General features: G+C 72.9%; 36 protein-coding genes, 1 tRNA gene and 1 rRNA gene (1 of these 38 cut by a window edge). 10 read left to right on the forward strand and 28 right to left on the reverse strand.

Features of this window, described 5'->3' with window-relative positions; all coding sequences use genetic code 11:
• From FH715_RS09590 to FH715_RS09600, 3 genes are all read right to left on the reverse strand, one after another.
• Positions 1–377 carry the 5' portion of an IucA/IucC family protein gene (locus FH715_RS09590; protein WP_425472697.1) on the reverse strand. 1,450 nt of this gene lie to the left of the window's left edge, so 377 of the gene's 1,827 nt are visible here — the first part of the coding sequence; the start codon lies at positions 375–377; its stop codon lies off the left edge, out of view.
• A gap of 131 nt (positions 378–508) precedes the next feature.
• Complete coding sequence (locus FH715_RS09595; RefSeq protein ID WP_246108649.1) at positions 509–1,111, reverse strand: GNAT family N-acetyltransferase; 603 nt, start codon at positions 1,109–1,111, stop codon at positions 509–511.
• A gap of 87 nt (positions 1,112–1,198) precedes the next feature.
• Entirely contained in the window at positions 1,199–3,211 is a 2,013-nt protein-coding gene (locus FH715_RS09600) for an IucA/IucC family protein (protein ID WP_139643111.1), read from the reverse strand.
• Positions 3,212–3,520: 309 nt separating this feature from the next.
• On the opposite strand from FH715_RS09600, the gene FH715_RS09605 reads away from it, so the two are divergent.
• Complete coding sequence (locus FH715_RS09605) at positions 3,521–4,735, forward strand: trypsin-like serine peptidase (RefSeq protein WP_139642945.1); 1,215 nt, start codon at positions 3,521–3,523, stop codon at positions 4,733–4,735.
• 103 nt (positions 4,736–4,838) lie between these two features.
• Here FH715_RS09605 and panD read toward each other — a convergent pair whose 3' ends face one another.
• The 8 genes from panD to miaB form a co-directional block, all read right to left on the reverse strand.
• Positions 4,839–5,261, reverse strand: coding sequence for an aspartate 1-decarboxylase (panD, locus tag FH715_RS09610; RefSeq protein WP_139642948.1), 423 nt, complete (start codon positions 5,259–5,261; stop codon positions 4,839–4,841).
• A 268-nt stretch (positions 5,262–5,529) separates the two neighbouring features.
• Positions 5,530–7,008: a GTPase HflX gene (hflX, locus tag FH715_RS09615; protein WP_139642952.1), complete on the reverse strand. Its 1,479-nt coding sequence runs from the start codon at positions 7,006–7,008 to the stop codon at positions 5,530–5,532.
• A 230-nt stretch (positions 7,009–7,238) separates the two neighbouring features.
• A complete protein-coding gene (locus FH715_RS09620) occupies positions 7,239–9,353 on the reverse strand; it encodes a RelA/SpoT family protein (RefSeq protein WP_139642956.1) in 2,115 nt (704 codons plus the stop codon).
• A gap of 278 nt (positions 9,354–9,631) precedes the next feature.
• Complete coding sequence (gene dapF, locus FH715_RS09625) at positions 9,632–10,528, reverse strand: diaminopimelate epimerase (RefSeq protein WP_246108650.1); 897 nt, start codon at positions 10,526–10,528, stop codon at positions 9,632–9,634.
• Between the two features lie 25 nt (positions 10,529–10,553).
• The gene (locus FH715_RS09630) at positions 10,554–11,108 is read right to left on the reverse strand and encodes a hypothetical protein (protein ID WP_139642958.1); all 555 of its coding nucleotides are present in this window, start codon (positions 11,106–11,108) and stop codon (positions 10,554–10,556) included.
• A 303-nt stretch (positions 11,109–11,411) separates the two neighbouring features.
• Entirely contained in the window at positions 11,412–12,359 is a 948-nt protein-coding gene (miaA, locus tag FH715_RS09635) for a tRNA (adenosine(37)-N6)-dimethylallyltransferase MiaA (protein ID WP_139642961.1), read from the reverse strand.
• A 51-nt stretch (positions 12,360–12,410) separates the two neighbouring features.
• A complete protein-coding gene (locus tag FH715_RS09640; protein WP_139642964.1) occupies positions 12,411–13,118 on the reverse strand; it encodes a class III extradiol dioxygenase subunit B-like domain-containing protein in 708 nt (235 codons plus the stop codon).
• Positions 13,119–13,183: 65 nt separating this feature from the next.
• A complete protein-coding gene (miaB, locus tag FH715_RS09645) occupies positions 13,184–14,692 on the reverse strand; it encodes a tRNA (N6-isopentenyl adenosine(37)-C2)-methylthiotransferase MiaB (protein ID WP_139642966.1) in 1,509 nt (502 codons plus the stop codon).
• Between the two features lie 80 nt (positions 14,693–14,772).
• Between miaB and FH715_RS09650 the strand changes: the two genes are divergently transcribed.
• Both FH715_RS09650 and FH715_RS09655 read left to right on the forward strand, forming a co-directional pair.
• Positions 14,773–15,804, forward strand: coding sequence for a TAXI family TRAP transporter solute-binding subunit (locus FH715_RS09650; protein WP_246108651.1), 1,032 nt, complete (start codon positions 14,773–14,775; stop codon positions 15,802–15,804).
• Between the two features lie 152 nt (positions 15,805–15,956).
• A complete protein-coding gene (locus FH715_RS09655) occupies positions 15,957–19,007 on the forward strand; it encodes an alpha-mannosidase (protein WP_139642969.1) in 3,051 nt (1,016 codons plus the stop codon).
• On the opposite strand, the gene FH715_RS09660 is transcribed toward FH715_RS09655, so the two are convergent.
• Both FH715_RS09660 and FH715_RS09665 read right to left on the reverse strand, forming a co-directional pair.
• Entirely contained in the window at positions 18,979–20,430 is a 1,452-nt protein-coding gene (locus FH715_RS09660) for a sensor histidine kinase (RefSeq protein WP_139642972.1), read from the reverse strand. The genes FH715_RS09655 and FH715_RS09660 overlap by 29 nt on opposite strands.
• Before the next feature lie 90 nt (positions 20,431–20,520).
• Positions 20,521–21,207, reverse strand: coding sequence for a response regulator transcription factor (locus FH715_RS09665; RefSeq protein ID WP_139642975.1), 687 nt, complete (start codon positions 21,205–21,207; stop codon positions 20,521–20,523).
• A gap of 298 nt (positions 21,208–21,505) precedes the next feature.
• Between FH715_RS09665 and FH715_RS09670 the strand changes: the two genes are divergently transcribed.
• The 5 genes from FH715_RS09670 to FH715_RS09690 all read left to right on the forward strand — a co-directional run bounded on the left by FH715_RS09670 (position 21,506) and on the right by FH715_RS09690 (position 26,646).
• Positions 21,506–22,291 (forward strand): amino acid ABC transporter ATP-binding protein, encoded by a 786-nt coding sequence (locus FH715_RS09670; protein ID WP_139642978.1) that lies wholly within the window; start codon positions 21,506–21,508, stop codon positions 22,289–22,291.
• Positions 22,292–22,363: 72 nt separating this feature from the next.
• A complete protein-coding gene (locus FH715_RS09675; protein ID WP_139642981.1) occupies positions 22,364–23,173 on the forward strand; it encodes a glutamate ABC transporter substrate-binding protein in 810 nt (269 codons plus the stop codon).
• A 92-nt stretch (positions 23,174–23,265) separates the two neighbouring features.
• Entirely contained in the window at positions 23,266–23,937 is a 672-nt protein-coding gene (locus FH715_RS09680) for an amino acid ABC transporter permease (protein WP_139642984.1), read from the forward strand.
• Entirely contained in the window at positions 23,934–24,965 is a 1,032-nt protein-coding gene (locus FH715_RS09685) for an amino acid ABC transporter permease (protein ID WP_139642987.1), read from the forward strand. Before FH715_RS09680 ends, FH715_RS09685 begins: the two co-directional genes overlap by 4 nt.
• A 67-nt stretch (positions 24,966–25,032) precedes the next feature.
• Positions 25,033–26,646: an FAD-dependent monooxygenase gene (locus tag FH715_RS09690; protein ID WP_139642990.1), complete on the forward strand. Its 1,614-nt coding sequence runs from the start codon at positions 25,033–25,035 to the stop codon at positions 26,644–26,646.
• Between the two features lie 151 nt (positions 26,647–26,797).
• Here the strand turns inward: FH715_RS09690 and recX are convergent, their stop codons facing one another.
• The 5 genes from recX to FH715_RS09715 all read right to left on the reverse strand — a co-directional run bounded on the left by recX (position 26,798) and on the right by FH715_RS09715 (position 30,084).
• Positions 26,798–27,418, reverse strand: coding sequence for a recombination regulator RecX (gene recX / locus FH715_RS09695; RefSeq protein WP_139642991.1), 621 nt, complete (start codon positions 27,416–27,418; stop codon positions 26,798–26,800).
• A gap of 3 nt (positions 27,419–27,421) precedes the next feature.
• Complete coding sequence (gene recA / locus FH715_RS09700; RefSeq protein WP_139642994.1) at positions 27,422–28,576, reverse strand: recombinase RecA; 1,155 nt, start codon at positions 28,574–28,576, stop codon at positions 27,422–27,424.
• A 195-nt stretch (positions 28,577–28,771) separates the two neighbouring features.
• Positions 28,772–28,966 carry a DUF3046 domain-containing protein gene (locus FH715_RS09705; RefSeq protein ID WP_139642997.1) on the reverse strand — a complete coding sequence of 65 codons (195 nt, stop codon included), beginning with the start codon at positions 28,964–28,966 and terminating at the stop codon, positions 28,772–28,774.
• Between the two features lie 51 nt (positions 28,967–29,017).
• Complete coding sequence (locus tag FH715_RS09710) at positions 29,018–29,329, reverse strand: AzlD domain-containing protein (RefSeq protein ID WP_139643000.1); 312 nt, start codon at positions 29,327–29,329, stop codon at positions 29,018–29,020.
• Positions 29,326–30,084 carry an AzlC family ABC transporter permease gene (locus FH715_RS09715; RefSeq protein WP_139643003.1) on the reverse strand — a complete coding sequence of 253 codons (759 nt, stop codon included), beginning with the start codon at positions 30,082–30,084 and terminating at the stop codon, positions 29,326–29,328. The genes FH715_RS09710 and FH715_RS09715 overlap by 4 nt, the downstream gene beginning before the upstream one ends.
• 161 nt (positions 30,085–30,245) lie before the next feature.
• Between FH715_RS09715 and FH715_RS09720 the strand changes: the two genes are divergently transcribed.
• Positions 30,246–34,955: an ATP-dependent helicase gene (locus FH715_RS09720; protein WP_139643006.1), complete on the forward strand. Its 4,710-nt coding sequence runs from the start codon at positions 30,246–30,248 to the stop codon at positions 34,953–34,955.
• A gap of 88 nt (positions 34,956–35,043) precedes the next feature.
• Here FH715_RS09720 and FH715_RS09725 read toward each other — a convergent pair whose 3' ends face one another.
• The 8 genes from FH715_RS09725 to FH715_RS09760 all read right to left on the reverse strand — a co-directional run bounded on the left by FH715_RS09725 (position 35,044) and on the right by FH715_RS09760 (position 48,604).
• Entirely contained in the window at positions 35,044–35,421 is a 378-nt protein-coding gene (locus tag FH715_RS09725) for a helix-turn-helix domain-containing protein (protein ID WP_097232603.1), read from the reverse strand.
• Positions 35,422–35,516: 95 nt separating this feature from the next.
• Positions 35,517–36,107 carry a CinA family protein gene (locus FH715_RS09730; protein WP_139643008.1) on the reverse strand — a complete coding sequence of 197 codons (591 nt, stop codon included), beginning with the start codon at positions 36,105–36,107 and terminating at the stop codon, positions 35,517–35,519.
• Entirely contained in the window at positions 36,097–36,735 is a 639-nt protein-coding gene (pgsA, locus tag FH715_RS09735) for a CDP-diacylglycerol--glycerol-3-phosphate 3-phosphatidyltransferase (RefSeq protein ID WP_139643012.1), read from the reverse strand. The genes FH715_RS09730 and pgsA overlap by 11 nt, the downstream gene beginning before the upstream one ends.
• Positions 36,732–38,243: a 30S ribosomal protein S12 methylthiotransferase RimO gene (gene rimO, locus FH715_RS09740; protein WP_139643015.1), complete on the reverse strand. Its 1,512-nt coding sequence runs from the start codon at positions 38,241–38,243 to the stop codon at positions 36,732–36,734. Before rimO ends, pgsA begins: the two co-directional genes overlap by 4 nt.
• 64 nt (positions 38,244–38,307) lie before the next feature.
• Positions 38,308–39,123: a helix-turn-helix domain-containing protein gene (locus tag FH715_RS09745; RefSeq protein WP_139643018.1), complete on the reverse strand. Its 816-nt coding sequence runs from the start codon at positions 39,121–39,123 to the stop codon at positions 38,308–38,310.
• Between the two features lie 177 nt (positions 39,124–39,300).
• Positions 39,301–42,000, reverse strand: a complete 2,700-nt coding sequence (locus FH715_RS09750; protein ID WP_139643021.1) for a DNA translocase FtsK — start codon at positions 41,998–42,000, stop codon at positions 39,301–39,303.
• Positions 42,001–42,101: 101 nt separating this feature from the next.
• Positions 42,102–42,779, reverse strand: coding sequence for a response regulator (locus FH715_RS09755; protein ID WP_139643027.1), 678 nt, complete (start codon positions 42,777–42,779; stop codon positions 42,102–42,104).
• A gap of 383 nt (positions 42,780–43,162) precedes the next feature.
• A complete protein-coding gene (locus FH715_RS09760; protein WP_246108658.1) occupies positions 43,163–48,604 on the reverse strand; it encodes a HAMP domain-containing protein in 5,442 nt (1,813 codons plus the stop codon).
• A 360-nt stretch (positions 48,605–48,964) separates the two neighbouring features.
• On the opposite strand from FH715_RS09760, the gene FH715_RS09765 reads away from it, so the two are divergent.
• Positions 48,965–51,574 carry a SpoIIE family protein phosphatase gene (locus tag FH715_RS09765; RefSeq protein WP_211367509.1) on the forward strand — a complete coding sequence of 870 codons (2,610 nt, stop codon included), beginning with the start codon at positions 48,965–48,967 and terminating at the stop codon, positions 51,572–51,574.
• A gap of 149 nt (positions 51,575–51,723) precedes the next feature.
• On the opposite strand, the gene FH715_RS09770 is transcribed toward FH715_RS09765, so the two are convergent.
• Both FH715_RS09770 and rrf read right to left on the reverse strand, forming a co-directional pair.
• A tRNA-Thr gene (locus FH715_RS09770) sits at positions 51,724–51,796 on the reverse strand.
• Between the two features lie 5 nt (positions 51,797–51,801).
• Positions 51,802–51,918: ribosomal RNA gene (rrf, locus tag FH715_RS09775) — 5S ribosomal RNA — on the reverse strand.
• Positions 51,919–51,927: the final 9 nt, after the last annotated feature.

The following is a 51,927-nucleotide window of genomic DNA, read 5'->3' on the forward strand; positions in this document are numbered from 1 at the left end:
ATCAGATGGCCGGTGGTATCGCCGGAGAGCCCGAGGACCCTGTCGTGGGCCCTGGCGACGAACTCCAGTGGGTCGGCGTCCGGCGTGATCGAGGCAGGATCGATTCGCCAGTGGCCGTAGGCGCCCCGTCGGGCACGGAACCGGTAGGTCAACTCCTCGTTGACGGGCAGCTCGTAGCGGCCCGGCTGCCCGTGCTCGGCGTACGGGGTGATGATCCCCTCGTACGCGAACTCGGCGAGCATCTTGGCGAACAGCTCACGCGAGGCGCGCTCCCAGCGCCGGCCCCCGGACCGCCCGGGGTCGACCGGCGGGGCCGCGGGGTCGGTGGTGGGGCCGGTACTCGGGCCCGGGGTGGGGTCTGTGCTCGATATGGACAACGGTCGCTCCCTTGGTGAGGCCGGCGGGCCGGTCGGTGGTCGGATGGTGCGGTGTGCGGTGTGCGGTGGTGTCGAGGGGAGGGCACCGGTCGGGCCCGTGCCGGGGGAGGCGACGCGGGCCCGACCGGCCCTCAGCGCCGCCTGACCAGCAGGGCGGCACGCTTGTCCGGCAGTCGCAGCTCCGCCGTCTTGCGGAAGCCGGCCGCGCGGAAGGCCGCCAGGGAGGCCACGTTCCGCACGTCGGGCTCGGCGACCACCCGCGTGGCGCGTGGAGCCCGCTCCAGCACGGCGTCCGCCACCGCGCGCAGCAGCACCGAGCCGAGGCCGCGTCCCCGGTCCGCCGCGAAGCCGATCGCGAGGTGGAGGCCCATGTCGTGCGGCAGGGCCGGGTAGTGGGCGGCGAGCGGGTCGAGGTCGGCCCGGTAGACCTCCCAGTAGCTCATCGGGCGGCCGTCCAGCAGCCCCAGGCACGGCAGGCTGTGGCCGCCGGGCACCAGCTGCCGGCGCAACTGCTCGGCGGTCCGCTCGACCGGCCCTGCCAGCTGCCAGAAGGCGTCCACAGCCGGGTCGTTCATCCAGTCGCTGAGCAGCGGGAGATCACGCTCGGGGTCCACGGGCCGCAGCAGGAACGACCCGGCGACCGTCGGGCGCGCCGGCCGGTCCGCGAGTCCGGCCAACGGCTCGACCAGCGCCGTCGGCGACCCGTCGGGGGGCGATGTCGAAGGGGTGGTCACGCTCCGGCTCCTTCCGTCGCTTCTCGGTTCTCGGCCCGCCGGGCCGCGCGCGCCGGCGCGGGCGTCCGCGACGGCGGCCAGGCGGTCTCAGCGCGCGGCCAGGGGGTCGGCCAGGGGGTTGGCCAGGGCGACATAGACCGACTGGCCGTCGACCGGCCCTGTCAGCTCGTCCATGCCGCGCAGGCGGGTCAGCAGGTTCGCCTTGCAGCGCAGGGTGCCTGCCGTCAACAGGTGGGAGACCAGCGGCGAGACCGGGCCGTCCGTCCGCCCCGCCTCCTCGGCGAGGAAGGCCCGGACGACCGCGAGCAACGCCGCCTCGTCGGCCAGCCCCTGCGCGCCCAGGGCACCGATCAGGCCGAGGACGTTGTTGATCCCCAGGTAGTAGGCGAAGCGCTCGTCGGTCACCGCGTCCGGCACAAAGGTGTCCGAACGGTCGCCGAGCCCCGGCGACCTGTGCCGGAGCGCGGCCCGCCGGGACTCGCGGAAGTAGTAGCCCTGGTTGTCCCGGTAACGGCCGCCGACCGGCCAGCCCTCGGCGTCGAGCAGGACCAGCGTGTTCTGCTGGTGGGCCTCCAGGGCGATGCCCGCGTGCGCGTCGAGCCAGAGCACCGGGCGCACCACCGCGCGCAGATAGCGCCCCAGCCACTCCTCGGCGACCGCCGCCCGGCCGGCCCCCGTGCGCTCGGCCAGCCCGCGCAGCACCTCGGCGAGGCGCGAGGAGAGCGCGGCGCCCGGCCGGCCGGGCCAGGGGCGCTGCGCGGTGAGCGCGGCCAGGCAGAGCACGTCGTCCTCGGGACCGAACGGGCTCTGCCGCAGCAGCGTGTCCATTCCCGGGATAGGCCGCCCCGCCAGGTCGTCGACGGCGAGCCAGGCAGGGTCCCGCACGATGTCGAAGCCGGGGCCGCAGGCGGCGCGCAGCTCGGCGGCGAGGCCGCCCTCCAGCAGGCGGTGCACCTCGACGCCCCGGTGGAGCTCCTTGCGGAGGTTCTCCCGGCGGGAGTTGGTGATCCACAGGCCGAGGGAGAGCTTCAACATCATCTCGGCGTCCGGGCGCAGCACCGTGCGGACCGAGGAGGTCGGGTGCCACGGCGGGCCGTGCTCGCCCAGGTCGTGGAGGAGCCCTCCGGCGAACAGCTCGGCGACGGCCGGGCGGTGCGCCACGTCCCTTGCCTGCCAGGGGTGGAGCGGCAGCGGTACGGTGCCCGGCGGCAGGGGCAGCGGCGCGCCGGCCACCCTGGCGGCCAGCGTCTCGGCCGGGACCTCGCCGCCCTCCTCGCGCCAGGCGGAGTCCGAGGCGAGCACCGCGCGGTCGACGGCCAACCAGTGCAGCCGGAAGGAGCCACGCAGCTCGGGCGAGCAACGGGCGGCCTCCCGGCCTGCGATGCCCTCCAGGCTCTTGGGGTTGGGGTGGAGCGGATGGCCGAGGAGCACCGACTGCTCGGCGTCGAGGAAGGCGTGCCCGTGCCTGGCCGGGCCGGGATCGGCCCGGCGGTGGGCCAGGAAGAGCGCCGTCCTGCGCTGGGAGTCGGCGACCCGCCCGACCAGCGCCGCGGTCTCCCCGTCAGCCCGGCCGCCGGCGGCGCTCGCCGCCTCGCGGCCGAGCAGCGCGGCCAGGGTCACCGCGTCCAGCGGCGGGGCGCCGACCGGGGCCGTCGCCAACTCGGGCACCCCGAAGCGGTGCCAGCCGGTCGCCGACCAGTGACGCACCGGGACACGCAGCGCGGCGCCCGAGGACGGCAGCGGCAAGGCGAGCACACCGCCCGCCGGCCGGGCCACGCCCGTCTCCCTGACCCAGCAGCGCAGCAGGCCCTCGCACGCGGCGGCGTCGGCCGCGACCTCCGGGTCGGGGTGCGTCAACGGGTCGACACCGGCCGGCCGTTCGTCCGAGGCGGCCGACGGGTCGGCCGGAGAGCCGTGGGAGGCGGAGGGGCGGTGGGGATGGTCGTCCGGCGCGTGCCGGGACTGGCGGGGCACCGAGCGCTCGGCGAGCCCGGCGGAGAACGCGGAAACGGGCGAAACAGGGGAATTCGGGGAAACGGGGGAAACCGAGGGGGCCGCCTCCTGCTGTGCGCCGTGGTCGGGGCGGGGGCGTGCGTTCATCGGGGTGCGGCGCGGCGGCACCCGGGTCAACCGAGCGAGCGCGCCTCCCTCCTTCGTGCGAATTCTCGGGCCTCGTCGGGCAGTTGATCTGATGCGGTGACGTACCACCATCCGTAGTAACGACCGACTGCCTCTCGGATCACGGGCGGTCATCGGGTTTCTTGTCCGAAAGCCCTCCGGCAAGCGCGGGGAACCAGGGACCCGGTCATCGCCGTCAAGATGGGCACCGGCATAGTTGGGGAGCGCCTGATCCGTCGGGCGAACCTGTCCAGCCCATGCGAAGAACCACTGCTTCAGGGGGATTGACCCATGTCACCGATACGCCGACGGGCATCGCGTCGCCGCATCGCGCTGGCGACGACGGGGATGGCCGTATGCCTCGCGTTGACCGCTACCGCGTGCAATGACGACGACTCGGGCGACAACGCGCAGCCCAGCGAGGAGGCGTCGCCCGAGGGGGGCGACGAGCTCCAGGACGTGCTCGACAACCTCCCCTTCGACCTCGACCTGGACGCCTGGGTCGACGGCGGCTGGGAGGACTGGGACCAGGACACCTGGCTGCGTGAGATCGGTGACTTCGTCAACCCGATCATCGAGGGCCTCTGGGACACCGACCGGATGGGCGAGGCCGAGGACCCCGACCAGTCGATCGACGACGGTCAGATCGACGAGGACGCCAACGCACCCGACGGCGACGACCCGATGGACGACCGCGGTGTCACCGACATGGAGCCGACGCCCATCGAGGCCGAGGCGGTCCCCACGCCCTACACGGAGAACGGCGCGCCGATAGGCAAGGTCTTCTTCGACAGCCCCGAGGGCCCGATGGTCTGCTCCGGCACCGTGGTCAAGGACCCGGCCCGTCCCGGCCAGTCCAACCTGGTGGCCACCGCCGGCCACTGCGTCCACGCCGGCGTGGGCGGCGGCTGGTACCGCAACCTGAGCTTCGTCCCGGCCTACAACAACGACGGCCTGTCGGCGATGGAGGCGGAGAACGAGGCCAACGCGGGCTCCGTCCACCCGTACGGCATCTACTGGGCCACCTACGTCTCGACGACCCAGTACTGGCTGGAGAACGGCACCACCACCGGTGGCGAGGGCGCCCACGGCGACTTCGCTGTCATGTCCGTCGAGCCCGAGGACGGCAGCGGTCGTTCGTTGGAGGAGACGGTCGGCTCCGCCGTCGACATCAACTTCGACGCCCCGGCGGTCTCGGGCCTCGGTGACACCACCCTCTACGGCTTCCCCGCCGCCGAGCCCTACGACGGCGCGCTGATGTACCGGTGCACCGACACCCCCGGCCGGCTGACGATCGACCCGACGATGCCCGTGCTGTACTGGGCCGGCTGCACCATGACCGGCGGTTCGTCCGGCGGCCCGTGGCTGCGGGCGGGTGACGGCGGCGAGGCCGAGCTGGTCTCGGTCAACTCGATCGGCCCGCTGGAGAGCACCTGGCTCGCGGGACCGCGTCTCGACACGGAGGCCCAGGAGGTCTTCGACAGCGTCAGCGGTTACGAGGGTTAGCCACTCCGGACACCACGACACCGCCCGAGGGGCCGGCGGCGCGAGAGCGTCGCCGGCCCCTCGGCCGTTCCGTGTGGGGGGCGTCCGCCCGGACGCCCCCGGCTCAGGCGCGGGCGGTGGCGAGCGGGCCGCGGCGGGTGTCGCCGCCCGGGACCGGCTCGGAGGGGTCGGCGCCGAGGGCGACCACGCGGTTGTCGGCGTCGACATGGACGACGGAGGGCCGCAGGGCGCGGGCCTCGGCGTCGTCGACCTGGGCGTAGCTGATCAGGATCACCAGGTCACCGGGCTTGACCAGGTGCGCGGCGGCGCCGTTGATCCCGATGACGCCGGAGCCGCGGCGGCCCTCGATGACATAGGTCTCCAGGCGGTTGCCGTTGTCGATGTCGACGATGTGGACCTGCTCGCCGGGAAGCAGGTCGGCGGCATCCATCAGGTCGGCGTCTATGGTCACCGAACCCACGTAGTGCAGGTCGGCCTCCGTCACCGTGGCTCGGTGGATCTTCGACTTGAACATGGTTCGCAGCATCGCGGTACTCCAGGAGCTCGGCTCCCTGCCTGCGTTTTCGCAGGTCAAGGGCAGTTTCCATACCATACAACAAGCGCTGTCCGCGGCGGTGTTCCCGGGGCTGGCCCCGCTCCCCCACCGGCCCGCGGACCACGCCAGACTACGCGCGGCCCCGCGACGGCCCTCCGGGGGTGCCGGCCACGCACGCGCGACGGGCCGGAGGGCCCGCCCCGCGAAGCGTCTCGCGGGTCGGGGCCCTCCGGCCCGTCGTGAAAGAAGACCCCGGTGGTCAGGGCCTGGTGGCGGGGGCGAACCGCTCCAACGAGGCCCCCAGCTCCGGGTGCACCCTCGCCCTGAGCAGGGTGCCCTCGCCGGTGTGCTCCTCGGAGAGCACCTCGCCCTCCTCGTGCACCCGGGAGACCAGCGCGCCCTCGGTGTAGGGCACCAGCGCCTCCAACTCGACCGAGGGATGCGGCAACCGCTCCTCGATGAGGGCCAGCAGCTCGTCCATCCCCAGCCCGCTGTGGGCGGAGACCGCGATCGCCTGGCGCTCGGTGCGCAGCAGCCGCTGGAGGATCACCTCGTCGGCGATGTCCGCCTTGTTGACCACGACGATCTCCGGCACGTCCCGCGCGCCCACGTCGTTGATCACCTCACGGACGGCGGCCAACTGCTCCTCCGGCACCGGGTGCGAACCGTCCACCACGTGCAGGATCAGGTCCGCGTCGCCGACCTCCTCCATCGTGGAGCGGAACGCCTCGACCAGGTGGTGCGGCAGGTGACGCACGAAGCCCACCGTGTCGGCCAGGGTGTAGGAACGTCCCCCCGGGGTCTCGGCCTTGCGGACCGTCGGGTCGAGGGTGGCGAACAGCGCGTTCTCCACCAGGACGCCCGCTCCGGTGAGGCGGTTGAGCAGCGAGGACTTCCCCGCGTTGGTGTAGCCGGCGATGGCGACCGAGGGGACCTCGCGGCGGTGGCGCTCGCGCCGCTTGACGTCGCGCCCGACCTTCATCTGGGCGATCTCGCGACGCATCTTCGCCATCTTCTCGCGGATGCGCCGACGGTCCGTCTCGATCTTGGTCTCACCGGGACCGCGGGTCGCCATCCCGCCGCCACCGCCGCCGCCCATCTGCCGGGAGAGCGACTGCCCCCAGCCGCGCAGCCGGGGCAGCATGTACTGCATCTGGGCAAGCGCCACCTGCGCCTTGCCCTCACGGGACTTGGCGTGCTGGGCGAAGATGTCGAGGATCAGAGCGGTGCGGTCCACCACCTTGACCTTGACGACGTCCTCCAGGTGGATCAGCTGCCCGGGGCTCAGCTCGCCGTCGCAGACCACCGTGTCGGCAGCCGTCTCGACGACCAGGTCGCGCAGCTCCTGGGCCTTGCCCGAGCCGATGTAGGTGGCGGGATCCGGCCGGTCGCGGCGCTGGATCACGCCGTCGAGGACCATGGCGCCCGCCGTCTCGGCGAGTGCGGCGAGCTCGGCCAGCGAGTTGTCCGCGTCCTGGGCCGAGCCGGAGGTCCAGACGCCGACCAGCACCACGCGCTCCAGGCGCAGCTGTCGGTACTCGACCTCGGTGACGTCCTCCAGCTCGGTGGAGAGGCCGGCGACCCGCCGCAGCGCGGCGCGCTCCTCCCGCTCGAACTGCTCGCCGTCCCGGTCGTCGGTGAACTCGTTCCAGGCGACGTCCTCATCCATCAGGGCGTCGGCCCGGCGGTTCGCCGTGGAGTGGCGCTGGGTGTCCTGAGGAAGGGAAGGGAAGGTCAATGCGATCCTTAGGTTCGACTGGTCAGCCACACGATGGGGCCACCGCGAGGGCCGCCGCACGCATGGGCTGGGGAACTGGGCCTGTTCGGCAAACGCCCGGGCCGCCGGGATGATTCCCGGTCGAGGCCCCCGGCACGCCGGGGCTCCTCCGCCATGGTGGCACGACGGCGGCCCCCCGGCACCGGATTAACGGCCCGACGCCCGGCCCGCAACGCGGCCGGCACGCCGGCTCACGGATGCAGTCGGACCGCGCGCGAGACGTCATACACGCCGGGTACCCGGCGCATGGCCCGCATCAACCTCGGCAGCCCCGACGCGTCCGGCAGCCGCAGCGTGTAGGTGTGGCGGACCCGCTGCTGGCGCGGCGGCTCCACCTCGGCATGGACCACGGCCGCGCCGTGCAGGGCCAGGGCCTCGGTGAGGTCGGCCAGCAGCTCGGGCCGCCCCAGCGCCTCCGCCTGGAGGGTGACCCGGCAGCCGCCGGAGGCGGAGAGCCACCGGACGGCCAGCGCCGCGCGCCCGCCGTCGACCATCTCCACGGCCGTCGGACACTCCTGCCGGTGCACGGTCACGGCGCCGCCCCGCACCGCGAAGCCACAGGCGGCGTCCGGCGGAACGGGCGTGCAGCAGCGCGCCAACCGCACCTGCGCGCGGGGCGCGCCCGGCACGAGCGCCGCCTCCTCCTCGCCCGCCGGCGCGCCCTCGTGCGCCGGCGGCTCCGGCTCGGGCGCGGGGGGCCTGGCCTCCTCGCCGCGCTCGCTCTCCGGCCGCGCGCCCCCGGTCTTGAGCCAGGAGCGGATCGCGACCCTGGCCGCCGGGGTCGTCGCGTGCTCCAGCCACTCGGGCGAGGGGCCCGAGCCCCCCTCACCGGCGAGCAGCAGCTGAACGGTGTCCCCGTCGCGGAGCACGGTGCGCAGGTTCGCCAGCCGGCCGTTGACCCGGGCGCCCATGCAGGAGTGGGCCGCCGCGCCGTGTCGGGCGTAGGCCGCGTCCACGCAGGTGGCGCCGACCGGCAGCTGCAGCGGGCCGTCCTCGGAGGCGCCGGCGAAGACGGTGATCTCGCGGTCCCTGGCCAGCTCCTCGCGCAGCTCGGTCCAGAAGGTGTCGGAGTCCGTCGCCTGCTCCTGCCACTTCAGCAGCCGGGAGAGCCAGCCGGGACGCGTCGGGTCCCCCACGCGTTCCGGCTCCTCAGGACCCGCCTCCGCCTCGGCGGAGCGGTGCGGGTCGCCGAGGGCGATCACGCCGTTCTCCGCGACGCGGTGCATGGCGTGGGTGCGGACCAGCACCTCGGCGACGTCGCCCGCCGGGGTGGCGAAGGCCGTGTGCAGGGACTGGTACAGGTTGAACTTGGGGGCGGCGACGAAGTCCTTGAACTCCGAGACCACCGGGGTGAGACAGGTGTGCAGCTCGCCGAGGACCGCGTAGCAGTCGGCGTTCTCCCCGACCAGGATCAGCAGCCGCCCGTGGTCCCAGGGGCCCAGCTCCCCGCGTTTGAGCCGGGCGCGGTGCACGGAGAAGAGGTGGCGGGGCCGGATCTGGACCTCGGCCGCGATGCCGGCCTCCCGCAGGACGCCCCGCACCAGCGAGGCGGCCTCGGTGAGCGGGTCGGGCTGCCCGTGGTGCGCGAGCACCAGCTCCCTGGCCGCGCGGTGCTCCTCGGGGTGGAGGACGGCGAAGACCAGGTCCTCCAGCTCGGTCTTGACCGTGTGCACCCCGAGCCGCTCGGCCAGCGGGATCAGCACGTCCCTGGTCACCCGCGCGATCCGCGCCTGCTTCTCGGGCCGCATCACGCCGAGGGTGCGCATGTTGTGCAGCCGGTCGGCGAGCTTGATCGACATGACGCGGACGTCGCTGCCGGTGGCCACCAGCATCTTGCGGAACGTCTCGGACTCGGCCGCGGCGCCGTACTCGACCTTCTCCAGCTTGGTGACGCCGTCCACCAGATGGCCGACCTCGTCCCCGAAGTCGGCCCGCACCTGCTCCAGGGTCACCTCGGTGTCCTCGACGGTGTCGTGCAGCAGCGAGGCGGTCAACGTGGTGGTCTCCGCGCCGAGTTCGGCGAGGATCAGGGTGACCGCCAGCGGGTGGGTGATGTAGGGCTCACCGCTCTTGCGGGTCTGGCCGCGGTGCGCCTCCTCGGCGATCTGGTAGGCGCGGCGCAGCAGGTCTATGTCGGCGCCGGGGTGGTGGCCACGGTGTGCCTTGGCCAGATGCTCGATGGCGTCGGGGAGCGAGTGGCGGTCCGAGCCGAAGACCGCCGCGCGGCCGAGCTGACGGAGCTTCACGCGGCGATGGCCCCGGCGTGTGGGCGTCGTGCCGCTCGGGGTGGTCGCCTCTGCCGTCATGTGGGGGCACCTCCGCGGTCGGGTGGACCGGACCGCGGCTCATGTCCGGTGGTCCCGTTGACCCGGGACAGTCCCGCAGCGGCGCCGGTGCTTGATGCTACCGAGCCCACCACGCGCGACGGACCGGGAGGGGTCCCGATCGCCGGGGATCACCCATTCAGGTGACGTATGTTCTGGCGAAGCTGGCCGAAAGAGACTGCTCAGAGGCTGAGGAATGACGTTTCGTCGCCCGAGGGCGTGCCCCGGGGCGCGTCGAACGCGTCCCGGGGCGGCGAACATCAGTCCTCACCCGCCAACAACCCCGGGGCAAGCGTGCCTTCGGCCACGATCACGGCCGGGCCCGTCATGCTCACGGTGCCGTCGACCCCTTCCTCGATCTCCAGCCGACCGCCGGGAACGTCCACCGTGTAGGCCACCGGCCGGCCGTCCACGACCGGGTCCCGGCCGTCCCTGCGGGCGGCGGCCACCATCACGGCGCAGGCCCCGGTGCCGCACGAGCGGGTCTCCCCCGAGCCGCGCTCGTGGACGCGGAGCGCCACGTGGCGCTCGCCCCGGTCCACGACGAACTCCACGTTGGTGCCGTGCGGGTAGGCCGAGGCGGGGCGCACCAGCGGCGCCTCGCGCAGCCCCCCGGCGTGGGCGAGGTCGTCGACGAACGCGACCGCGTGCGGGTTGCCCATGTCCACGTGGTGGGCCGGCCAGTCGCGGGCCCCGACGGCGACGGTCACCGAGGGGGCGGCGCCGTCCGGGAGGCGCGCGGTTCCCATCGTCACGGTGACGGGGCCCCGCTCCGGGTCCCGCGCGTCGAACCGCGCCCGGCGCTGGCCGGCCCGGGTGACGACGGTGACCTCGGCGGCGTCCACCAGACCGGCGTGGCGCAGATAACGGGCGAAGACCCGCAGCCCGTTGCCGCACATCTCGGCGACGCCGCCGTCGGCGTTGCGGTAGTCCATGAACCACTCGGCCCCCTCGGCCCGTCCGGCCGCCTCGGGGTGGACGGCCGCGCGCACCACGCGCAGCACGCCGTCGGCGCCGACGCCCGCCCGGCGGTCGCAGAGCCGGGCCACGTCGGCGGCCGTCAGGTCGAGCCGGCCGTCGTGGTCGGGGATGATGACGAAGTCGTTCTCGGTGCCGTGTCCCTTGAGGAACGGCACGCGCCGCGCTGGGGTACCCACCCGTCGATCGTAGTCGGGGGCCGGATCACCGCAGGCCGGCCACCCGCCAGAAGGCCAGGGCGAGGGCGGCGGAGAGCGCCAGGGCGTAGAGCACGAGCAGCCGCCAGTCCGGGCGGCGGCCCGAGCCGCGCGGCGGCACTCCGGGCCAGGTGTAGCCGACGCGGCGGGCGGCCATCATGCCCCACCCGGCGGCCGACGAGCCGATCAGCAGGCCGAGCATCGCGACCACGGCCCCGGCCTCGTCGAAGGCGAAGGCCAGGGGGAAGGCGAACATCAGCGAGCCGAGCAGGCTCAGCAGCACGATGGGCGCGATCAGCGTGAGGCGCAGCCTGCGCGGCGGTCGCAGCTCGCCGTAGGACTCGGCGCGCTCGGCCTCGTCCTCGGGGCCGAGGGAGTCGTCGTCGTGGGGCAGCGTCTCGTCGGGGAGCGGGGAACTCCCGCGCAGCCCCTCGGCCTCGTCCGAGCCGTCGAACCCCGCCCCGAGCGCCTCGGCGGGGCGCGGCACCGAGGGGGTCGCGGACGGTGCGGAATCGTTTGCCCGTTCGGTGGTGCCGCTGGTCTCGCGAGGGCTGGCCTCCATCGCCACGCGCCCTCCCCACTCCACGGTTCCCGGTCGTAGCATCGGGCTCGATGATGGCACGCTCAACGCCCACTCCCGGGCCCTGGGAGCGTCCCGATGCCATCACGTGATCAGGATGTGACCGCCCGTTCGACGGGGCGCGGGAGGGACGTCCCGGGCCCGCATGATCATCGCGCCGCACGGGCCTCGAAGGCCGCCGCCCGCGGTCTCCGGGCGGCGTTCCTCCGTCCGGGCGCACCCCGGGTCGCGGGGCGTCCCCCCGGGCGGTCACCGAACGTCAGAACCCGGCGGGGGCGGGGGCGTTCAGCGGTCGACCTTCCGTTCGACGAGCTGCCAGGCGCGGTCCGCGAGTGTGCTCCCCGCTCCGGCGCCGGCGTCGAGCCAGTGGATCCTCGGGTCCCTGCGGAACCACCGGTCCTGCCGGCGGGCGAAGCGGCGGGTGGCCCGCGTCGTCTCCTCCCGGGCGGCGGCCTCGTCGTACGTCCCGTCGAGGGCGGCCAGCACCTGCTGGTAGCCGAGCGCGCGGGAGGCGGTCCGCCCGTCGCGGAGCCCGACGGCCTCCAGCCGACGCACCTCGTCGACGAGGCCGGCGGCCCACATCGTCTCGACGCGCCGCGCGATCCGGTCGTCCAGCTCCGGCCTCGGCACCCCGACGCCGAGATACAGCGTCGGGTAGTGGGCGCGGTCCTCGTCGGGGGCCGGCAGCTGGGCGGTGAACGGGCGGCCGGTGATCTCGATGATCTCCAGGGCGCGCACGACGCGGCGGCCGTTGCTGGGCAGGATCGCCTCCGCGGCCGGCGGGTCCAGCGCGGCGAGCCTGGCGTGCAGCGCGCCGCTGCCGACCCGCGCCAGCTCCTCCTCCAGCGCGGCGCGGGCGCCTGGGTGGGTGCCGGGGAAGGAGAGGGCGTCCAGCGCGCCCCGCACGTAGAGCCCGGAGCCGCCGACCACCACGGGCGTGCGGCCGAGGAGCAGCAGCCGGTCGATCTCCGCCCTGGCCAGGCGCTGGTACTCGGCGACGCTGGCGGTGACCGTGACGTCGAGGACGTCGAGGAGGTGGTGCGGCACGCCGCCGCGTTCGGCCACGGTGAGCTTGGCCGTACCGACGTCCATGCCCCGGTAGAGCTGCATGGAGTCGGCGTTGATCACCTCGCCGCCGAGCCGGCCGGCGAGCGCCACGGCGAGGTCGGACTTGCCGGCCGCCGTGGGGCCGACGACGGCGATGACGCGGGGGGAGGGAGGGGCGGCGTGCACGCGTCCAGTCTCCCAGAACGCCGCCGGGCGCCCGTCGGGTGGGAGCGGGGGTCAGGACCAGGTGGCGACGAGGTAGGCCACGCCGTACGGGGCCTCGTCGTACAGGAGGTGCCCCGCGAGGCCGGCGCGCTCGGCGGCGCCGGCGAGCAGCTGCCAGGCGGGGCGTCCCGCGACGTGCAGCTGGCGGGCCAGGACCGGGTCGAGGCCGGCCAGGGCGGCGGTGTCCGCGCGGGCGAGGGCGTCGGCCACGGCGCGGTCGAACGGTTCGGCGCGGTCGTCGAAGGCGCCGGGCGCCTTGGCGGTCCGGCAGGCGCTGCCGTCGCCCAGCACCAGCAGGGCCAGTCGTTCCTCGCCCGCGCCGAGTTGGCGGCCGGCCTCCAGGCAGTCGGCGGCCTTCGCGTCCTGGGGCAGGGCGCGGGCGGCGACGGGCGCGGCGCGCCAGTGGGTGCGTTCCAGCAGCCAGGCGCCGACGGTGAGCGAGGGCGGCAGGGGGCGCGCGCCCGGCTCGCCCGCGCCCAGGGTCACGTCGAGCGCCACCCCGAAGCCGCGGAGCGACCCCCGGCTGCCGGCGGCGAACTCCCCGCTCTCGGCCGCGGTGGCCGGCCCGACCACCAGCAGCCGGTCGGGGCGCGCCGCGGCCAGCACCGCGAGGGCGTCGTCACAGGCGGACCGGGCCCGGTCCAGCTCCCCGGCGGCGCCGGAGGCGACCTCGGGGACGAGCAGGGGCGGGCAGGGGCATACCGCGGCGGCGACGAGCATGATCGAAAGCCTACGGCCTGACCGGCGCCTCCCGTGGGCGCGGAGCCGGCCCGGCCGGCGGGTGGTTAGTGGCCGACGCCGCAGCCGCCGACGGGCTCCGTCGGCTGGGGCGGTGCCCCGACCGTCGGCAGGCCGAGCAGCACGCCGCCCGAACCGGCCGGCTCGGGCTGGGCGTTGCGCCGCTCCCAGGCGTCGCCGGCGCGGCTGCGCCGGACCTGGAGGGGCTCGCCCTCGGCCAGCAGGTGGTGCGGGGCCGCGTAGGTGACCTCGACGGTGACCAGGTCGCCGGGGCGGACGGGCTCCTCGGGGCGGGTGAAGTGGACCAGCCGGTTGTCCGGGGCGCGGCCGGAGAGCCGGCGGGTCGCGCCGTCCTTGCGGCCCTCGCCCTCCGCGACCAGCACCTCGACGGTCCTGCCGACCTGGCGCCTGTTCTCCGCCCAGGAGATCTCCTCCTGGAGGGCGACCAGCCGCTCGTAGCGCTCCTGGACGACCTCCTTGGGGATCTGCCCCGGCATCTCGGCGGCCGGGGTGCCCGGCCGCTTGGAGTACTGGAAGGTGAACGCCTGGGCGAAGCGCGCCTCCCGCACCACGTGCAGGGTCTCCTGGAAGTCCTCCTCGGTCTCGCCGGGGAAGCCCACGATGATGTCGGTGGTCAGCGCCGCCTCGGGGATGGACTCCCTGACCTTGTCGACGATGCCCAGATACCGGTCCTGGCGGTAGGAGCGGCGCATGGCCTTCAGCACCCGGGAGGAGCCGGACTGGAGCGGCATGTGCAGCTGCGGCATCACGTGGGGCGTGGTCGCCATCGCCTCGATCACGTCGTCGGTGAAGTCCCTGGGGTGGGGCGAGGTGAAGCGGACCCGCTCCAGTCCCTCGACGTTGCCGCAGGCGCGCAGCAGCTTGGAGAACGCCTGGCGGTCGCCGATGTCGGAGCCGTAGGCGTTGACGTTCTGGCCGAGCAGGGTGATCTCGATGACGCCCTCGGCGACCAGCGCCTCCACCTCGGCGAGGATGTCGCCGGGGCGCCGGTCCTTCTCCTTGCCGCGCAGGGCGGGCACGATGCAGAAGGTGCAGGTGTTGTTGCAGCCGACGGAGATCGCGACCCAGGCCGCGTAGGCGCTGTCCCTGCGGGTCGGGAGGGTGGAGGGGAACGCCTCCAGCGACTCGGCGATCTCCACCTGTGCCTCGCGCTCGACCCTGGCGCGCTCCAGCAGCACCGGCAGGCTGCCGACGTTGTGCGTGCCGAAGACGACGTCGACCCAGGGGGCGCGGCGGGTGATGGTGTCCCGGTCCTTCTGGGCCAGGCAGCCGCCGACGGCGATCTGCATCCCGGGGCGGGCGGCCTTCTTCGGCGCGAGCTGGCCGAGGTTGCCGTAGAGGCGGTTGTCCGCGTTCTCCCGGACGGCGCAGGTGTTGAACACCACGATGTCGGCGACCTCGTCGTGCTCCCCCGCCGGCACGTAGCCGGCGTCCTCCAGGAGCCCGGCCATGCGTTCCGAGTCGTGGACGTTCATCTGGCAACCGAACGTCCGGACCTGGTAGGTGCGCGTCTGGGCCGTGGCGGGAGTTGGCATGGGAAGGACTCAATCCACATCGATCAGAGGGCGGCAAGCTGGCCGCTGCCAAGTCTACGGTCCGCTGATAGTTTGCTCGGGTGGCTTCCGGAGGACCCGTATGGCGGCGGTTGGCGCCGCGTTCGACGCGCGGTCGGCGGCTGCTGGTCGCGACGGGTGTGGCCCTGGCGCTGGCGCTGATCGCCGTGTTGGCGCGCCCGCTGGTCGAGGGGGACGGGAAGCCGTCGGGCCGGGTGACGTTGAGCACCGGGGTGGCCAAGGGCGTCTACGCGCGCTACGGGGACCTGCTGCACGGTCAGTTGGCGAACGACGTGCCCGGTCTCGACGTGGAGCTGCGGGGCAGCGAGGGCTCGGTGGAGAACATCGAACGCCTGCTGGCCGGTGAGGCGGACTTCGCCATCGCCACGGCCGACTCGATCGCGGACTACCAGCAGCGGGGCGGCGAGGGCGCCGAGCGGCTACGGGCCTGCGCCCGGCTGTACGACGACTACATGCATCTGGTGGTGCCCGACGGCTCGCCGGTGCGGCGGACCGCGGACCTCGCGGGGTTGCGGGTCGGTGTCGGCGAGGACCAGTCGGGCGTGCAGCTGGTGACCAGGGAGCTGCTGGCGGCGGCCGGCCTGGACATGGAGCGGGACCTGACGGCGGTCAGGAAGGGCATCGACAACATGCCGACGATGCTGGAGGCGGGCCGGTTGGACGCCTTCTTCTGGTCGGGCGGGCTGCCGACCTCGGCCGTCGAGCAGCTGGCCGCGCGGACGAAGATCCGGATCGTGCCGTTGGACGACCTGCTGCCCGCGCTGACCGGGCGCGACGAGGCGGGCGGGGCGACGGCCCACTACCGGGCGGCGGTGATGCCTCCGGACGCCTACGAGGAGATCCCGGGGTCCGAGGGCATCGACACGTTGGCGGTGGCCAACCTGCTGATCACCACGGAGGACGCGGACGACAGGCTGGTCGAGGAGATCACCCGCTCGGTGATCAACGGGCGGGACAGCATCGCCGACGTGGTGCACGCGGCGCAGCGCGTGGACCTGCGGACGGCGATCTACACGCAGCCGCTGGATCTGCACCCCGGGGCGCGCGACTACTACCGTTCCGTCAAGTCCTGACCTCTCGCTTTCACTTGGGGATCGGCGACGGGCCGCGCCGGTTCCGGACCCTTTCTTTCCGCTCTTTTCCGTTTGATTCTGTTCTCGCGGGTTCAGCACTTACCGGGGACCGCACTTCAGAACGGCTTCAGAACGGCGAAGGAGTCACCTTCATGCACGACGACCGTGACCTTGTCGAGCAGCGGCTGCGCCGGGTGCTCGACGAGCGGATCAGGCCGGCGGTGTACGGCGCCGCGGTGCCGTTGGAACTGGAACGTTGGGACGCCCCCGGGGAGCCCGTCCCGGTGGCCGAGGCGCTGGCCGCCGCCTACCGGCCGGCGCGGGTCGGCGAGCGGTGGGGGCCGGCGTGGGGCACCAGCTGGTTCCGGCTGACCGGCCGGGTGCCGGCCGAGTGGGCGGGGTCGCGGGTCGAGGCCAGGGTCGACCTGGGCTTCGACCGGCAGCTGCCCGGGTTCCAGTGCGAGGGGCTGGTCCACCTCCCGGACGGCACCGCGGTCAAGGGCGTCCATCCGCACAACGACTGGGTGTCGGTGGCGCGTGCGGCGGAGGGCGGCGAGGAGGTCGAGCTGCTGGTCGAGGCGGCGGCCAACCCGATCCTGGTGGAGGCGCGCCCCACCGAGCTGGGCGACCGGCTGACCGTCGACGACGAGCCGCTGTACCGGATCGTCCGCGCCGAACTGGCGGTCTTCGAGGCCGAGGTCTGGGAGCTGGTGCGGGATCTGGAGGTCATCGGCTCGCTGATGGCCGAGCTGGCCGTGGACGACGCCCGCCGCTACGGACTGGTGCGGGCGGTGGAGAACGCGCTGGACGCGGTGGACCTCACGGATGTCGCGGGCAGCGCGCCGGCGGCGCGCGCGGCGCTCGCCGAGGTGCTCTCCGCGCCGGCGCACGCGTCCGCGCACCGGCTGAGCGCCGTGGGGCACGCGCACATCGACTCCGCCTGGCTGTGGCCGCTGCGGGAGACCGTGCGCAAGGTCTCCCGCACCACCGCCAACGTGGTGGCGCTGCTGGAGGACTCCGACGAGCTGGTCTTCGCGATGTCGCAGGCGCAGCAGCTGGCCTGGATCAAGGAGCACCGCCCCGAGCTGTTCGAGCGGGTGCGGCGGCGGATCGCCGAGGGCGGCTTCGTGCCGGTCGGCGGCATGTGGGTGGAGTCGGACACCAACATGGTCGGCGGGGAGGCCATGGCGCGGCAGTTCGTCCACGGGAAGCGGTTCTTCCTGGACGAGTTCGGGATCGAGACGGAGGAGGTGTGGCTGCCCGACTCCTTCGGCTACACCGCCGCGCTGCCGCAGCTGGTCAGGCTCTCGGGCTCGAAGTGGTTCCTGACCCAGAAGATCTCCTGGAGCCGGACCAACCCGTTCCCCCACCACACCTTCTGGTGGGAGGGCATCGACGGCACCCGGGTCTTCACCCACTTCCCGCCGGTCGACACCTACAACTCGGACCTCACCGGCGGCGAGCTGGCGCACGCCGCGCGGAACTACCGGGAGAAGGGGCGCGGCAGCCGTTCCCTGGTGCCGTTCGGCTTCGGCGACGGCGGCGGCGGGCCCACCCGCGAGATGCTGGGCCGGGCGCGGCGGGTCCGCGACCTGGAGGGCTCGCCCCGGGTCGAGATCGAGCCGCCGGCCGCGTTCTTCGCCAAGGCGCACGAGGAGTACCCGGACGCGCCGGTCTGGGTCGGCGAGCTGTATCTGGAGCTGCACCGGGGCACCTACACCTCGCAGGCCAAGACCAAGCAGGGCAACCGGCACAGCGAGTCGCTGCTGCGGGAGGCCGAGCTGTGGGCGGCCACGGCGGCGGTGCGGGTGCCCGGGTACGCCTACCCGTACGAGGAGTTGGACCGGATCTGGAAGACGGTGCTGCTGCACCAGTTCCACGACATCCTGCCGGGTTCCTCGATCGCCTGGGTGCACCGGGAGGCCAGGGAGACCTACGCGCGGCTGCGCGAGGAGCTGCTGGCGCTGGTGGACGCGGCGCAGCGGGCGCTGGCCGGCCCGGGCGCCGGGACCGTGGTCTTCAACGCGGCGCCGCACGAGCGCTCCGGGGTGCCGGGCGGTGGCGCGCGCCGGCGGCCGGTGGGCGGCGCCTCGGCCGTCGGGGTCGAGGAGCGGCCGGACGGCGGGTTCACGCTGGACAACGGGCTGCTGCGGGTCGAGGTCGACGGCCGTGGCCTGGTGGTCTCCGCGGTGGACCGGGACAGCGGCCGGGAGGCGGTGGCCCCCGGCCTGGCGGGCAACCTGCTCCAGCTGCACCCGGACTTCCCGAACGCGTGGGACGCCTGGGACCTGGACGAGTTCTACCGCAACCGGGTGCGTGACCTGGTGGAGGTCGAGTCGCTGGAACGGGTCGACGCGGACGGCACCGCGGGCGAGGGGGCGGCGACGGTGCGCGTCACCCGCGCGTTCGGCGCCTCCCGGGTGGTGCAGCTGATCGTGCTGCGCCCCGGCGCGCGCTCGGTGGAGTTCGACACCACCGTGGACTGGCGGGAGAGCGAGCAGGTGTTGAAGGCCGCCTTCCCCCTGGATGTGAAGGCCGACCAGTCGGCGTCCGAGACGCAGTTCGGGCACGTCTTCCGCCCCACCCACACCAACACCTCGTGGGAGGCGGCCAAGTTCGAGATCTGCGCGCACCGCTGGGTGCACGTGGGCGAGCCGGGGTACGGGGCCGCCGTGGTCAACGACTCGACCTACGGGCACGACGTGACCAGGGACGTGCGCGAGGACGGCGGGCAGACCACCACCGTGCGGCTGTCGCTGCTGCGTGCCCCGCGCTACCCGGACCCGGAGACCGACCAGGGCGAGCACCGGCTGCGCTTCGGTCTGGTGCCGGGCGCCGAGCTGGGCGACGCGGTGCGCGAGGGCCACCGGATCAACCTGCCGGAGCGCGCGGTGCCGGGCGACGCCGAGGTGGCGCCGCTGGTCGGGGTGGTCGAGTCGGCGGGCGCGGGGAGCATCGTGGTCTCCGCCGTGAAGCTGGCCGACGACCGCACCGGCGACCTGGTGGTGCGGCTCTACGAGTCCGGCGGCCGGCGGGCCTCCGGCGAGCTGCGCGTCGACGCCGAGGTGGCGGAGGTCGGCATCACGGACCTGCTGGAACGCCCGCTGGCGGACGAGCCGGCTCTTGAGGTGAAGGAGGGGCGCGTACCGATCACGTTGCGCCCCTTCCAGATCCTCACGCTGCGTCTGGCGCGCCGGGCTTGAGGGAGACGTAGGAGGCGGGGAGCGTGGCGGGCTCCGGCTGGTGCCGGGGCACCGTCACGATCACCCGCAGACCCGTCGGCCGGTTGTGGGCGTAGGCGATCTCCGCCCCGCCGGCCGCCAGCAGGGCACCGACGATGGACAGGCCGAGCCCCGACCCCGAGACGTTCTGGTGGCGGTGGCTGCGCCAGAAGCGGGAGCCGACCCGTTCCAGCTCGTCGTCGGCGACGCCCGGCCCGCTGTCCGCGACCTCGATGACGACGCTGTCGCCCTCGGGGGTCACGGACAGCTCCACCACCCCGCCCTCGGGCGTGAACTTCAGCGCGTTGTCGACCACCGCGTCCAGCGCGCTGGAGAGCCCGACCGGGTCGGCCCACCCGGTCACCGCCGTGGGCCCGGCGAGCCGCACCTCCACCCCGTCCCGGTCGGCGACCAGCCGCCAGGCACCCGCCCGCTCGGCGAGCAGCGCGGCGACGTCGACCACCCGCGGATCGGCCGTGGTGTGCTCGGCCAGGGCCAGGTCCAGCAGCCCGTCCAACACCTGGGCGAGCCGCTTGCCCTCGGCGCGCACGGAGGCGAACTCCTCGTTGCCCTCGGGCAGTTCCAGCCCCAGCAGGTCGATGCGGAGCAGCAGCGCGGAGAGCGGGTTGCGCAGCTGGTGGGAGGCGTCGGCGACGAAGGCGCGCTGCTGTTCCAGCACGTCCTCCACGTGATCGGCCATCTCGTTGAAGGAGACCGCGAGCCGCCGCAGCTCCGGCGGGCCGCCGGCCGGCGCCACCCGCGCGGTGAGCCGCCCGGTCGCGATGTGGTGCGTCGCCCGGTCCAGCACCCGCACCGGGCGCAGCACCCAACGCGTCAGCTGGAACGCCGCCACCACCGCCAGCAGCAGCGCCGCCGCCTCCCCCAGCAGGATCCCCAGCCAGCCGGAGAGGATCCGGGAGCGCAGCGGACCGGTCGGCGACTCGGTCACCACCACGGCGATCACGTCGCCGTCCCGGATCACCGGCGAGGCCACCACCAGCGTGCGGTCCTCGTCCCACGGCCATACCTGGGAGGGCCCCTGACTGCGGCGCCCGGCCAGCGCCTCGGCGAACTCCGGTCCCGTCCTGCCGCCCGGCACCCCCCATCCGTCGGGCGAGGCCGCCACCGCCTCGGCGTCGCGGTCGAAGACCCCCGCGCTGATGCCGTAGACCTCCTGGTAGCGGCCCAGCTCCTCGGTGAGCGCGTTCAGCGACTCCCGGTGGGTGGCGTCCGGCGGCCCCGAGACGAACTGCGCGAGCGAGGCGAAGCGCGCGGTGTCGTCGATCCGGTCGACGACCACCCGCTGCTGCTCACTCCTCGCCTGGCTCGCCGCCAGCGGAACGCCCAGCGCGAGCAGCACCCCCATCAACAACACGATCAACAGTGGAAGCAGCCGAGAACGCACCGAAGTCTTCCTGTCGCAGAACCATCAAACCGTCGCCTTGCCGTCGCACGGCGACCGCCGGCGAGAGGCCGCCCTCCCGGGGCCGCCCGTTCAGAGCCCCGGCAACGCCAGCCGGTAGCCGACTCCCCTGACCGTCTCCACCAGCCCGGGCCGGCGCAACTTCGAACGCAGCGAGGCGATGTGCACCTCCAGGGTGCGCCCGGTCCCCTCCCAGCTGGTCTGCCACACGTCGCTGATGATCTGCTCGCGCCGGAAGACCACCCCTGGCCGCTGGGCCAACAGCGCCAGCAGGTCGAACTCCTTGCGGGTCAGCACGACCCGCTCGCCGTCCACCTCGACCCTGCGGGTCGCCAGCTCCACCACCATCGGCCCCAGCGTCAGTACCTCGGCCGGCTCCTCCTCGGGGGCGGCCGGCTCCTCGACGGTGCGCCGGCTCACCGCGTGGATGCGGGCCAGCAGCTCGCCCGTGTCGTACGGCTTGACCACGTAGTCGTCCGCGCCCAGGTTCAGCCCGTGGATGCGGGAGCGCACGTCCGACCTGGCGGTCACCATGATCACCGGAGTGGAGGTGAGGCGACGGATGCGGCCGCAGACCTCGAAGCCGTCCACGTCGGGCAGGCCCAGGTCCAGCAGGACGACGCCGAAGCCACCGGACCGGAGCTCGGCGAGCGCCTCCTCGCCGGTGCGGACGCGCACGGCGGTGAAGCCGTGCCGGTTCAGGACCGCCACCAGGGCGGCGGCGACGTGTTCGTCGTCCTCGACCAACAGCAGGCGCAACCCGTGCTCCCTTCCCCGCTCGGTGCTCCCGGCCGTCGACCCGGCCGTTCCGCCGCACGCCTGCCCCGGAAACGGATTCCGAAGCAGCGCTACGAGAACGATTGAAGCAGGAGAACGCCCCGCGCAGACGTCTCGGAGGAACAACGTCACCGGGTGCGGAACAGAGCCCCACAGACGGTTACTGCCCGTAGAGGGAAGCAACGCGATCGTTATGCTCAATTTCCGCTCAGATCTGCTGACGCTGCGTTGTACAGCTGGCTAGGGTCCCTGCAACCGACGAGGATGGAGCCACTCCACGATGAGCGATGCGCCGCTGACCAAGGACCCCGCGGAGTCCGCGCCCCTGGCGGAGGACCTGGTCGTCCTGGAGAGCGTGGACAAGCACTTCGGTGCCCTGCACGTGCTCCAGGACATCAACCTGACCATCAAGCGCGGTGAGGTCGTCGTCGTGATCGGCCCCTCGGGCTCCGGCAAGTCCACGCTCTGCCGAGCGATCAACCGCCTGGAGACCATCGACGGCGGCTCCATCACGATCGACGAGAAGCCCCTGCCCGAGGAGGGTCGGGAGCTGGCCCGCCTCCGTGCGGATGTCGGCATGGTCTTCCAGTCCTTCAATCTCTTCGCCCACAAGACCGTGCTCCAGAACGTGACCCTGGGGCCCGTCAAGGTCCGTGGGATCTCGAAGGAGGAGGCGGAGACCAAGGCGAGGGGCCTGCTGGACCGGGTCGGGGTCGGCAACCAGGCCGACAAGTACCCGGCGCAGCTCTCCGGCGGCCAGCAGCAGCGTGTGGCCATCGCCCGCGCGCTGGCCATGGAGCCGAAGGTGATGCTCTTCGACGAGCCCACCTCGGCCCTGGACCCGGAGATGATCAACGAGGTTCTGGAGGTCATGCAGCAGCTCGCCAGGGAGGGCATGACGATGGTCGTGGTCACCCACGAGATGGGCTTCGCCCGTTCCGCCGCGAACCGCGTGGTCTTCATGGCCGACGGCCGGATCGTCGAAGAGGCCGAGCCGCACCAGTTCTTCGACAACCCGCGCAGCGACCGTGCCAAGGACTTCCTCTCGAAGATCCTCCAGCACTGAGAACCCCGCCCGAGAGGCGACCACACCCCCACTGACATGACGCACCCTCCTCGACTCTAAGGAACACGCACCATGAGACTTCGCAAGGCCAGTGCCCTCGCCGCCGGCGTGCTCGCCCTCTCCCTCGCCGCGACCGCCTGCGGCGGCGGCGGTGACGACGACAAGATCAGCGTCGGCATCAAGTACGACCAGCCGGGCCTTGGCCTCAAGACCCCCGACGGCGACTTCGTCGGCTTCGACGTCGACGTGGCGACCTATATCGCCGGCGAGCTGGGGTACGAGCCGGACCAGATCGACTTCGTCGAGTCGCCCAGTGGCGACCGCGAGACGATGCTGGACCGGGGCGACGTCGACTTCATCGTGGCCAGCTACTCCATCACCGACGAGCGCAAGGAGCAGGTGGACTTCGCCGGCCCCTACTTCGTCGCCCACCAGGACCTGCTGATCCGCGACGGCGAGAGCGTGCCCAACGAGGAGGCCATCGCCGACCTCACGCTGTGCTCCGTCGGTGGCTCGACCTCGGCCGCCAACCTGGCCGAGCAGTACCCGGGCGCCGGCCTGGAGGAGCTGGGCACCTACTCCGAGTGTCTGACCGGCCTGGAGAACGAGACCGTGGACGCGCTGACCACGGACGACTCCATCCTCGCCGGCTACGCCGCGCAGGAGCAGAACCAGGGCAAGTTCACGCTGGCCGGCCTCTCGCTGAGCGACGAGTACTACGGCGTGGGCATCCCCAAGGGCGAGACCGAGCGGCGGGACGACATCAACGCGGCGATCACCAAGATGGTCGACGACGGCGCCTGGCAGGAGGCCGTGGACGAGCACTTCGGTCCGGCCGGCCACGAGGTGGAGCCGGCTCCGGAGCTCACCGAGACCAGCTGACCCCACGAAACTCCGGTAACGCGGTGGCGTGCCGTCGCTGCGGCGGCACGCCACACCCTTTTCCCATCCTCTAGGCGAGACTGAGAGATTCCGTGTTCGATTTCCTTGATCTCGAGCAGTACGACCTCTTCGGGGCGTTCTGGACCACGGTGCAGCTCACCGTTTACTCCGCGATCGGATCACTGATCTGGGGCACGCTGTTGGCCGCGATGCGGGTCAGCCCCGTGCCGATCATGCGGGCCTTCGGCACGGCCTACGTGAACCTCCTGCGGAACACGCCCCTCACGCTGGTCATCGTCGCCTGCTCCCAGGGCCTCTATTTCACGATGGGGGTGTCCATGGGGGCGAGCGGCTCCGAGAACATCGCGTTCCGGCTTGCCGTGCTCGGCTTCATCGTCTACACCTCGACCTTCGTCTGCGAGGCCCTGCGCTCCGGCATCAACACCGTGCCGGTGGGCCAGGCCGAGGCGGCGAGAGCGCTCGGGCTCAACTTCAGCCAGGTGCTGCGCCTCGTGGTGCTGCCCCAGGCATTCCGCGCGGTGGTCGCCCCGCTGGCGAACGTGCTGATCGCCCTGACCAAGAACACCACAGTGGCCGCGACCATCGGCGTCGCCGAAGCAGCCCTGTTGATGCGCGACATGATCGAACGGGAAGCGCAACTCATCCCGATCGCCGCCGTGTTCGCCTTTGGATTCATTGTTCTCACCCTCCCGACCGGTCTGCTTCTCGGCTGGGTGAGCAAGCGAGTGGCGGTGAAGCGATGAGCAAGGCAGCATCCGTTCTCTATGACGCGCCGGGACCGCGCGCCAAACAACGCAACATCTTCATCACCATCGGCTTCGTCGCCGTGCTGGCCGCGCTGGCCTACTGGATCCTGTCGGAGCTGGGCGACAAGAACCAGCTGGCGGCCGAGAAGTGGGACCCGTTCTTCACCGACTCCCGGGTGTGGACCACCTATCTGCTGCCCGGTCTCCAGGAGACCATGACGGCCGCCGCGCTCTCCCTGGTGATCGCGCTGCCGCTGGGTGCCGTGCTCGGCATCGCCCGGATGTCCGACCACTGGTGGATCAGGCGTCCCGCCGACATCGTGGTCGAGTTCTTCCGGGCCATCCCGGTGCTGATCCTGATGGTCTTCGCCAACCAGGCGTACGCCGAGTGGTCGACGATCGACCGCGAGATGCGGCCGATGTACGCGGTGATCACCGGCCTGGTGCTCTACAACGCGTCCGTGTTGGCCGAGATCGTGCGGGCCGGCGTGCTCTCCCTGCCGCGCGGCCAGACCGACGCGGCGAACGCCATCGGGATGCGCAAGGGCCAGACCATGGTCCATGTGCTGCTGCCGCAGGCGGTCACGGCGATGCTGCCGGCGATCGTCAGCCAGCTGGTGGTCATCGTCAAGGACACCGCGCTGGGTGGCGCCCTGCTCGGCTACGGCGAACTGATCAGCAACACCCGTCTGGTGGCCGGCAACTACAGCAACACCATCGCCGCCTACACCGTGGCAGCCGCGATCTTCATCGCGGTGAACTTCCTGCTCACCTATCTCGCGGGCTGGCTTGAGGCCCGCATCCGCCAGGGAAGGCGCGGCACCGGAGCGGTGCTCTCGTCCGACCTGGCCGAGGAGACGCAGGCGGGCGGCGCCGGCATCGCGGCCCCGACGCTCGACAAGGGCGCCGGGCTTCCCGACGGCACCGACCGGCCGGCGGCGCAGGGCGGCACGGCCGCCGGCGGAGACGGCCGAACCGGCGGCGCCGGTGGGCGAGAACCAGACGATCCGGACCACGTTTCGTAGTGGTGCGCAACCGGCCCGAACCGGGGCCGACTTGACGGTAGCGACGGCGCTGGGTTCCATACGTGCTGTGCTGCCCGTGATCATCGTTGGCGCGGGCCCTACAGGGCTCGCGCTGGCGCTTGCCCTGGCCGGGCACGACGTGCCGTCCGTCGTGTTGGACGGTTCCGACGGTCCGCCCGCCGCCCGCCCGGCCAGAAGCGTGGTCCTGGCGCCCGACGTGGCGCGGTGGGCGGCGCTGCCGGGGGCCCACCGGGAGAGCGCCGTCTGGAGCGGCTGGCGCACCGTGCGACGGGGGCGCACCGCCGAACACCTCACCTTCGGGGCGGCCCGGGCGCCCCGTCACCTTCCGCAGCACGTGCTGGAGGCGACGCTGCGGGACGCGGTCGCGCGTCACGAGCTGGTGCGGCTGGCCCGCGGCCACCGGCTGGCCGACTTCGAACAGCGCGGCGCCGACGTGCTGGCGCACAGCGTGCTCCGGCCGACGGACGGGCGCCGTGAGGAGGCGAGGCAGTGGCGCGGCGGCTTTCTCGTCGGCTGCGACGGGGCCCGCTCGACCGTGCGCAAGCTGCTGGGCGTGCCGTTCCCCGGCCGCACGGCCGTGGAACGCTACGCCGTCGCCGCCCTGCGCGCCCCGCTCCCCTGGCCGGGCGAGGCCGCCTTGCACCGGGGGCCGCGGACGGGCGAGGTGACGCTGCGGCCACTCACCGGGGAACGCTGGCGGCTGGACTGGCCGTTGCCGCCCGACGAGGGGCTGGTGACGCCGGAGGCGCTGATGAGCCGGGTCGAGGCCACGCTGGCGGAGCTGCGGGCGACGGGCGACGGCGGCGAACCCGCCGACCGGGCCGAGGGGGCCGCGCCGGACTACCAGCTCCTGGACACCGGCGTGCACGTCTGTCACCAGCGGCTGGCCCGCGCCTGGCGGGTGGACCGCGCCTTCCTCGCGGGGGACGCCGCCCATCTGCTGGGTGCCCTGGGGACCCAGCAGGTGACGGAGGGGCTCCGGGACGCCGAGAACCTGGCCTGGCGGCTGGCCATAGCCAGCCGTCTGGGGGCCAATGACGCCCTGCTGGACGGCTACCAGCAGGAGCGTCGGGGTGCCGTCGGACGACGGCTGCGGGGCGTCGACCAGGCGCTGCCGCTGGTGCGTGGGCGCGGCGGGCTGGCCGGCCGGCTGCCGGGGCGCGGCCGGGGACGGCTGGCCCTGTTGAGCGACGGACACCTGGGGCGCGGCACGCTGGGCGAGGCGCCCGTCTACGGCGGCGCGTCGACGAGGCGCGGCGCGGCGGACGACACCGCGACGCCCCGGGTGGGCGCGCCGGTCGGCGACGTGCCGGTGACCGCGCTGGACGGGACACGGTCGCGGCTGCGCGACCGTCTCGGCGGGCCGCTGCTGCTGGTGCTGACCGCGCCGGGCGCCCGGGTCTGGGACGCCCGACACTGGCTGTCGGCGGGGCTGATGCCCGAGCTGGCGGCGTTCGCCGAGACCCTCGACGTGCCGACCGAGCTGCTGGTCACCGAGGAGTACCCGGGCGCGGGCGCGCACACCGTCCTGCTGGTGCGCCCGGACGGCCATCTCGCCGCCTGGCTCCCCGGCGCCCACACCGGCGCCCTCCGCGAGGCCGTCCGCCTCCTGCGCGGCACGACGGCCGTCACCCCGGCCGAGCCCAACGGCGCTCCCTGACCGACGGGGTCGCGGGCCGCGCGCACGTGAGCCGAGCGGCTTGGTGTCCGCGCGACGCGGCGCCTCGGCCGGTCCGGACGCTCAGCCCCGCGTCGCCCGGGAAGCTCCCGCTCCCCGGGGCACCCGCGATGTCCGGGAAGTCCGAGAGGGCTCAGGGGGTATCGGGCGCATAGTCCTCCCACTCCTCCGTCGACTGGCCCTCCCGCTCCAGCGCCTCGCGGACCACCCGCAGGGCCAGCCCCTCGGCGTACCCCTTGCGGGCCAGCATCCCGACCAGGCGCCGCATCCGCTTGGGTGTCGGCAGGCCGCGCGTGGCCGGGAGGCGGCGGGCGACCAGGGCCCTGGCCGTCTCCTCCTCGTCCTCCGGCTCCAGCCGGGAGACCGCCTCGTCGACCACGGCGGGAGCCACCCCCTTGGTGCGCAGCTCCCGGGCCAGCGCCCGGCGGGCCAGCCCCCGTCCGTGGTGGCGGGACTCCACCCACGCCTCGGCGAAGAGGGCGTCGTCGATCATCCCGACCTCCTCGAAGCGGTCGAGCACCTCCGCGGCGGCCTCCTCCGGGATCTCCCTGCGCCGCAACGCGTCCGCCAACTGCCGTCGGGTGCGCGGCGTCCCGGCCAGCAGCGCCAGGCAGATACCGCGCGCCCGCGTCACCGGATCGCCGCCGCCCGACGGCCCGGCCGAACGGCCCTCCCCCGAGCGGGGAGGGGCCTCGGCGGCCGGACCATCCGCGCGCGCCGGCGAGGCTTCGGGCCAGTCGCTGCGCCGGGTCATCCGTCAGCCCTTGGCGGCGACGGCCTTGGCGGCCTTGGGTGCCTTGGCCGAGGCGGCCGACTTCGCGGCGGCCGTGGCCTGCGCCGGCGGACCGGCCGGCGACTCGGCCCCGTCCTTGGCCGCCCCGTCCTTGGCGGGCTCGCCGCCCTCGGGCGTCGGAGGCTTCGGGCCGATGCCCAGCTTCTCCTTGATCTTCTTCTCGACCTCGTTGGCCAGGTCCGGGTTGTCCCGCAGGAAGTTCCGCGCGTTCTCCTTGCCCTGGCCCAGCTGGTCGCCGCCGTAGGTGTACCAGGCACCGGACTTGCGGATGAAGCCGTGCTCCACGCCCATGTCGATCAGGCCGCCCTCACGGCTGATGCCCGTGCCGTAGAGGATGTCGAACTCGGCCTGCTTGAACGGCGGCGCCACCTTGTTCTTGACGACCTTGACGCGGGTGCGGTTGCCCACCGCGTCGGTGCCGTCCTTGAGGGTCTCGATGCGCCGGATGTCCAGCCGCACCGAGGCGTAGAACTTCAACGCCCGGCCGCCCGAGGTCGTCTCGGGGGAGCCGAACATCACGCCGACCTTCTCCCGGAGCTGGTTGATGAAGATCGCCGTGGTCTTGGCCTGGTTGAGCGCGCCCGTGATCTTCCGCAGGGCCTGGCTCATCAGCCGGGCCTGGAGGCCGACGTGGGAGTCGCCCATCTCGCCCTCGATCTCCGCCCTGGGCACCAGGGCGGCCACCGAGTCGATGACGATCAGGTCGAGGGCGCCGGAGCGGATCAGCATGTCCGTGATCTCCAGGGCCTGTTCGCCGTTGTCCGGCTGGGAGAGGATCAGCTGGTCCACGTCGACGCCGAGCCGCTTGGCGTACTCGGGATCGAGGGCGTGCTCGGCGTCCACGAAGGCGACGGTGCCGCCGGCCTTCTGCGCGTTCGCCACCGCGTGGAGGGTGAGCGTGGTCTTGCCCGAGGACTCGGGCCCGTAGACCTCGACCACCCGGCCGCGGGGCAACCCGCCGACGCCCAGGGCCACATCCAGCGCCGTGGAGCCGGTGGGGATGATCTCGATCGGCTCCTCGGGCCGCTCGCCCAGCCGCATCACCGCGCCCTTGCCGAACTGCCGCTCAATCTGTGCGAGTGCGGCGTCGAGCGCCTTCTCGCGGTCCGTACCTGCCATGGGTGCCACCCGGTCCGTCTGATTCGATCGCTTCACAACCACGGACGCTAGCGCCCGCCACTGACAATCGACGCGTGCACAGGGCTCGCAGCGACCAGGACGCCGTTTCCGCAACCCTCATAAGAATAGCTGTTCGATTTTCGTGTCAAGCGGGGCCCCTCGCCACCCGGTTGGGAAAAGCACAGGTCAACGCCATCAACGCAGGTGGCGAGGTACCTCGTTCGCCACGCAGACGGCGCGCCAGACGTCCTTGGCGCCCCAACCCGCGTCCAGCGCCTCGTAAACGGTACGGCCGCCCAACTCGGACATCACGTGATCCCTGGCGAAGGAGTCCGCGTAGGTCTCGCCGAAGTGCTCCGCCATCCGTTCCCAGAAATCCGTCAGCCGCATGGGGCCAGTATCCCCGGCCGCCCGGCACGCACACGGTCGGCCGTGGCGCGCTCACCCGCCCAGCGCCCGGCAACCGGCGGTGACCAGCACCGCGGAGCCGACCACCAGCAGAAAGGGCGCGCGCAGCAGCAGCGCGGCCCCGGCCGCCGCCAGCCCCGCCAGCCTGGCGTCGACGACCACGGCGCCGTCCCCTCCGTCGAGCGTCTGGAGCGCGGTCAACGCGGCCAGCAGCGCCACCGGGAGGAGCGCGGCGAGCCGGCGCACCAGGGGGCGTTCCATGGAAGCGGGCGGCGCCAGGAGTCCGAGCAGTTTGGCCAGGTAGCAGCCGACCGCGGTCAGTCCGATGGCGATCCAGGTGGTCACGGGACCATCCCCTCCCCGCTCCCGCCGGCGTCGGCCGGCCCGGCGACCGTGTCCCGGCCGCGCCGCCCGGCGAACAGCAGCACCAGCGGCGCGGCGAGCGCCGCCACCAGCACCGGGACCCCGGTCGGCAGCAGCGGCAGGCAGGCCAGCCCGAGCAGCACGGCGAGGACGGCGGTGGCCCGTTCGGCGGTGGAGCGGAGCATCGGCGCGAGCAGCGCGAGAAAGACGGCGGGCGAGGCGGCGTCGAGGCCCCAGGCGTTGGGGTCGCCGATCGAGCCGGCGCCCAGCGCGCCCAGCAGCGTGGTCAGGTTCCAGCAGACGAAGAGCGTGGTGCCGCTGACCGCGAACCCGAGCCTGGCCAGCGGCCTGTTCGGCTGGGCGAGCGTGACGGCCGTGGTCTCGTCGATCACCCAGTGCGCGACCAGCGGGCGCGTCCGGCGGGACGGGTTCAGCACGGAGGAGAGCCGCAGGCCGTAGAAGGAGTTGCGCACCCCGAGGAAGAACGCGCCGGCGGCGGCCGTGTACGGGTTGCCGCCGCCGGCCAGCGCGCCCACCAGCGCGAACTGGGAGGCGCCGGTGAAGACCAGCAGGCTGAGCACGCACGCCTGGGCGGCGCTGAGCCCGCCGGAGACGGCCGTGACGCCGAAGGCGAAGCCGGAGAGGCCCACCGCCAACCCGACGCCGAGGGAGTCACGGAGTGTCGCCGCGCGGGCGTCTCCGGTCGGTGGATCGCTGAGATCGGTTGACTTTTCCATCACTGCAAAACCGTAAGCGGTCGATCGAAGATCAATCTCGTTCATTTCTCGCACACAGACGTGCATTCGCGAGGGCGTGGCCCGCATTTCCGCGGCATTCCCCGCTTCCCCGGCACGGCCGCTGCATCTCACTGTCAGTGGCGAGGTGCACGATGGGGCACATGAGCGGCAGCAAGAACACCACCGGCGGCGCACCGGGCGCGGGGCCGGTGCTCGACGGTTTCTCCCCGGCCACCAGCGCCTGGTTCCGGCACGCCTTCCAGGCGCCGACGGCGGCGCAGGAGGGCGCCTGGCGGGCGATCGCCGAGGAGTCCGACGCCCTGGTGGTCGCGCCGACCGGCTCGGGGAAGACGCTGGCCGCCTTCCTCGCCTCCCTCGACCGGCTGGCCGCCGAGCCGCCGCCGGCCGAGCCGCTGCGGCGGTGCCGGGTGCTCTACGTCTCCCCGCTCAAGGCCCTCGCGGTGGACGTGGAGCGCAACCTCCGCTCCCCCCTGACCGGCATCCGCCAGGAGTCGGTCCGCCTCGGGCTGCCCGAGCCCGACATCCGCGTCGGCATCCGCACCGGTGACACCCCGGCGGCCGACCGCAGGGCCATGGCCAGGCGCCCGCCGGACATCCTGATCACCACCCCCGAGTCGCTCTTCCTCGTGCTGACCTCCTCGGCCAGGGAGGCGCTCGCCGGCGTCGAGACCGTGATCCTCGACGAGGTGCACGCGGTCGCCGGCACCAAGCGCGGCGCCCATCTGGCGCTGACGCTGGAGCGGTTGGACGCCCTGCTGGCCCGCCCGGCGCGGCGGATCGGGCTCTCGGCGACGGTCCGCCCGGTGGACGAGGTGGCGCGCTTCCTCTCCCCTCAGCGCAAGGCCACCGTCGTGCAGCCGCCCTCGGGCAAGGAGTTCCAGCTGTCGGTGGTCGTCCCGGTGCCCGACCTCGGCGAGTTGGGCGGCTCCCCGGCGCCCGACACGGGGGCGGGAGAGGACCGCCCCTCGATCTGGCCCTCGGTGGAGGAGCGGATCGTCGACCTGGTCCAGGCCCACCGCTCGACGATCGTCTTCGTCAACTCCCGCCGCCTCGCGGAGCGCCTGTGCAACCGGATGAACGAGATCGCCCACGAGCGCGCCACCGGGGAGAGCCTGCCGGCCGACCACGGGCCCGCCGAGCTGATGGGGGGCTCGGGCGCCGGCTCCGGGGCGCCCGCCGCGCTGGCCAGAGCGCACCACGGCTCGGTCGCCAAGGAGCAGCGCGCCCAGATCGAGGAGGACCTCAAGGCCGGCCGGCTGCCGGCCGTGGTCGCCACCTCCAGCCTGGAGCTGGGCATCGACATGGGCTCCGTCGACCTCGTCGTCCAGGTCGAGTCGCCGCCCTCGGTCGCCTCGGGACTCCAGCGGGTCGGCCGCGCCGGCCACCAGGTGGGCGCGGTCTCCGCCGGGGTCGTCTTCCCCAAGTACCGGGGCGACCTGGTGCAGTCGGCCGTGGTCACCGAGCGGATGCGGCAGGGGGCGATCGAGGCGTTGCGGGTCCCGGCCAACCCGCTGGACGTGCTGGCCCAGCAGATCGTGGCGATCACGGCCATGGACAGCTGGGACGTGGAGGAGCTGCTGGCCCTGGTCCGCCGGGCGGCCCCGTTCGCCGCGCTGCCGGAGTCGGCGTACCAGTCGGTCCTGGACATGCTGGCCGGGCGCTACCCCTCGGACGCCTTCGCCGAGTTGCGGCCCCGGCTGGTGTGGGACCGGGTCGCCGGCACCGTCACCGGCCGTCCGGGCGCGCAGCGCCTCGCCGTCACCTCCGGAGGCACCATCCCGGACCGCGGGCTCTTCGGGGTCTTCCTCGCCGGCTCCGACCCGCGGCGCGGCGGCGGCCGGGTCGGTGAGCTGGACGAGGAGATGGTCTACGAGTCCCGGGTCGGCGACGTCTTCACCCTCGGCACCACCTCCTGGCGGATCGAGGACATCACGAGGGACCGGGTGCTGGTCTCCCCCGCCCCCGGTGTTCCCGGCCGGCTGCCCTTCTGGAAGGGCGACCAGCTCGGCAGGCCGCTGGAGTTGGGCCGTGCGCTGGGCGCGTTTCTGCGGGAGATCGGCGCACTGGACGAGGAGGCGGCACGGCGGCGCCTGGCGGAGGCGGGGCTGGACACCTGGGCGGTGGACAACGTCCTCGCCTACCTCACCGAGCAGCGCGAGGCCTGCGGTCATGTCCCCGACGACCGCACCATCGTGGTGGAGCGCTTCCGCGACGAGCTGGGCGACTGGCGCGTGGTGGTGCACTCCCCCTTCGGCGCGCAGGTGCACGCGCCCTGGGCGCTGGCGCTGGGCGCCCGGCTCACCGAGCGGCTGGGCATGGACGCACAGGTGCTGCACGCCGACGACGGGATCGTGCTGCGGCTGCCGGACGCCGACCCGTTCGCCCTCGACGACGCGGACGACCCCGGCCCGCTGGACGCGGCACTCGACGACGGGCAGGCCCCGGTCGGCGCCGGCGACGTGCTCTTCCCGCCCGGCGAGGTGGACGAGATGGTCACCGAGCAGGTGGGCGGTTCGGCGCTCTTCGCCGCCCGCTTCCGCGAGTGCGCCGCCCGCGCCCTGCTGCTGCCCCGCCGCGACCCCGGCCGCCGCACCCCGCTGTGGCAGCAACGCCAGCGCGCTTCACAACTGCTGTCGGTCGCGAGCGAGTTCGGTTCCTTCCCGATCGTGCTTGAGGCGGTCAGGGAGTGCCTCCAGGACGTCTTCGACGTGCCCGGGCTCGCCGAGCTGATGCGGGACATCGAGGGCCGCAGGGTGCGACTGGTCGAGGTCACCACGCAGGCCCCCTCCCCCTTCGCCCGCTCGCTGCTCTTCGGCTATGTCGCCCAGTACCTCTACGAGGGCGACTCCCCACTCGCCGAACGCCGCGCCGCGGCCCTGTCGTTGGACTCCCGACTGCTGGCCGAGCTGCTGGGCCGGGCCGAGCTGCGGGAGCTGCTGGACCCCGAGGTGCTGGCCGTGCTGGAGCGGGAGCTGGGCTGGCTGACCGAGGAGCGCCGGGTCAGGGACGCGGAGGGCGTCGCCGACCTGCTGCGGGTGTTGGGCCCGCTGACGGAGGAGGAGTTGGCCGAACGCGGCGCGCGCCCCGAGTGGGCGGCCGAGCTGGGAGCGGCCCGCAGGGCCCTGCCCGTGCGGATCGCGGGCACCGCGCACTGGGCGGCCGTCGAGGACGCCGGCCGGCTGCGGGACGCCCTGGGCACCGCGCTGCCGGTGGGCGTGCCCGAGGCGTTCACGGAGCCGGTGGCCGACCCGCTGGGCGACCTGCTCGCCCGGCATGCCCGCACCCACGGTCCCTTCACCTCGGCGCGGGTCGCGACCAGGTTCGGCCTCGGCACCGCCGTGGCGGACGGCGCGCTGCACCGGATGGCGGCCGAGGGGCGCCTGGTGCGGGGCGAGTTCCGCCCGGGCGCCAGCGGGCAGGAGTGGTGCGACCCGACGGTGCTGCGGCGGCTGCGCCGACGCTCGCTGGCCGCCCTGCGCCAGGAGGTGGAGCCGGTCGCGCCCCGCGCGCTGGCGGCGTTCCTGCCGCGCTGGCAGCACGTCGGCCCGTCCGTCGGCAGGGGCGAGCTGCGGGGCGTGGACGGTCTGCTGCGCGCCGTCGAGCAGTTGCAGGGCGCCGCCGTGCCGGCCTCCGCGCTGGAGCGCCTGGTGCTGCCGGCCCGCGTGTCGGGCTACGCGCCGCAGCTGCTCGACGAGTTGACGGCCTCCGGCGAGGTGGTGTGGGCCGGCGCCGGCGCGCTGCCCGGCAAGGACGGCTGGATCTCGCTGTTCCCCGCCGACGCGGCGCCGCTGCTCTTGCCGCCTCCGCTCCCGCTGGAGCTGGGCGGGACACACCGCGCCGTGCTGGACGCCCTCGCCGGCGGCTACGGGCTGTTCTTCCGGCAGATCGCCGACCAGGTGGCGGCGGCCGGAATCGAGGACGGCGAGACCGCACTGGCCGAGGCGGTATGGGAGTTGGCCTGGTCGGGCCGGCTGACCAACGACACCCTCGGCCCGTTGCGCGCGCTGCTGGGTTCCGGCCGCACCGCCGGCTCCACGGCACACCGCGCCCGCCGCGCCACCCCGCGTGGCCGCTACGGCGCGCTCGCCGTCGGCTCCGGCGGCGCCGTCCGCCCGGCGGCCTCGCGCAACGGCCCGCCGACGGTCGCCGGCCGCTGGTCCCTGCTTCCCGAGCCGGTGAGCGACCCCACGGTCCGCGCCCACGCGCTGGCCCGCACCCTGCTCGACCGGCACGGGGTCGTCACCAGGGGCGCCGTGATGACGGAGGGCGTCGCCGGCGGATTCTCGGCGGTCTACCGGGTGTTGTCCGTCTTCGAGGAGAACGGCCAGGCCAGGCGCGGCTATGTGGTGGAGGGCCTGGGCGCCGCCCAGTTCGCGATGGACGGCGCGGTGGACCGGCTGCGCGCCGTCGGCTCGGCCGCCGAGCGCCCGGCCGGCGGCAGCGGCGGCCCCCGCGTCGCGCTGCTGGCCGCCGCCGACCCGGCGAACGCCTACGGCGCCGCCCTGCCCTGGCCCGAGGCGCCGGAGGGCGCCCGGCACAAGCCGGGCCGCAAGGCCGGGGCGCTGGTGGTGCTGGTCGACGGCGTTCTCACGCTGTATGTCGAGCGCGGTGGCCGCACCCTGCTGGCCTGGCCGCCAGGTGAGGGGCAGGCGGACGGCGAGGAGTGGGCCGAGGGGGCGCTGCGCCCGGCGACCGAGGCCCTGGCCCAGGCCGTGCGCGCCGGCGCTCTGGGCACGCTCACGGTGGAGCGGGTCAACGGCCGGCAGGCGCTCGCGGACGCGTCATGGGTCGGCCTGCTGGAAGGCGCGGGCTTCCACGCGACGCCGCGCGGTCTGCGGCTGCGCCCGTGAGAGGTGTGGGGAGGAGCTGGCAAGCGCGTCCGGACGCGCGAACGGCCGGGCGCGCCAGGCGCACTCCGGCCGGAGGCGTGCCGCCCGGTCAGGCGGCGACCACGTCGACGGCCTCGGCCGGAGCCTTGATCGTGACGCGGTCTTCGGGACGGTGGGTGACGGGGGACACACGCACCGGGTTGAGCATCGGACGCATCGGGGGCACCGTGTCACTCGCGGCGGACTGGGCCAGCTCGGCGAGGGACAGCTCGTCGCTGACCTCACGCATCAGCTCCGACATCCGCAGCTCCAGTGCGTCGCAGATGGCGGCCAGCAGCTCGGAGGAAGCCTCCTTCTGTCCCCGCTCCACCTCGGAGAGGTACCCGAGGGAGACGCGGGCGGAAGAGGACACTTCGCGCAGGGTGCGGCCCTGATGTTGGCGCTGCCGACGCAGCACGTCACCCAACAGGCGACGGAGCAGGATCATCGGTGGCTCCCTCCTCGGACCGTTGGCCTCGCTAGCTTCATGCCCCACCGTACCGCTTCGGACTCCCCCCGCGCGGGGAGCGATGTCTTGTTCACTCAGGGCTGCAAACATCCATCCTCTCCGTTCTGTTCCGTATCCTGGCCCGGGCCCCGGCCCGGGTCCCGGTCCTTTCGGAAGTCCGCGTGCAGCAGCTCGTTCCGCAGCAGCGCGAGCACGGCCCGCACGCTCTCCGCGCGGATCGCGGCCCGATCACCGCGGAGACTCAGCCGCTGAGCCACGACTCCCCCCTTCCCCGGCGCCGAAACCGCGACGTGCACCGTGCCCACCGGCGCCCCGTCCTGCGGCTCCGGCCCCGCGACGCCGGTGGTCGCCACGCCCCAGTCCGCGCCCAGCAGCCGCCGGGCGCCGACGGCGAGCTGGCGGGCCACCTCCGCGTCCACCGCGCCCCGCTCGTCGAGGAGCGCGCCGCTGACCCCCAGCACCTCGCGCTTGACCTCGGAGGCGTAGGCGGTGACCGAGCCCCGGAACGCCCGGGAGGCCCCCGGGACGTCGGTGAGCGCCGCCGCCACCAGCCCGCCGGTCAGTGACTCGGCGACGGCCAGCGTCTGGCCGCGTCCCACCAGTATGCCCAGCACCTGTGACACCACGGGCGGCTCGTACGCCGCCTTTCCGCCATTACCGCCCATCGGTCCGCTCCCTCGCCAGCCCCCGACGTCGCAGGACCACAGCCTGCCGGACGTAGTCGAGCCCGGTCGCCACCGTCAACACGACGGCCAACGCCATCACCCACCAGCGGAGCGTGGCCAGCGGACCCGTCAGGGCGAGTATGTACATCCCGACGGCGATGCCCTGGGCCAGCGTCTTGAGCTTGCCGCCCCGGCTGGCCGGAATCACCCCGTGCCTGATCACCCAGAACCGCATCAGGGTGATCCCCAACTCCCGGACCAGTATGGTCGCCGTCACCCACCACGGCAGGTCGCCGAGGAGCGAGAGGCAGACCAACGCGGCCCCCATGATCGCCTTGTCGGCGATCGGGTCGGCGATCTTGCCGAAGTCCGTGACCAGGTTGTGGCGCCTGGCCAGCTCACCGTCGAACAGGTCGGTGATCATGGCGATCGAGAACGCCGCCCAGGCCAACGAACGCCAGGCCGGGTCGTGCCCGCCGTCGGCGAACATCAGCAGGACGAAGCCCGGGACCAGCAGCAGCCGGACCATGGTCAGGATGTTGGCGATGTTCCACAGACCGGGCGCTGCGGCACGCGCGCGGTCAGCCGTCCTGCCGCCCCCGGCGGCCGAGGCCGGCGTGGATGTCACCTTCCCGCCTCCGCGACGCCGGGGTCGGACACCGGCGCGATCTCGGCGAACAGGTCCACGCCCTGCGATCCCACGACCCTGGCGGGCACCAGGTCGCCGACGGCCGGCGCCCGGTCGCCCTTGGCGACCAGCAGCACCTGGCCGTCCGTCTCGGGCGCCTGGTGCGCGCCGCGCCCCACGGCCACCACGTCGCCGGGCGCGCCCGTGACATCGGTCTCGTCGTCGACGCCCACCGACTCGACCAGCACCAGCGTCTCCTCGCCCAGCCGCTCCTCGGCGCGCTGCGCGATCAGCTCGTCGGCCAGCTCGGAGACCCGCGCCAGCCGCTCGGCGACCACCTCGGGCGCCACCTTGTCCTCGTAGCCCGCGGCCTCGGTACCGTCCTCGTCCGAGTAGCCGAAGACCCCTATGGCGTCCAGCCGCGCCCCGGTGAGGAAGCGTTCCAGCTCGGCGAGGTCGGCCTCGGACTCCCCGGGGAAACCGACGATGAAGTTGGAGCGCACGCCGGCGTGCGGGGCCTTGTCCCTGATGCCGGCCAGCAACTCCAGGAAGCGGTCGGTGTCGCCGAACCTGCGCATCGCGCGCAGCACCCCGGGAGCCGAGTGCTGGAACGAGAGGTCGAAGTAGGGCGCGACCTTCTCCGTGCCGGTCAGCACGTCGATCAGCCCGGGCCGCATCTCGGCCGGCTGGAGGTAGCTCACCCTGATCCGCTCCAGCCCGTCCACCTCGGCCAGCTCCGCCAGCAGCGTCTCCAGCAGCCTGATGTCGCCCAGGTCCTTGCCGTAGGAGGTGTTGTTCTCGGAGACCAGCATGATCTCCCGCACCCCCTGCTCGGCCAGCCAGCGCGCCTCGTTCAGCACGTCGGAGGGGCGGCGGGAGATGAACGAGCCGCGGAAGGACGGGATGGCGCAGAACGTGCAGCGGCGGTCGCAGCCGGAGGCCAGCTTCACGGAGGCCACCGGGCTGCTGTCCAGCCGCCGCCGCAGCGGCGCGCGCGGCCCCGAGGCCGGGGCGAGGCCGTCGGGCAGGTCGCTGATCGCGCCGTGGCCCGGCAGGGCGACCTCGGTGCCCTGGCGCTCGGCCGGGCTGATCGGCAGCAGCTTGCGCCGGTCGCGCGGCACGTGCGGGGCGTGGGTGCCGCCGGAGAGGATGGTGTTGAGCCGTTCGGAGATGTCCGCGTAGTCGTCGAAGCCGAGGACACCGTCCGCCTCGGGCAGCGCCTCGGCGAGATCCTTGCCGTAGCGCTCCGCCATGCAGCCGACCGCGACGACGGCCTGGGTTCGGCCGCCGCCGTCCTTCAGCTCGTTGGCCTCCAGCAGGGCGTCGACGGAGTCCTTCTTGGCGGCGTCCACGAAGCCGCAGGTGTTGACGACGGCGACCTGGGCGTCGGCCGCGTCGTCGACCAGGTCCCAGCCGTCGGCGGCCAGCCGGCCGGCCAGCTCTTCGGAATCCACCTCGTTACGGGCGCATCCAAGGGTGACGAGGGCGACGGTGCGGCGTTCGGACATGCCAACAAGCCTACTTCGTTCCCGGCGGGCCGCCCGTCGCGGGCCGCCCGTCGGGGCCGCCCGCTCAGCCCTCCTCCGGGTCTCCCACGGTGTAGCTGAGGCGCTGGACCTGGCCGGGCTCGAAAACGTCCTCGATCTCGCTGCCGTTCACGTGCAGCTTGACGGCGCCCGCGTTGCCCAGCACCAGGTCGATCCGCTCGTCGTCGGTGAAGGTCTCCGAGGCGCCGTCCTCCAGGTTGCCCTCGAAGAGGACGCCGCCGCTGCTGTCCTTGACCGAGATCCAGCTGGTGCCCTCCATGCTGACCCGGATCGTCACCTTGTCCGCCGGTACACCGGCGACGGCGGACTCCGTCGGGGCCTCGGGCTCGGTCGGGTCGGGGCCCTGGCGCTCGGGTCCGTCACCGCCGGGGGAGTCCGCGCCCGGGGTCTCGGTGCGCTCCGCGACGGAACCGCCGCCGCCCCCCTCGTCCTCACCCGCGGAGAAGAACGTGAAGCCCACGAAGCCGATCACGACGACTATGGCCGCGACCATCGCCGCCGTCCAGTTGGGGCGGCGCGGCTCGGGGCGGATGCGCTCGGCCTCGAAGAGCGGCCCGGTGGGCAGCGACTCGTCGTGGTGGCCGTGCTGCGCGTTGTACAGCTCGATCAGCTCGGCGGGCTCCAGCCCGACGGCCCGCGCCAGGGTCCTGACGTGCCCGCGCGCGTAGACGTCGCCGCCGCAGCGCGAGAAGTCGTCCGCCTCGATGGCCCGCACGATCGGAATACGCACCCGGGTGGCCGAACTGACCTCGTCCACGGTCAGCTTCGCGTCGATGCGCGCCTGCTGGAGGGTACGACCGACAGAAGGCCGGTCCTTGGCTTTCTCGTTGCCGTGGGACACGGGGGCGCCTTTCGAGCGTGAAGCCGCGTGCTGTGCTTATCAGTCTAGGGGGGTCCGAAAAGGAACGGGCAACCGGGCGGGCGCATTCTGTCCGCCAACGGGATGGCGTTCCCCGGCCGCTCCCCCACGAGGAGCGGCCCCGGGTGGGCGCCCTCCGTGAAGTCGGCCCCTAGGCTGCTACTCCCCACGAATCAGCGTGAGCACACCATCGAGTTCGTCCGGCTTGATGAGCACGTCCCTGGCCTTCGAACCCTCGCTCGGCCCGACCACCCCGCGCGACTCCATCAGGTCCATCAGCCGGCCGGCCTTGGCGAAGCCGACCCGCAGCTTGCGCTGGAGCATGGAGGTCGAGCCGAACTGTGTGGAGACCACCAGCTCGGCGGCCTGGCACAGCAGGTCGAGGTCGTCGCCGATCTCCTCGTCGATCTGCTTCTTCTGCTTCGTCCCCGTCGTCACGTCGTCGCGGAAGGTCGGCGCCATCTGCGCCTTGCAGTGCTCGACGACCTGGGCGACCTCCTCCTCCGTGACGAAGGCGCCCTGCATCCGCGTCGGCTTGTTCGCGCCCATCGGCAGGAAGAGGGCGTCGCCCTTGCCGATCAGCTTCTCCGCGCCCTGCTGGTCGAGGATGACGCGGCTGTCCGCCAGCGAGGAGGTCGCGAACGCCAGCCGCGAGGGCACGTTGGCCTTGATCAGACCGGTGACCACGTCCACGCTCGGCCGCTGGGTCGCCAGCACCAGGTGGATGCCGGCGGCCCTGGCGAGCTGGGTGATGCGCACGATGGCGTCCTCGACGTCGCGCGGCGCCACCATCATCAGGTCGGCCAGCTCGTCGACGATCACCAACAGGTACGGGTACGGCGCCAGTTCGCGCTCGCTGCCCTCGGGAACCTTCGCCTTCCCCGCGCGCACCGCCGCGTTGAAGTCGTCGATGTGGCGGTAGCCGTACGCCGCCAGGTCGTCGTACCGCAGGTCCATCTCGCGCACCACCCACTGGAGCGCCTCGGCGGCCCGCTTGGGGTTGGTGATGATCGGGGTGATCAGGTGCGGGATGCCCTCGTAGGCGGTCAGCTCCACCCGCTTGGGGTCGACCAGGACCAGCCGCACCTCCTCCGGGGTCGACCGCATCATGATGGAGGTGATCAGGCAGTTGACGCAGGACGACTTGCCGGAGCCGGTGGCGCCGGCCACCAGCATGTGCGGCATCCGCGCCAGGTCGGCCATCACATAGCCGCCCTCGACGTCCTTGCCGAGCCCGACCAGCAGCGGGCGCCCGTCGCCCATGGCGTCGGTGGTGCGCAGCACGTCCCCGAGGTTGACCATCTCGCGGTCGCTGTTGGGGATCTCGATGCCGACGGCCGACTTCCCCGGGATCGGGCTGATGATCCGCACGTCCGGGCTGGCCACCGCGTACGCGATGTTCTTGGTCAGCGCGGTGATCTTCTCCACCTTGACGGCGGGGCCCAGCGACACCTCGTAACGGGTGACCGTCGGCCCCCGTGTGAAGCCGGTGACCCGGGCGTCGACCTTGAACTCCGTGAAGACCGTGCTCAGCGACTCCACCACCGCGTCGTTGGCCGCGCTGCGGGTCCGGCCGGGACCGCCCCTGCTCAGCAGCTCGACGGAGGGCAGCGAGTAGCTGACGTCGCCCGCCAGTCGCAGTTGTTCGGCGCGCGGCGGCAGCGGCTCGCTGGGGGCCGGCGCCGGCTTGGTCAGATCGGGCACCCCGCCCGTCGCCCCGTGCGCGGCGGGCTCCTCGGCGTCCGGCGGCGTCGCCCCCGTGGCCTTGCGCCGTTCCCCCGCCGAAATCCGGCTGCTGATGTCCGCGACCGAGGGCGAGGGCGGCACCCCGTGCAGCACCGCTCCGTCCAGCGCGGCGGCGGCCTCCGCCGCCACGTCCACCGGGTCGGAACCGGAACGGCGCGCGCCCCGGCGCTTGCGGCGCGACTCCGGCGCGCGCTTCTCGGCGCGCTCCCCGCTGAGTCCCGAGGCGGGCGCGCCCTGCCCCACCGACCAGTCCGTCTCGTCCGGCTCCGGCGCGTCGTCCCACTCGTCCGGGTCCTGCCGCCGCCGGCCGCGCGAGGCGCGCTCCACCGGCCGGTCGTCGATCCCGTCGTGCGAGGCCCGCTCCGACGGCTCCCACACCCCCAGCCTCGTCAGCCCCTGCCCCAGCCTGCGGGGGATCGCGTTGACCGGCGTCGCCGTGACCACCAGCAAGCCGAAGACGGTCAACAGCGTCAACAAGGCCATCGCCAGCGGCTCGCCCATCGCCAGGATCAGAGGGCGGGAGGCGGCCCACCCGATGTGGCCCCCCGTGTCCCGCAACGCCTGGGCGCCCTCGCTGCGCCCCGGGGCGCCGGTGAAGACGTGGACCAGCCCCAGCACTCCGATGAGCAGGGCCGTCAGACCGATGACGATCCGGCCGTTGGCGTCCTCCCGCTCGGGGTGGATGAACAGCCGCACGGCGACGAAGCCGAGCAGCACGGGGAAGACCAGGTCGAGCCGGCCGAGCGCCCCGGTGATCAGCATGGTGACCAGGTCGCCGACGGGCCCCTGGAGGTTGGACCAGGTACCGGCCGCCGCGACCAGGGCCAGGCCGAGCAGCAGCAGCGCCACGCCGTCCTTGCGGTGCGCGGGGTCCAGGCCCTTGGCGCCGCGCCCTATCCCGCGCAGCACGTGGCCCAGCGGACGCGCCAGCCCGAGCCACGTGCGGCGCACGACACGCAGCGCGAGGTTTCTGGACGGCGCCGGCTTCGGGGGCGGCTTTCTCGCCGACGCCTTCTTGGCGGCGGACTTCTTCGCCGGCGCCTTCTTGGCTGGCGCCGGCTTCCGGGCGCCGCGCGCGCCGGCGGAACCCTTGCCGGAGGTGGATGGGGCCATGGGGGTGAGGCTACCGGGGTCTGGCAGCCGGGGCACGGAACACGTGCCCCGAACGCCCACCGACCTCGGCGAACGGCCGGTCGGGACCGGCCGACACCGCGTCAACCCTGGTGCGACTCCACCGACTTGGGCTCGGCCGACCCCGGCTGCAACGCGTCCAGCGCCCTCCGCAGCCCGAACAGCTTGCGCTCCAGGTGGGCGGCCGTCGAGACCGCGGCGCCACCGCCCGACTCGGCCAACTCCTTGGACAGCGCCTCCGCCTGCTCCTCGGCGGCGGCCAACCGCGCCGACAGCTCGGGCAGCAGCCCGCCCGCGCCCCGGTCGCCCTCGCCCTGCGCGTGGCCGGCGTCCAACTCCCGGCGCAGCAGCACCGCCTGCTCGTGGAGCTGCACGTTCTTCATGTGGAGGTCGACGAAGACCGAGACCTTGGCACGCAGCACCCACGGGTCGAACGGCTTCGAGATGTAGTCGACGGCACCCGCCGCATAGCCTCGGAACGTGTGGTGGGGACCGTGGTTGATCGCCGTGAGAAAGATGATGGGAATATCGCGGGTGCGCTCGCGGCGCTTGATGTGGGCCGCGGTCTCGAAGCCGTCCATCCCCGGCATCTGGACATCCAGCAGGATGACCGCGAAGTCCTCTGTGAGCAGCGCCTTGAGCGCTTCCTCCCCTGACGACGCCCGGACCAGTGTCTGATCGAGCGCTGAAAGGATCGCCTCCAGCGCAAGCAGATTCTCGGGCCGGTCATCGACCAGGAGGATCTTGGCCTTCTGCACCATGGCCCGTCCTCCTCGCCCCTGCGGCGCCCCGGGGCGCCGCCGTCGTGGACGGCACCCTCACGCCGTCCGGTCCTGTGCCGGACATGTTGACATCACCGCCGGCGCTGGTGCCAGCAGACCCCGGTTGTCGCCCCAAACGTGCGACAACGTCGGGAACCCCCGCGACTCACACGAGAGGCTGACAACGCTCCGGCTGCGACCTCGACCGTACCGGCAGTACTCGTTCGCCCGTCCAGCACTCCACGCTCAGACCAACGGGTGATTGGCGCATCGCGCTGCGTCACGATAGCACGCCCCCGAAAGCCCCTGCGAGCTGAACTGCGCGCAACGGGAAAACGGTTGCTCACCCCGGATGGTTCCACATCCGGGGTGAGCGTGACAGATCATTCCCCGCCGCCGTCGTTGACCCACAGCGCCATCACCGAGAAGAGCTCGGCGACATCCACCGGCTTGGTCACGTGCGCCGAGGCCCCGGCCCGGATGGTCTTGTCCCGGTCGCCCTTCATCGCCTTCGCCGTCAACGCGATGATCGGCAGCTTGGCGAACTGGGGCATCTTGCGGATCGCCTCGGTCGTGGCGTAGCCGTCCATCTCCGGCATCATGATGTCCATCAGGACCAGCATCACGTCCTCGTTGGACTCCAGGACCTCGATGCCCTCCCGCCCGTTCTCCGCGTAGAGCACCACGATGCCGCTGCCCTCCAGCACGCTGGTCAGCGCGAAGACGTTCCGCACGTCGTCGTCGACGATCAGCACCTTCCGGCCCTGGAACTCCCTGCGGTAGTCCCTCGGTTCCGCCAGGGCCGGCACCACCTCACCGGTCACCTCGGCCACCGGCTCGTCCTCGGCCGCCGCGTCGGGCTCCTCGCGGTCCCGGTCGCGGTGACGCCTGGTCAGCGACTCCGCCGCCTCCTCGGCCGCCGCCGACGCCCGCCGGCGCTGCGCCTCCGCGTCACCGACCGCGCCGGGCGCGGCGGGAAGCGCGTCGTTCGCGCCCTCCCCCGCCCCCGGCTCGTCCTCCGGCGCCGCCAACAGGGCCTTGATGCGGTTCTCCGGCCGCGGCGGCAGCGCCCGCGCGCCCTCCGAAGCGCCCTGCCCCGGCGTCAACTGCCCGTAGCCGGGCGGCGGCAGCTCCGCCGGCTGCAACGGCAGGAAGAGCGTGAACGTGGACCCCCGGCCCGGCTCGCTCGCCGCGTGGATCTCCCCGCCGAGCAGCCGAGCGATCTCCCGGCTGATCGACAGCCCCAGACCCGTGCCGCCGTACTTGCGGCTGGTCGTGCCGTCCGCCTGCTTGAACGCCTCGAAGATCACGGCCATCTTGCTGGCCGCGATACCGATCCCGGTGTCCGAGACGGCGAACGCGATCAGCTGCGCGTCCGCCGACAGCACCGAGCCGTTCTCCAGCATCTGCTCCCTGATCGAGTCCGGCACCTCACCGCCCGCCGGCCTGATCACCAGCTCCACCGCGCCGGTCTCGGTGAACTTCACCGCGTTCGACAGCAGGTTCCGCAGCACCTGGAGCAGCCGCTGCTCGTCCGTGTTCAGCGTGGACGGCAGCTCCGGCGAGACCCGCACCGAGAACTCCAGGCTCTTCTCCGCCGTCAGCGGCCGGAACGACGCCTCGATGTAGTCCACCAGCTGCACCAGCGCGATCCTGGTCGGGCTGACGTCCATCTTGCCCGCCTCGACCTTCGACAGGTCCAGGATGTCGTTGATCAGCTGCAACAGGTCCGAACCCGCGCCGTGGATCGTCTCCGCGAACTCCACCTGCTTCGGCGAAAGGTTGCCCTCCGCGTTGTCCGCCAGCAGCTTGGCCAGGATCAGCAGCGAGTTCAGCGGGGTCCGCAGCTCGTGCGACATGTTCGCCAGGAACTCCGACTTGTACCGCATCGAGACCGCCAACTGCTCGGCGCGCTCCTGGAGTCCGCGCCTGGCCTCCTCGATCTCCGAGTTCTTCACCTCGATGTTGCGGTTGGTCTCCGCGAGCAGGTCCGCCTTGTGCTTCAGCTCCGCGTTGGACTCCTGGAGCGCCTTCCGCTGCCGCTCCAGCTCGCCCGAGCGTTCCTGGAGCTGCTCCGCCAGCTCCTGCGACTGCTCCAACAGCATCTCGGTCCTGGTGTTGACGCTGATGGTGTTGACGCTCGTCGCGATCATCTCCGCCATCTGGCTCAGGAAGTCGCGCTCGATCTGGGTGAACGGCTTGAACGACGCCAGCTCCAGCACGCCCAGCACCCGGCTCTCGAAGAGCACCGGCAGCACGATCCCGTTCACCGGAGGCGCCTCGCCCAGCCCCGAGGAGATCTTCAGATAACCGGGCGGCGTCGGCCCGACCTCGATCGGGCGACGCTCCTCCGCGGCCGTGCCGATCAACGACTCCCCCGGCCGGAAGGACATCGCCTGGCTGCCCGCCGCGTACCCGTAGGACCCGATCATCCGCAGCTCGTAGGCGCCGCCCTCCCCCGGGCCGGCGACCACGTCCCGGTCCCCGTCGGCCGGAACGGCCAGGAAGAACGCCCCGTGCTGCGCCGTGACCGCCGGCGCCAGCTCGCTCATGATCAGCCGCGCCACGTCCTTCAGGTCCCGCCGCCCCTGCATCAGCGCCGAGATCCGGGCCAGGTTGCTCTTCAGCCAGTCCTGCTCCTTGTTGGCCAGCGTGGCCTCGCGCAGGTTGCTGATCATGGTGTTGACGTTCTCCTGGACCACCAGGATCTCGCCCGCCGCGTCGGTGTCGATCCGCACGCTGTGATCGCCCCTGGTCACGAACGTCGCGACCCGGGCGATGCCCCGCACCTGACGGGTCAGATTGCCCGCCATCTCGTTCACCGAGTCGGTCAGGTCCTTCCAGGTACCGGCCACTCCCGGCACCCGCGCCTGACCGCCCAACTGCCCCTCGGTACCCACCTCGCGGGCGACCTTGGTCACCTGGTCGGCGAAGACCGACAGCTGCTCCACCATCGTGTTGAGGGTGTCCTTCAGCTCCAGGATCTCGCCCCGGGCGTCGATGTCGATCTTCCTGGTCAGGTCGCCCTTGGCGATCGCCGTGGTGACCTGCGTGATGTTGCGCACCTGACCGGTCAGGTTGGACGCCATCGAGTTGACCGACTCCGTCAGGTCCTTCCACGTGCCGGAGACCCCCGGCACCTTCGCCTGACCGCCCAGCCTGCCGTCCGTGCCCACCTCGCGGGCCACCCGCGTCACCTCGGCGGCGAACGACGACAGCGTCGTCACCATCCGGTTGACCGTGTCGGCGAGCTGCGCCACCTCGCCACTGGCCTGCACGGTGACCTTCTTGGACAGGTCGCCGTTGGCCACCGCCGTCGCGACCTCGGAGATGTTCCGCACCTGACTGGTCAGGTTGCGGGCCATCAGGTTGACGTTGTTCGTCAGGTCCTTCCACGTCCCCGACACCCCGCGCACCTGCGCCTGGCCGCCCAACTGCCCCTCGGTGCCCACCTCGCGGGCCACCCGCGAGACCTGCTCGGCGAACGAGGACAACTGGTCCACCATGGTGTTCACGGTGGTCACCAGCTCCAGGATCTCGCCCCTGGCGTCCACCGTGATCTTCTTCGTCAGGTCACCCCGGGCGACCGCGGTGGTCACCTCCGCGATGTTCCGCACCTGCGACGTCAGGTTGTTGGCCATGCTGTTGACGGACTGCGTCAGGTCCTTCCACGTCCCCGACACCCCGTCCACCCGCGCCTGGCCGCCCAACCGGCCCTCGGTGCCCACCTCGACGGCCACCCTCGTGACCTGCTCGGCGAAGGACGACAGCTGGTCGACCATCGTGTTCAGCGTGTCCTTCAGCTCCAGGATCTCGCCCTGGGCATCCACCGTGATCTTCTGCGACAGGTCGCCGCGGGCGACCGCCGTCGCGACCCCCGCGATGTTCCGCACCTGGTCCGTCAGGTTCGACGCCATCCCGTTGACGGAGTCGGTCAGGTCGCGCCACACACCGGCCACGCCCGGCACCTGGGCCTGACCACCGAGCCTGCCCTCCGTGCCCACGTCCCGCGAGACCCGGGTCACCTGGTCGGCGAAGAGCGACAACTGGTCCACCATGCGGTTGACCGTGTTCTTCAGTTCGAGGATCTCGCCCCTGGCGTCCACCTCGATCTTCTGCGACAGGTCGCCCCGCGCCACGGCGGTGGTCACCTGCGCGATGTTCCGCACCTGGTCCGTCAGGTTGTCAGCCATCTGGTTGACGGAGTTGGTCAGGTCCTTCCACGTCCCCGACACCCCGTCCACCTGGGCCTGGCCACCCAGCCTGCCCTCGATGCCGACCTCGGTGGAGACCCGCGTCACCTGCTCGGCGAACGAGGAGAGCTGGTCCACCATGCGGTTCACGGTGTTCTTCAGCTCCAGCATCTCGCCGGAGACATCCACCGTCACCTTCTGCGACAGGTCACCGTTCGCGACCGCCGTCGTCACCTGCGCGATGTTGCGGACCTGACCGGTGAGGTTGCGGAACGCCGTGTTGACGGAGTCCGTCAGGTCCTTCCAGGCTCCCGCCACCCCCAGCACCGACGCCTGCCCGCCCAGCGCGCCCTCGTCGCCGATCTCCCGGGCCACCCGCGTGACCTGCGACTGGAACGACGACAGCTGGTCCACCATCGTGTTCACGGTGTTCTTCAGCTCCAGCATCTCGCCGGAGACATCCACCGTCACCTTCTGCGACAGGTCACCGTTCGCCACGGCCGTCGTCACCTGCGCGATGTCCCGCACCTGATCCGTCAGGTTGCGGAACGCCATGTTGACCGAGTCGGTCAGATCCTTCCAACGCCCCGAGACGCCCGGCACCTTCGCCTGGCTGCCCAACGTGCCCTGCGTGCCGATCTGCACGGCCGCCGCCGTCACCTCGTCGGCGAAGCCGCGCAGCGTCTCCGTCATCCCGTTGATGGTCTCCGCGAGCTGGGCCACCTCGCCCCGCGCGTTCACCATCACCCGCTGCGCCAGGTCGCCGTCGGCCACCGCGGTCGTCACCCGGGCGATCTCCCGGACCTGGTCCGTCAGGTTGCCCGCCATCAGGTTCACCGAGTCGGTCAGGTCCTTCCAGACCCCCGAGACCCCGTCCACCCGCGCCTGGCCACCCAGCTGCCCCTCGGTGCCCACCTCGCGGGCCACCCGCGTGACCTCGGACTGGAACGAGGACAGCTGGTCGACCATCGTGTTGACGGTGTTCTTCAACTCCAGCATCTCGCCGGCCACATGAACCGTGACCTTGCGCCCCAGGTCACCGTCGGCCACCGCCTTGGTCACCACCGAGATGTCCCGCACCTGCGCCGTCAGCCGCGACGCCATGGTGTTGACGGACTCGGTCAGGTCCTTCCAGGTGCCGGAGACCCCCGGCACCCGCGCCTGCCCGCCCAGCTTGCCCTCGGTGCCCACCTCGCTGGCGACCCGCGTCACCTCGTCGGTGAACTCCGACAGCTGGTCGACCAGCCCGTTGACCGTCCGCCCCACCTTCAGGAACTCGCCCCGCAGCGGCCGGCCGACCCCCGAGTCCGACTGGGCGCGCAGATCCATCCGCTGCTCCAGGTCGCCCTCGGCCACCGCCGTCAGCACCCGGCCCACCTCGGAGACCGGCCGCCCCAGGTCCTCGACCAGGTCGTTGGCGTCGTCGATCGCCTTGGCCCAGGCGCCCTCGCACAGCCCGGTCTCCATCCGCTCCGAGAGCTTCCCCTCCCGGCCGACCACCCGACGCACCCGCGTCAGCTGCCCGGTGAGCTGGAGCCCACGGTCGGCGACCTCGTTGTAGACCGCGGCGATCTCGGCCATCGGGCCCTCGCCGGCGACCGTCAGGCGCTTGCGCAGATGACCGTCCCGCATCGACTCCAGAGCCGAGAGCAGTCGGTTCAGCGCCGCGGCGTCCACCTCGACGGTGGCACCCGGCCGGGGCTTCACCGCCCGGCCTCGCCGCTGGCCTCGCGACACTGCTCCGTCAGACACCACTGTGTCCCTCCCACGGGGGTCGATCATCTCGCCCTGCACTGCACATCGGGCCCTCCCAGTGTTTCACTCCGGAAGGACCGGGCGATAACAGTTCGGCAGCATCGCATACCACCGATTTCCCGGTCAGGGGGAATTCGGTGGACGCACCGTCCGCCAAGCCGCCGGACGTCAGTAACCTGGGCACCCGAGCAGCCCACGGCACCGGAGTGTGCCGAGAACGACCATTGGGGGAGTGACGTGATCACCGCGCGCGCTGCGGCCACCTTCGAGCCGGTAGGACGCTCGGTCGCGACCGCGCGGGGCTTCGTCCGCGACACCCTTCAGGGTTGGGGCCTCGCCGAGCTCATCGAGGACGCCGTCGTCCTGACCAGCGAGCTGGTCACCAACGCGGTGGTGCACGCCGGCACCTCCGCCGAGGTCCGCTGTCTCCGCGACGAACAGGGCGTCCGCGTCGAGGTCGTCGACCGCCACCCGGAGCGCGGGCTGCCGCTCGCCGAGGTCTCCCGGGGCCGCGTCGACCTCAACAGCGAGGGCGGCCGGGGCCTGATGCTCTGCGCCGCGCTCGCCGACCGCTGGGGCGTCGACTACACGACCACCGACAAGTGCGTGTGGTTCCGCCTCGACCAGCAGACCACCGCCGTCGGCACCCGCACCGCGGGGCCGATCCTCCCCGCCGACCTGTTGCCGGAGACCGACGCCCGAGTCCGTGTCGCCGTCGTCGAGGTCGACCGGGTCGACGCCATCACCAGCTGGAACGACGACGCGCGGCAGCTCTTCGGCTACACGGCCGAGCAGGTCGTCGGCAAGCCGCTCGCCGACCTCGCCGCCTGGCCGCAGACCCCGGGCACCGGCACCGGCATCGCCGAGGCGCTGCTCCTCTCCCGCTGGGAGGGCAGCTACGGCGTCCGCGACTCCCAGGGCCGCACCGTCCCCGTCTACGCCTGCCACCTGCGCATCCGCGACGCCCACGGGGAGCCTTCCACGGTCTGTCTGATCGTCCGCGACCACGAGCGCGCGATCCTCCAGAGCCCGGTCCGGCTGCCTTCACACGGCGCCAACGGGGGCGAGTCACGCGACCGCACCGGCGACTCGCTCGACGCGCTCATCGGCTCTCCCCCGCCGGACGACCTCGACGGCCTGCTCCAGCGGACCGTCGAACGCGCCCGCGACATGCTCGACGGCGACGCCGCCTTCCTGCTGCTCGCCACCGACGACGAGACGGAGCTTGAGGTCCGCGCGACCACCGGGCTGCCCTCGGCACGCCAGCGCTTCGCACGCGTCCCCGTGGAGACCGGCAGCGGGCGCTACGGATCCGCCCGGATGCCCTCGGTCCACCCGGACCTGGCGCACACCCCGGGCGCCGTGCCGCTGCTGTCCGGAACGGGGATGCACGCGGTCGTCACGGTCCCGCTGAAGGTCGAGGGCCGGCTCACCGGCTCCCTCGGCGTCGCGTCCGAGACCCCCGAGCGCTTCAGCAACGAGGAGGCGCTCCGCCTCCAGTTCGCCGCCGACCGCATCGCGCTGGCCGTCGAGTCCGCCAGGCTCACCGAGTTGGAACGGCTGCGCAGGGGCTCGCTCGCCTTCCTCGTGGAGGCGTCCGAGCTGCTCGCCGGAACGCTGGACCGCAACCAGACGCTGGCGCTGATGGCCCAGATGACCGTCCCGACCCTGGCGACCTGGTGCGCCGTCTACACGATCCCCGAGCCGGGCTCGGAGCCCGTGCTCTCCTATGTGCTGCACGAGGACGAGGAGCGGATCGACGGCATCAAGGCCCTGTTGGAGCGCGTCGACGCGCCCGCGCCGGATCTCGCGCTGGGCGTGCGCCCCTGGAACGCGCCCTCGGACGCGGCGCGCAACACCGCGCTGCGCACCTCGCTGCGCAGCCTCGCGCTCGGTGGGCGCCCGCCGTCGGATACCCCGGGCACCAGCCTGACCACGGCCCAGGCCGTGGGTGGTGAGACGGTGGTGCTGCCACTCGTCGCACGGAATCGCGTGATCGGGCTGCTGGCCCTCGGCAAGCCGACGGACGAGCGGTTCCGTCAGGACATTCTGGAGCTGGCCGAGGACCTCTCCCGCCGGGCCGCCCTCGCGCTGGACAACGCCCGGCTCTACAGCGAGCGGACGGCGATCAGCCAGTCCCTGCAACGCAGCCTGCTGCCCCCGGAGTTGCCGGCGATCGACAACGTCGAGGTGGAGGTCATCTACCGCGCGGCCGGCGAGGGCAACGAGGTCGGCGGAGACTTCTACGACCTGTTCCCGATCCGCGAGGGCGTCTACGGCTTCGCCATCGGCGATGTCTGCGGCACGGGTCCCGAGGCCGCGGCCGTGACGGGGCTCGCGCGGCACGCGCTGCGGCTGCTGGCCCGCGAGGGCCTGGGCGGCCCCGCGGTGCTGGAGCGGCTCAACGCGGCGATCCTGGAGGAGGGGCCGCGGGCGCGCTTTCTCACCCTGCTGTACGGGGAGTTGTGGCCCCAGCCCTCGGGCGGCGCGCTGCTGAAGATGGTCTGCGCGGGCCACCCGCTGCCGATGCGCCTGGCCCCCGACGGCACGGTGGAGTCCGCCGCGAGCCCCCAGCCGCTGCTCGGCGTGATGGACGATCTGGAGCTCTTCGAGCAGACGGCGACGCTGGACCCGGGCGACGTGCTGCTGTGTGTCACGGACGGCGTCACCGAACGCCGGGAGGGCACCCGCATGTTGGGCGACGACGGCCTGGCGGACGTGCTCAGCAACTGCACGGGCCTCACCGCGGGCGCGGTCGCCGCGCGGGTGCTGCGAGCGGTGGAACGCTTCGCCTCCGACGCCCCGTCGGACGACATGGCCATTCTGACGTTGCGTATCCCCGAGTAGGGGGAGAGCGGGCAAACGCGAAAGGGCCGGACCACGTGGTGGTCCGGCCCTTGTGCACTGTCGAGCATCGTCTGTATCTGGTGTGCGTCATTCGCCCTGACACACAAAAACCCCCGCCGAAGTGGCGAGGGTTTTACTGAGAAGCTGTGAGCCCCAAAACGGAATCGAACCGTTGACCTTCTCCTTACCATGGAGACGCTCTGCCGACTGAGCTATTGGGGCGTTATGTCCGGCGGCGTCCTACTCTCCCACACGGTCCCCCATGCAGTACCATCGGCGCTGAAGAGCTTAGCTTCCGGGTTCGGAATGTAACCGGGCGTTTCCTCTCCGCCATGACCACCGGAACCCTAAAA

It is taken from the genome of Streptomyces sedi, assembly GCF_006335015.1.
GTDB classification, from domain to species: domain Bacteria; phylum Actinomycetota; class Actinomycetes; order Streptomycetales; family Streptomycetaceae; genus Streptomyces; species Streptomyces sedi.

What these genes read in the sequence shown, in the direction of transcription:
- FH715_RS09600 (WP_139643111.1), bottom strand. Translation starts at nt 3,211, where the DNA reads ATGAACGCACGCCCCCGCCCCGACCACGGCGCACAGCAGGAGGCGGCC.
- FH715_RS09605 (WP_139642945.1), top strand. Translation starts at nt 3,521, where the DNA reads ATGTCACCGATACGCCGACGGGCATCGCGTCGCCGCATCGCGCTGGCG.
- panD (WP_139642948.1), bottom strand. Translation starts at nt 5,261, where the DNA reads ATGCTGCGAACCATGTTCAAGTCGAAGATCCACCGAGCCACGGTGACG.
- FH715_RS09620 (WP_139642956.1), bottom strand. Translation starts at nt 9,353, where the DNA reads ATGACGGCAGAGGCGACCACCCCGAGCGGCACGACGCCCACACGCCGG.
- FH715_RS09630 (WP_139642958.1), bottom strand. Translation starts at nt 11,108, where the DNA reads ATGGAGGCCAGCCCTCGCGAGACCAGCGGCACCACCGAACGGGCAAAC.
- FH715_RS09640 (WP_139642964.1), bottom strand. Translation starts at nt 13,118, where the DNA reads ATGCTCGTCGCCGCCGCGGTATGCCCCTGCCCGCCCCTGCTCGTCCCC.
- miaB (WP_139642966.1), bottom strand. Translation starts at nt 14,692, where the DNA reads ATGCCAACTCCCGCCACGGCCCAGACGCGCACCTACCAGGTCCGGACG.
- FH715_RS09655 (WP_139642969.1), top strand. Translation starts at nt 15,957, where the DNA reads ATGCACGACGACCGTGACCTTGTCGAGCAGCGGCTGCGCCGGGTGCTC.
- FH715_RS09670 (WP_139642978.1), top strand. Translation starts at nt 21,506, where the DNA reads ATGAGCGATGCGCCGCTGACCAAGGACCCCGCGGAGTCCGCGCCCCTG.
- FH715_RS09675 (WP_139642981.1), top strand. Translation starts at nt 22,364, where the DNA reads ATGAGACTTCGCAAGGCCAGTGCCCTCGCCGCCGGCGTGCTCGCCCTC.
- FH715_RS09685 (WP_139642987.1), top strand. Translation starts at nt 23,934, where the DNA reads ATGAGCAAGGCAGCATCCGTTCTCTATGACGCGCCGGGACCGCGCGCC.
- recX (WP_139642991.1), bottom strand. Translation starts at nt 27,418, where the DNA reads ATGACCCGGCGCAGCGACTGGCCCGAAGCCTCGCCGGCGCGCGCGGAT.
- recA (WP_139642994.1), bottom strand. Translation starts at nt 28,576, where the DNA reads ATGGCAGGTACGGACCGCGAGAAGGCGCTCGACGCCGCACTCGCACAG.
- FH715_RS09705 (WP_139642997.1), bottom strand. Translation starts at nt 28,966, where the DNA reads ATGCGGCTGACGGATTTCTGGGAACGGATGGCGGAGCACTTCGGCGAG.
- FH715_RS09715 (WP_139643003.1), bottom strand. Translation starts at nt 30,084, where the DNA reads ATGGAAAAGTCAACCGATCTCAGCGATCCACCGACCGGAGACGCCCGC.
- FH715_RS09720 (WP_139643006.1), top strand. Translation starts at nt 30,246, where the DNA reads ATGAGCGGCAGCAAGAACACCACCGGCGGCGCACCGGGCGCGGGGCCG.
- FH715_RS09725 (WP_097232603.1), bottom strand. Translation starts at nt 35,421, where the DNA reads ATGATCCTGCTCCGTCGCCTGTTGGGTGACGTGCTGCGTCGGCAGCGC.
- FH715_RS09730 (WP_139643008.1), bottom strand. Translation starts at nt 36,107, where the DNA reads ATGGGCGGTAATGGCGGAAAGGCGGCGTACGAGCCGCCCGTGGTGTCA.
- rimO (WP_139643015.1), bottom strand. Translation starts at nt 38,243, where the DNA reads ATGTCCGAACGCCGCACCGTCGCCCTCGTCACCCTTGGATGCGCCCGT.
- FH715_RS09750 (WP_139643021.1), bottom strand. Translation starts at nt 42,000, where the DNA reads ATGGCCCCATCCACCTCCGGCAAGGGTTCCGCCGGCGCGCGCGGCGCC.
- FH715_RS09755 (WP_139643027.1), bottom strand. Translation starts at nt 42,779, where the DNA reads ATGGTGCAGAAGGCCAAGATCCTCCTGGTCGATGACCGGCCCGAGAAT.
- FH715_RS09760 (WP_246108658.1), bottom strand. Translation starts at nt 48,604, where the DNA reads ATGCGGGACGGTCATCTGCGCAAGCGCCTGACGGTCGCCGGCGAGGGC.